The sequence below is a fragment of the Pararhizobium sp. IMCC3301 genome, from assembly GCF_030758315.1.
Classification (GTDB): Bacteria; Pseudomonadota; Alphaproteobacteria; order Rhizobiales.
Genome location: NZ_CP132336.1, coordinates 1,671,883 through 1,727,848, shown reverse-complemented (window position 1 = coordinate 1,727,848; position 55,966 = coordinate 1,671,883). Strand labels below are relative to the sequence as shown.

Annotated in this window: 56 protein-coding genes and 2 tRNA genes (2 of these 58 running past the window's edge); 31 read left to right on the top strand and 27 right to left on the bottom strand. The window is 57.5% G+C overall.

Annotated elements, in window-relative coordinates; genetic code table 11:
• From RAL88_RS08355 to RAL88_RS08345, 3 genes are all read right to left on the bottom strand, one after another.
• Window positions 1-222, bottom strand: partial view of a LysR family transcriptional regulator gene (locus tag RAL88_RS08355; RefSeq protein WP_306268665.1) — the 5' end (the start) only. The gene continues 699 nt to the left of window position 1, outside the view; the window shows 222 of its 921 coding nt (coding positions 1-222); the start codon lies at window positions 220-222; the stop codon falls past the left edge of the window.
• Between the two features lie 349 nt (window positions 223-571).
• Window positions 572-648 (bottom strand) — tRNA-Met (locus tag RAL88_RS08350).
• 125 nt (window positions 649-773) lie between these two features.
• Complete coding sequence (locus tag RAL88_RS08345; protein WP_306268663.1) at window positions 774-1,037, bottom strand: hypothetical protein; 264 nt, start codon at window positions 1,035-1,037, stop codon at window positions 774-776.
• Window positions 1,038-1,168: 131 nt separating this feature from the next.
• On the opposite strand from RAL88_RS08345, the gene RAL88_RS08340 reads away from it, so the two are divergent.
• The 3 genes from RAL88_RS08340 (at window position 1,169) to RAL88_RS08330 (ending at window position 4,541) form a co-directional block, all read left to right on the top strand.
• The gene (locus RAL88_RS08340) at window positions 1,169-2,257 is read left to right on the top strand and encodes a TRAP transporter substrate-binding protein (RefSeq protein ID WP_306269618.1); all 1,089 of its coding nucleotides are present in this window, start codon (window positions 1,169-1,171) and stop codon (window positions 2,255-2,257) included.
• A gap of 119 nt (window positions 2,258-2,376) precedes the next feature.
• Complete coding sequence (locus RAL88_RS08335) at window positions 2,377-2,949, top strand: TRAP transporter small permease subunit (RefSeq protein WP_306268661.1); 573 nt, start codon at window positions 2,377-2,379, stop codon at window positions 2,947-2,949.
• Window positions 2,949-4,541: a TRAP transporter large permease subunit gene (locus tag RAL88_RS08330; RefSeq protein ID WP_306268659.1), complete on the top strand. Its 1,593-nt coding sequence runs from the start codon at window positions 2,949-2,951 to the stop codon at window positions 4,539-4,541. The genes RAL88_RS08335 and RAL88_RS08330 overlap by 1 nt, the downstream gene beginning before the upstream one ends.
• 119 nt (window positions 4,542-4,660) lie before the next feature.
• Here RAL88_RS08330 and RAL88_RS08325 read toward each other — a convergent pair whose 3' ends face one another.
• From RAL88_RS08325 to RAL88_RS08315, 3 genes are read right to left on the bottom strand one after another with little or no spacing between them, the layout of a single operon-like run.
• Window positions 4,661-5,050 (bottom strand): DUF488 domain-containing protein, encoded by a 390-nt coding sequence (locus RAL88_RS08325; protein WP_306268657.1) that lies wholly within the window; start codon window positions 5,048-5,050, stop codon window positions 4,661-4,663.
• The gene (locus RAL88_RS08320) at window positions 5,047-5,397 is read right to left on the bottom strand and encodes a carboxymuconolactone decarboxylase family protein (protein WP_306268656.1); all 351 of its coding nucleotides are present in this window, start codon (window positions 5,395-5,397) and stop codon (window positions 5,047-5,049) included. The genes RAL88_RS08325 and RAL88_RS08320 overlap by 4 nt, the downstream gene beginning before the upstream one ends.
• A 16-nt stretch (window positions 5,398-5,413) precedes the next feature.
• The gene (locus tag RAL88_RS08315) at window positions 5,414-5,893 is read right to left on the bottom strand and encodes a hemerythrin domain-containing protein (RefSeq protein ID WP_306268654.1); all 480 of its coding nucleotides are present in this window, start codon (window positions 5,891-5,893) and stop codon (window positions 5,414-5,416) included.
• A gap of 231 nt (window positions 5,894-6,124) precedes the next feature.
• On the opposite strand from RAL88_RS08315, the gene RAL88_RS08310 reads away from it, so the two are divergent.
• From RAL88_RS08310 to RAL88_RS08215, 20 genes are all read left to right on the top strand, one after another.
• Window positions 6,125-6,595, top strand: a complete 471-nt coding sequence (locus tag RAL88_RS08310) for an Rrf2 family transcriptional regulator (RefSeq protein WP_306268652.1) — start codon at window positions 6,125-6,127, stop codon at window positions 6,593-6,595.
• A complete protein-coding gene (gene ccoN / locus RAL88_RS08305) occupies window positions 6,592-8,217 on the top strand; it encodes a cytochrome-c oxidase, cbb3-type subunit I (protein ID WP_306268650.1) in 1,626 nt (541 codons plus the stop codon). The genes RAL88_RS08310 and ccoN overlap by 4 nt, the downstream gene beginning before the upstream one ends.
• A 4-nt stretch (window positions 8,218-8,221) precedes the next feature.
• A complete protein-coding gene (gene ccoO, locus RAL88_RS08300; RefSeq protein WP_306268648.1) occupies window positions 8,222-8,956 on the top strand; it encodes a cytochrome-c oxidase, cbb3-type subunit II in 735 nt (244 codons plus the stop codon).
• Window positions 8,953-9,117 (top strand): CcoQ/FixQ family Cbb3-type cytochrome c oxidase assembly chaperone, encoded by a 165-nt coding sequence (locus tag RAL88_RS08295; RefSeq protein WP_306268646.1) that lies wholly within the window; start codon window positions 8,953-8,955, stop codon window positions 9,115-9,117. The genes ccoO and RAL88_RS08295 overlap by 4 nt, the downstream gene beginning before the upstream one ends.
• Complete coding sequence (gene ccoP, locus RAL88_RS08290; RefSeq protein WP_306268644.1) at window positions 9,108-9,974, top strand: cytochrome-c oxidase, cbb3-type subunit III; 867 nt, start codon at window positions 9,108-9,110, stop codon at window positions 9,972-9,974. The genes RAL88_RS08295 and ccoP overlap by 10 nt, the downstream gene beginning before the upstream one ends.
• Window positions 9,971-10,135 carry a hypothetical protein gene (locus RAL88_RS08285; RefSeq protein WP_306268642.1) on the top strand — a complete coding sequence of 55 codons (165 nt, stop codon included), beginning with the start codon at window positions 9,971-9,973 and terminating at the stop codon, window positions 10,133-10,135. The genes ccoP and RAL88_RS08285 overlap by 4 nt, the downstream gene beginning before the upstream one ends.
• An 11-nt stretch (window positions 10,136-10,146) precedes the next feature.
• Window positions 10,147-10,986 (top strand): DUF2189 domain-containing protein, encoded by an 840-nt coding sequence (locus tag RAL88_RS08280; protein ID WP_306268640.1) that lies wholly within the window; start codon window positions 10,147-10,149, stop codon window positions 10,984-10,986.
• Window positions 10,983-11,162 (top strand): cbb3-type cytochrome oxidase assembly protein CcoS, encoded by a 180-nt coding sequence (gene ccoS, locus RAL88_RS08275; RefSeq protein WP_306268638.1) that lies wholly within the window; start codon window positions 10,983-10,985, stop codon window positions 11,160-11,162. The genes RAL88_RS08280 and ccoS overlap by 4 nt, the downstream gene beginning before the upstream one ends.
• Window positions 11,155-11,388, top strand: coding sequence for a hexameric tyrosine-coordinated heme protein (locus RAL88_RS08270; protein ID WP_306268635.1), 234 nt, complete (start codon window positions 11,155-11,157; stop codon window positions 11,386-11,388). Before ccoS ends, RAL88_RS08270 begins: the two co-directional genes overlap by 8 nt.
• Window positions 11,385-11,681, top strand: coding sequence for a DUF6522 family protein (locus tag RAL88_RS08265; protein ID WP_306268633.1), 297 nt, complete (start codon window positions 11,385-11,387; stop codon window positions 11,679-11,681). The genes RAL88_RS08270 and RAL88_RS08265 overlap by 4 nt, the downstream gene beginning before the upstream one ends.
• 57 nt (window positions 11,682-11,738) lie before the next feature.
• Window positions 11,739-12,572, top strand: a complete 834-nt coding sequence (locus RAL88_RS08260; protein ID WP_306268631.1) for a zinc metallopeptidase — start codon at window positions 11,739-11,741, stop codon at window positions 12,570-12,572.
• A 196-nt stretch (window positions 12,573-12,768) separates the two neighbouring features.
• A complete protein-coding gene (gene hemH / locus RAL88_RS08255) occupies window positions 12,769-13,797 on the top strand; it encodes a ferrochelatase (protein WP_306269616.1) in 1,029 nt (342 codons plus the stop codon).
• A 159-nt stretch (window positions 13,798-13,956) separates the two neighbouring features.
• The gene (locus RAL88_RS08250) at window positions 13,957-14,919 is read left to right on the top strand and encodes an SPFH domain-containing protein (protein WP_306268630.1); all 963 of its coding nucleotides are present in this window, start codon (window positions 13,957-13,959) and stop codon (window positions 14,917-14,919) included.
• Window positions 14,920-14,931: 12 nt separating this feature from the next.
• A complete protein-coding gene (locus RAL88_RS08245; RefSeq protein ID WP_306268629.1) occupies window positions 14,932-15,411 on the top strand; it encodes an NfeD family protein in 480 nt (159 codons plus the stop codon).
• A gap of 520 nt (window positions 15,412-15,931) precedes the next feature.
• On the top strand, window positions 15,932-16,687 hold the full coding sequence (locus tag RAL88_RS08240; protein ID WP_306268628.1) for an ABC transporter ATP-binding protein: 756 nt from the start codon (window positions 15,932-15,934) through the stop codon (window positions 16,685-16,687).
• On the top strand, window positions 16,684-17,451 hold the full coding sequence (locus RAL88_RS08235; protein ID WP_306268626.1) for an ABC transporter permease: 768 nt from the start codon (window positions 16,684-16,686) through the stop codon (window positions 17,449-17,451). The genes RAL88_RS08240 and RAL88_RS08235 overlap by 4 nt, the downstream gene beginning before the upstream one ends.
• Window positions 17,444-18,247 carry a nucleoside phosphorylase gene (locus RAL88_RS08230; RefSeq protein WP_306268624.1) on the top strand — a complete coding sequence of 268 codons (804 nt, stop codon included), beginning with the start codon at window positions 17,444-17,446 and terminating at the stop codon, window positions 18,245-18,247. Before RAL88_RS08235 ends, RAL88_RS08230 begins: the two co-directional genes overlap by 8 nt.
• Window positions 18,241-19,245: an ABC transporter substrate-binding protein gene (locus tag RAL88_RS08225; protein WP_306268622.1), complete on the top strand. Its 1,005-nt coding sequence runs from the start codon at window positions 18,241-18,243 to the stop codon at window positions 19,243-19,245. Before RAL88_RS08230 ends, RAL88_RS08225 begins: the two co-directional genes overlap by 7 nt.
• 1 nt (window position 19,246) lies before the next feature.
• Window positions 19,247-19,987: an ABC transporter permease gene (locus RAL88_RS08220; protein ID WP_306268620.1), complete on the top strand. Its 741-nt coding sequence runs from the start codon at window positions 19,247-19,249 to the stop codon at window positions 19,985-19,987.
• Between the two features lie 160 nt (window positions 19,988-20,147).
• Window positions 20,148-22,166, top strand: coding sequence for an acetyl/propionyl/methylcrotonyl-CoA carboxylase subunit alpha (locus tag RAL88_RS08215; RefSeq protein ID WP_306268618.1), 2,019 nt, complete (start codon window positions 20,148-20,150; stop codon window positions 22,164-22,166).
• Between the two features lie 19 nt (window positions 22,167-22,185).
• On the opposite strand, the gene lipB is transcribed toward RAL88_RS08215, so the two are convergent.
• Entirely contained in the window at window positions 22,186-22,905 is a 720-nt protein-coding gene (gene lipB / locus RAL88_RS08210; RefSeq protein ID WP_306268617.1) for a lipoyl(octanoyl) transferase LipB, read from the bottom strand.
• Window positions 22,906-22,997: 92 nt separating this feature from the next.
• Between lipB and RAL88_RS08205 the strand changes: the two genes are divergently transcribed.
• On the top strand, window positions 22,998-23,255 hold the full coding sequence (locus RAL88_RS08205; RefSeq protein ID WP_306268615.1) for a FliM/FliN family flagellar motor switch protein: 258 nt from the start codon (window positions 22,998-23,000) through the stop codon (window positions 23,253-23,255).
• A gap of 94 nt (window positions 23,256-23,349) precedes the next feature.
• Window positions 23,350-23,436, top strand: a tRNA-Leu gene (locus RAL88_RS08200).
• Between the two features lie 178 nt (window positions 23,437-23,614).
• Here RAL88_RS08200 and RAL88_RS08195 read toward each other — a convergent pair.
• From RAL88_RS08195 to RAL88_RS08150, 10 genes are all read right to left on the bottom strand, one after another.
• Complete coding sequence (locus RAL88_RS08195; protein WP_306268613.1) at window positions 23,615-24,553, bottom strand: 3-keto-5-aminohexanoate cleavage protein; 939 nt, start codon at window positions 24,551-24,553, stop codon at window positions 23,615-23,617.
• Between the two features lie 23 nt (window positions 24,554-24,576).
• Entirely contained in the window at window positions 24,577-25,599 is a 1,023-nt protein-coding gene (locus RAL88_RS08190) for a branched-chain amino acid ABC transporter permease (RefSeq protein ID WP_306268611.1), read from the bottom strand.
• Window positions 25,596-26,462, bottom strand: a complete 867-nt coding sequence (locus tag RAL88_RS08185) for a branched-chain amino acid ABC transporter permease (protein WP_306268609.1) — start codon at window positions 26,460-26,462, stop codon at window positions 25,596-25,598. Before RAL88_RS08185 ends, RAL88_RS08190 begins: the two co-directional genes overlap by 4 nt.
• Before the next feature lie 3 nt (window positions 26,463-26,465).
• Window positions 26,466-27,170 carry an ABC transporter ATP-binding protein gene (locus RAL88_RS08180; protein WP_306268607.1) on the bottom strand — a complete coding sequence of 235 codons (705 nt, stop codon included), beginning with the start codon at window positions 27,168-27,170 and terminating at the stop codon, window positions 26,466-26,468.
• Window positions 27,163-27,891, bottom strand: coding sequence for an ABC transporter ATP-binding protein (locus tag RAL88_RS08175; protein ID WP_306268605.1), 729 nt, complete (start codon window positions 27,889-27,891; stop codon window positions 27,163-27,165). Before RAL88_RS08175 ends, RAL88_RS08180 begins: the two co-directional genes overlap by 8 nt.
• A 58-nt stretch (window positions 27,892-27,949) precedes the next feature.
• Window positions 27,950-29,233, bottom strand: a complete 1,284-nt coding sequence (locus tag RAL88_RS08170; RefSeq protein ID WP_306268603.1) for an ABC transporter substrate-binding protein — start codon at window positions 29,231-29,233, stop codon at window positions 27,950-27,952.
• A gap of 43 nt (window positions 29,234-29,276) precedes the next feature.
• Window positions 29,277-30,203, bottom strand: coding sequence for a 3-hydroxyacyl-CoA dehydrogenase family protein (locus RAL88_RS08165; protein WP_306268601.1), 927 nt, complete (start codon window positions 30,201-30,203; stop codon window positions 29,277-29,279).
• Window positions 30,204-30,469: 266 nt separating this feature from the next.
• Entirely contained in the window at window positions 30,470-31,279 is an 810-nt protein-coding gene (locus RAL88_RS08160) for an SDR family NAD(P)-dependent oxidoreductase (RefSeq protein ID WP_306268599.1), read from the bottom strand.
• Window positions 31,276-31,638, bottom strand: coding sequence for a cupin domain-containing protein (locus RAL88_RS08155; RefSeq protein WP_306268597.1), 363 nt, complete (start codon window positions 31,636-31,638; stop codon window positions 31,276-31,278). Before RAL88_RS08155 ends, RAL88_RS08160 begins: the two co-directional genes overlap by 4 nt.
• A complete protein-coding gene (locus RAL88_RS08150; protein ID WP_306268595.1) occupies window positions 31,638-32,477 on the bottom strand; it encodes a cyclase family protein in 840 nt (279 codons plus the stop codon). Before RAL88_RS08150 ends, RAL88_RS08155 begins: the two co-directional genes overlap by 1 nt.
• Window positions 32,478-32,651: 174 nt before the next feature.
• Between RAL88_RS08150 and RAL88_RS08145 the strand changes: the two genes are divergently transcribed.
• The 4 genes from RAL88_RS08145 to ppa all read left to right on the top strand — a co-directional run bounded on the left by RAL88_RS08145 (window position 32,652) and on the right by ppa (window position 36,417).
• Window positions 32,652-33,413 carry an IclR family transcriptional regulator gene (locus RAL88_RS08145; protein WP_306268593.1) on the top strand — a complete coding sequence of 254 codons (762 nt, stop codon included), beginning with the start codon at window positions 32,652-32,654 and terminating at the stop codon, window positions 33,411-33,413.
• Window positions 33,414-33,644: 231 nt separating this feature from the next.
• A complete protein-coding gene (gene mgtE / locus RAL88_RS08140; protein ID WP_371932169.1) occupies window positions 33,645-34,979 on the top strand; it encodes a magnesium transporter in 1,335 nt (444 codons plus the stop codon).
• A gap of 94 nt (window positions 34,980-35,073) precedes the next feature.
• Entirely contained in the window at window positions 35,074-35,661 is a 588-nt protein-coding gene (locus tag RAL88_RS08135) for a GNAT family N-acetyltransferase (RefSeq protein WP_306268589.1), read from the top strand.
• Between the two features lie 228 nt (window positions 35,662-35,889).
• Window positions 35,890-36,417 (top strand): inorganic diphosphatase, encoded by a 528-nt coding sequence (gene ppa / locus RAL88_RS08130; protein WP_306268587.1) that lies wholly within the window; start codon window positions 35,890-35,892, stop codon window positions 36,415-36,417.
• Window positions 36,418-36,457: 40 nt separating this feature from the next.
• Here the strand turns inward: ppa and pgi are convergent, their stop codons facing one another.
• The 4 genes from pgi to zwf are packed head-to-tail and all read right to left on the bottom strand — an operon-like array spanning window position 36,458 to window position 42,148.
• A complete protein-coding gene (gene pgi / locus RAL88_RS08125; protein ID WP_306268585.1) occupies window positions 36,458-38,107 on the bottom strand; it encodes a glucose-6-phosphate isomerase in 1,650 nt (549 codons plus the stop codon).
• Window positions 38,107-39,936: a phosphogluconate dehydratase gene (edd, locus tag RAL88_RS08120; protein WP_306268583.1), complete on the bottom strand. Its 1,830-nt coding sequence runs from the start codon at window positions 39,934-39,936 to the stop codon at window positions 38,107-38,109. The genes pgi and edd overlap by 1 nt, the downstream gene beginning before the upstream one ends.
• Before the next feature lie 30 nt (window positions 39,937-39,966).
• Window positions 39,967-40,659, bottom strand: a complete 693-nt coding sequence (gene pgl, locus RAL88_RS08115) for a 6-phosphogluconolactonase (protein WP_306268582.1) — start codon at window positions 40,657-40,659, stop codon at window positions 39,967-39,969.
• A 13-nt stretch (window positions 40,660-40,672) separates the two neighbouring features.
• Window positions 40,673-42,148, bottom strand: a complete 1,476-nt coding sequence (gene zwf, locus RAL88_RS08110; RefSeq protein ID WP_306268581.1) for a glucose-6-phosphate dehydrogenase — start codon at window positions 42,146-42,148, stop codon at window positions 40,673-40,675.
• A 203-nt stretch (window positions 42,149-42,351) separates the two neighbouring features.
• Here zwf and RAL88_RS08105 point away from each other — a divergent pair, with 203 nt between their 5' ends.
• Both RAL88_RS08105 and pbpC read left to right on the top strand, forming a co-directional pair.
• Complete coding sequence (locus RAL88_RS08105) at window positions 42,352-47,919, top strand: alpha-2-macroglobulin family protein (protein ID WP_306268579.1); 5,568 nt, start codon at window positions 42,352-42,354, stop codon at window positions 47,917-47,919.
• A 27-nt stretch (window positions 47,920-47,946) separates the two neighbouring features.
• Window positions 47,947-50,007 carry a penicillin-binding protein 1C gene (pbpC, locus tag RAL88_RS08100; RefSeq protein ID WP_306268577.1) on the top strand — a complete coding sequence of 687 codons (2,061 nt, stop codon included), beginning with the start codon at window positions 47,947-47,949 and terminating at the stop codon, window positions 50,005-50,007.
• A gap of 50 nt (window positions 50,008-50,057) precedes the next feature.
• On the opposite strand, the gene RAL88_RS08095 is transcribed toward pbpC, so the two are convergent.
• The 6 genes from RAL88_RS08095 to RAL88_RS08070 form a co-directional block, all read right to left on the bottom strand.
• Window positions 50,058-51,608: a hypothetical protein gene (locus RAL88_RS08095; RefSeq protein WP_306268576.1), complete on the bottom strand. Its 1,551-nt coding sequence runs from the start codon at window positions 51,606-51,608 to the stop codon at window positions 50,058-50,060.
• Window positions 51,608-52,666 carry a glucokinase gene (locus RAL88_RS08090; protein WP_306268574.1) on the bottom strand — a complete coding sequence of 353 codons (1,059 nt, stop codon included), beginning with the start codon at window positions 52,664-52,666 and terminating at the stop codon, window positions 51,608-51,610. Before RAL88_RS08090 ends, RAL88_RS08095 begins: the two co-directional genes overlap by 1 nt.
• The gene (locus RAL88_RS08085) at window positions 52,663-53,715 is read right to left on the bottom strand and encodes a Gfo/Idh/MocA family protein (RefSeq protein ID WP_306268572.1); all 1,053 of its coding nucleotides are present in this window, start codon (window positions 53,713-53,715) and stop codon (window positions 52,663-52,665) included. Before RAL88_RS08085 ends, RAL88_RS08090 begins: the two co-directional genes overlap by 4 nt.
• Window positions 53,712-54,785 (bottom strand): Gfo/Idh/MocA family protein, encoded by a 1,074-nt coding sequence (locus RAL88_RS08080; RefSeq protein WP_306268570.1) that lies wholly within the window; start codon window positions 54,783-54,785, stop codon window positions 53,712-53,714. The genes RAL88_RS08085 and RAL88_RS08080 overlap by 4 nt, the downstream gene beginning before the upstream one ends.
• A 69-nt stretch (window positions 54,786-54,854) precedes the next feature.
• Window positions 54,855-55,889: an ABC transporter substrate-binding protein gene (locus RAL88_RS08075; RefSeq protein WP_306268568.1), complete on the bottom strand. Its 1,035-nt coding sequence runs from the start codon at window positions 55,887-55,889 to the stop codon at window positions 54,855-54,857.
• Between the two features lie 41 nt (window positions 55,890-55,930).
• A protein-coding gene (locus RAL88_RS08070; protein ID WP_306268566.1) for an ABC transporter permease crosses the window boundary here: on the bottom strand, window positions 55,931-55,966 show its final stretch. It continues 735 nt past the right edge of the window; 36 of the gene's 771 nt are visible here — the last part of the coding sequence; the start codon falls outside the window, past its right edge — the gene reads right to left on this strand; the stop codon is at window positions 55,931-55,933.

Below are 55,966 nucleotides of genomic sequence, written 5' to 3'. Positions count from 1 at the left end.
GATAGCTTTGGCGCGCGGATAAAGAAGTTCCCCTGCCGGTGTCAGGACAACGCCACGTGTGGAGCGATGAAATAAGCGAATCTCGAAGCCCTCTTCGATCTTGGCGACCGAATGGGTCAAAGAGGGCTGTGAAATATTCAACGTTTTGGCTGCTCTCTGGATCGAACCAGACTCGGCAACCGCAACAAATCGCTCAACCGAGCGCAAAAACTCGTTCTTCATACGGCGTTCTAGCATACAGAACGATGAGTTAAAGGTTTTTTCTATATGCTTTGCTCAACGGACCATCCAACCACCACCCACCAAAAGGCTTGTGCCATGCCCATAGCCGGATGCTGAAGAAGCTGAAAAACGGCAAGACCTTTGACATCATCAGGTTCGCCCCGTCGACCCGCTTGTATGCGTTCAAGGATGATCGAAAGCGGCCGGGATGGGCTCGCAGCGCTTCGGTATTGTCTGTGGCGATGTACCCGGGCGCAATGGAAGGTCAAATGGATTGCGGACACAGGACGGATATGAAATCCCAGGCCATTTGGCCTTCATCCTAACTCAATGATTTTATGAATTTTTTTGGTTGCGGGGGTAGGATTTGAACCTACGACCTTCAGGTTATGAGCCTGACGAGCTACCGGGCTGCTCCACCCCGCGCCAAAAATGTGCCGGTCTGTCCGCCGACAGGCAGCATGTAACACTCCTCCTGCCGGAATGAAAGATGCATATGACATTTTTTTGCGACGAATTTCCGGGCGTGTCACAATACGCTGGCAGTGCTGTCAGATGAGCTTCAGTTTGCCTGCAATCCGGGTCGGACGGGCGGTGTTGCTGTCGCCTGATTTTTCGCGGATGCTGAGGCGGTGGCTTTCCATCGTGCGCACGCTGATCGACAGGTTTTTGGCGACTGCCTTTTTGGCATGCCCCTGGTAATGCTCTGCAACATCAGGCGTTCGCGGGCCGAGCGGACATAAGCGCAGACCGGGCGCGAACCGGCCGCCAGAATTTGTCCCATTAATGTCGAAACAAGTAGTCATACGTGACATTTACGAGGTTTACGCAATAGACCCATTCATGCGAATTGCATAGACAAGGCCTCACCAGATTCGTATTGGTGCAGGCGAGAAACTACCTGAAATTGTGTATGGGAGGATAACTGCACATGACTACATCAAAACTGGATCGTCGATCTTTTATCAAATCCGCTGGCCTGGTGACAGCCGGGGGCGCTGTCGCGACAGCGTTGTCAACGCCCGCGATTTCCCAGGACATGCGCGAGTTGAAAATGGTCACGACCTGGCCAAAAAACTTTCCCGGTCTTGGCACAGGTGCGCAGCGGGTTGCCGATCGCATCACCGCCGCTTCGGGTGGGCGCATCACGATCAAGCTATATGCTGCCGGGGAACTGGTGCCGCCGTTTGAAAGCTTTGACGCCGTGTCCAGTGGAACCGCTGACATGTATCATGCTGCGGAATATTACTGGCAGGGCAAACACAAGGCCTTCAATTATTTCACTGCGGTGCCGATGGGTCTGACAGCCAATGAGCTGGACGCCTGGGTGAATTTCGGCGGTGGCCAGGAATTATGGGATGAACTGGCGTCAGAATTCGGCCTGAAATCCCTGATGGCCGGCAATACCGGTGTTCAGATGGGGGGCTGGTTCCGCAAGGAAATCAATTCGCTGGAAGACATGAAGGGCCTGAAAATGCGCATGCCGGGCCTTGGCGGAGAAGTGCTGCGCCGCATTGGCGCCACGGCTGTGGCCCTGCCGGGCGGCGAGATTTTCCCGTCCCTGCAATCCGGTGCGATTGACGCAACGGAATGGGTCGGCCCGTGGAATGATCTGGCCTTCGGCTTTTACAAGGTGGCCAAATTCTACTACTGGCCCGGTTTCCATGAGCCAGGCTCAGGTCTTGCCGTCGGCATGAATAAACGCATCTGGGAGTCCTTTAACGCAGCCGATCAGGCGCTGATTGCAGCTTGCTGTGCCCAGGAAAACAACACCATGTATTCCGAGTACAATGCCAAAAACGGTGCAGCTTTGGCTGAATTGACCGGTAAGCATGGCGTTCAGTTGCGTGAATTCCCGGAAGAGGTTTTTGCCGGGTTTGCCAAATACTCGGAAGAAGTGCTCGACGAAACCGCAGATACTGATATTGGCCGCCGAGTGCTGGATAGCTTCCGCAAAGCGCGGACCGAAATCGGCTCATGGGGCTCGATTGCCGAGCAGGCCTACGTTACGGCGCGGATGAAATCTCTTGGCTAGTGCCGGATGAGATGACCATAGATGACCTTCCGCGGCTGTGCTGCGGAAGGTCTTTTTGTCCGTGGATGCACGGCATACAGTGAAGTTTGAAACATCTGTTTCGCCAGGGGGGAACTGCCATGCGTGCGCTCGCAGATCTGATTGACCGGATCAACAAATCGGTTGGCAGAACCGTGATGTGGTTTGCGCTTCTGATCGTCCTGATCCAGTTTGTGGTGGTGGTGATGCGCTATGTCTTCGGCATCGGCTCGATCTTTGCCCAGGAAAGCATCACCTATCTGCACGGCTTCCTGTTCATGCTTGCGGCCGCCTTCACACTCCTGGTGGATGGCCATGTGCGCGTCGATATTTTTTATCGCGAAGCGCGTCCGCGCAAAAAAGCCATGATCAATCTGTTTGGGGCCCTGCTTCTGCTGATCCCGGTCTGTCTGGTGATTTTGTGGACATCCTTTCCCTATGTGGTGGCGTCATGGGCGGTGCTGGAAGGCTCGCCGGAAACCAGCGGTATCCAGGCGCGCTACCTTCAGAAAACCGCCATACTGGGTTTTGCAGTGATGATGGCGCTGCAAGGCGTTTCCATCGCCATACGGTCGCTTCTGGCGATGGGCGGAGACGAGTTGGAGCTGGATAAATTGCGGCTGAGCAAAGCCTTGCCGGAACCGCGGGAACGGTCCAGCGAGGAGCGGATCTGATGGAAGTATCGATTGCCCAATCGCTGGATCTCCTCATGTTCGGCGTGGTCTGCATTGTTCTGCTGATGGGCTTCCCTGTGGCTTTCACACTGGCCGGAACGGGTCTTGTGTTTGCCCTGATCGGATTTGTGCTGGGTGTTTTCGACCCGACTTTCCTGCTCGCCGTGCCGTCCCGCCTGTTCGGCATCATGACCAATGAAGTTCTGATTGCCGTGCCACTGTTCGTATTTATGGGTGTCATGCTGGAGCGCTCCAAGGTTGCTGAAGAACTGCTGGATACCATGGGTAAGCTGTTCGGCACCTTGCGCGGCGGGCTTGGCCTTTCGGTGTCCATTGTCGGTGCCCTGCTGGCCGCATCCACCGGCATCGTTGGAGCCACCGTTGTGACAATGGGACTGCTGTCGCTGCCGACCATGCTGGAACGGGGTTATTCCAAGCGCCTGGCCTGCGGAACGATCGCCGCGTCAGGGACACTCGGGCAGATTATTCCGCCCTCCATTGTTCTGGTTATCCTGGGCGACCAGCTGTCCAATGCCTATCAGAAAGCCCAACTGGACATGGGTATTTTCTCGCCCGACACCGTGTCGGTCGGTGATCTGTTTGCCGGAGCATTAATCCCCGGACTGATGCTGGTCGGGATGTATATGCTGTATCAGATTGCAATGGCGATCCTGAAACCGGAAAGCTCTCCGGCAATGCCTCCGGAAGCCGGTGAACACGTCACTATCGACAAGATATTTCACGCATTGGTGCCACCGATTGTGCTCATCATTGCAGTGCTCGGATCGATTTTGGGAGGTATTGCAACGCCCACGGAAGCCGCCGCAGTGGGGGCCGTCGGCTCGATCTTCCTGGCCGGGCTTCGTGTTGGAAAGGGAAATCCCTGGCCGATCTATCTGGCCGCGCTGGCGCTGGTGGCGGTGCTGTTTCTAACTGCCAATGTGGATTTGCGGGTCGCCCGTAACGAAATTTCGGATTTCGATCAAATGGCGATCTATGGAGCGATCGGCTGTGTGCTGATCCTGACCTTCGGTGTTCTGGTTGCGCTGTTGCGGGTGTTCCGCGCCGGGGTGCTGACCGAAGTGGTATCGGGAACCACCCATGTGACAACCATGGTGTTCGTAATTCTGATCGGGGCGTCGATATTCTCCCTGATCTTTCGCGGTCTGGGCGGTGAAGAACTGGTTCATGAATTGTTGCGTGATATTCCCGGCGGCACGATTGGCGCCATTCTGGCGGTTATGCTGCTGATGTTCGTTCTGGGGTTCTTTCTGGATTTTCTGGAAATCGTGTTTGTCGTAGTGCCTCTCGTGGCTCCGATCCTGCTGCAACTGCAAATGCCGAATGGTGATCCGGTGAGCCCGGTCTGGCTGGGTATCATGATGGCGGTTAATCTGCAGACTTCATTCCTGACGCCGCCTTTCGGCTTTGCGCTGTTCTATCTGCGCGGTGTGGCGCCGCCCAGCGTCAAGACATCGGATATTTATCTCGGTGCGGTGCCGTTTGTCCTGATCCAGATGTTTGCGCTGGTGGTCCTGTGGTATCTGCCAAGTCTGGCGACATGGCTGCCGCTGGTGGTTTACGGTCCCTAGATCGTCCATGTTTCAATCAAATCATGGAACGAACCAGAGTATCCGTTTTGATCATACCCGCCAGCAGGGTCGGCGGATCGCAGGCGGGAAGATCGCAGAGCGGGGTATGCAACCGATGATCAGCGGGTCGTGCAGTGTCGATCCTTCTGCCCTTGTCCGATCAGATAATCACGTAACACGATGGCATTGTTATGCTCGATGTCGTGCGCTGCGAAGAGCAACGTCATCGGTCCTTTCGCGCACCACTCCAGACAACGTGCAACTGCCTGCGGGTTCATGTCCAACTCGACGATATAGCGCTTGCGGAAAGCATGCCATTTCGCCGGTTCGTGATTGAACCAGCGGCGCAATTCTTCGCTGGGTGCCGCATCCCTGATCCACTCATCAAGTCGGAGCGTTGCCTTCGACACACCACGCGGCCACAGACGATCTACCAGCAGCCGTGCGCCGGCAGCGCTCTCCGCATCATGGACCCGGCAGACGTCGATAGATGGCGCGGTTGCACTCATTCTGCCGTCATGCCCGTTTCATCGTCGCCGATCAGTTCCAGTGCCTTGATCGAATGGGCAAAAGCTGCTCCCGCACGCATCTCGGCAGCGATCCAGATCGCCTCCATGATCTGGGCGCCGGTCGCGCCCTCGCGCTGAGCCGCCTTGACATGGCTCTCGATGCACCAGGGGCATTGCGTGACATGGGCGAGCGCCACCGCAATCAACTGCTTGGTGTGCCGGTCAAGCGCACCTTCGGCAAAGACTGCCTTGCCAAAGGCGCGGAAGGCGTCGTCCGGCCCCGGAGCCAGGGCGTGGCGCTTTTCGGTATGGGCACGGGTGGCTTTCGGCATGGAGATATCAGGCATTGTTCTACTCCAGATGTCATTGCGCTGCGGGTTCAAAGCGGGGAAACAGCACATCGTTCTCAAGCCGGATATGAGCGTCGAGATCGGCCAGAAACGTTGCCAGACCCCCATAAAGTGCAGTCCATGAACGACAGGCACCTTGCGGCAGGGTCAGGTCCCGTGTCAGGGCACGGATACGGGTGACTTCGGAATCGTGGTCGTCATGATCGGCGCGCATGACGGCAATCGGATTTTCGATACCCGGCCCGCCGCCATTGCGGATCGCGGGAAAGAGGATAAGTTCCTCCTTCATCATATGCACTTCCAGTGTCCCGATCAGTTCCTGCAGCAGATCGCCCAGGCCAAGCGGCGCGTCCGGGTGGTCGGCGTGCACCCGCTCGACCTTGTGAGCCAATGCGACGATCTCGGGGAGCTGAGTGCGATGGATCTGATGATAACGCGTTACGATGAAATGGGTCAGTTCCGTTGAGTCTTCGGGGGGCAGGTCAGGTTGCATGACGGTTCTCCGGATCAAAGCTGCGGTGACAGCTCGCTAACGCCATAATGGTTGCGAGCATCCTGAAAGCTGGTGTAGATTGGGCAGGCGACACGTTCGGCGGGCGTGGGAACCTGGGTGTTTCAATGTCCTGTGGCGCGGCCATGTGTTCAAAAGCTCCTAATTGGTATTTACAATACCTATTAAAGCAGCTTAATAGGATTTGTAAATACCAATTCGAAGCGAGACTCGATGCGCCTCACATCATTTACTGATTTCGGCCTGCGCGCGCTGATGCGCATGGCCTCGGCCCCGGATCGGGCCTTTTCGACCGCCGAACTGGCAGAGGAATTCGCATTGTCACGCAATCATCTGACCAAAATCATGGCCGCGCTGGCGCAAGCAGGCATCGCAACCACACGGCGCGGAGCCGGTGGCGGCGCGATGCTGGCGCGATCGCCTGACGAAATCCGGCTGGGCGACGTTGTGCGAATACTGGAAACGGGGCAGCCTCTGGTCGAATGTTTCGCGGCTTCGGGCGGCGATTGTAGCATCACCGGATGCTGCCGGCTCAAGACGCGTCTGCAGGCAGCTGAAATAGCCTTTCTCGCCGATCTTGATCGCTCGACACTGGCGGATGTTGCCTTGCCGGTGTCCGCAGTGCCAGCAGGGAAAAATTATTCCTGGGACATTCAATCACCTTCCGCACGGAGCATCGGATGATCGCCCAACTCACCAGGACCGAACGCCGATGGGCGGTGGCGCTATCGATGGCACTGGCCCTCGTCGGTCTGGCGATGGCAGCCGCTGCCCGACAAGGCCCGATGGCCGTGCACGGCTTCATGGCAATGGGCCTGGGCATCGTGCTGGTGTTTGCCGTGGGCAGCCGGTATTTCGAGCCCGAACCTGCGCCCGAGCGGCTCTCTCGTTATTTCGACGACCCGATCAGGGCAGGAATTCTGATTGCAATGGTCTGGGGCGTTGTCGCCATGGCGGTGGGACTGTGGGTCGCGGCGCTGATGGTGTGGCCGGAAGCGACCTTCGGCCAGGCCTGGTCGAGCTATGGCCGCATCCGCCCGGTGCATACAACGGGCGTGATTTTTGCCTTTGGCGGCAATGCTCTGATTGCCACATCATTCCATGTCATGCAGCGCACCTCCCGCGCGCGACTTCCCGATCAACTCAGCCCCTGGTTCGTGTTGATCGGATACAATCTGTTCTGCCTGTGGGCGGTGACCGGCTATCTCATGGGGATCACCCAGTCCAAGGAGTATGCAGAAGCCGAGTGGTATGCCGACATTCTGCTGGTGATCGTCTGGGTTGTCTATTTCCTGCTTTACCTGCGCACCCTGGCGCGCCGCGCCGAGCCGCATATCTATGTCGCCAACTGGTACTATCTCGCCTTCATTCTGGTTGTGGCGATGCTGCATATCGTCAACAGCCTTGCCCTGCCGGTGAGTTTCGGTGACGCGAAGAGTTATTCGCTCTATTCCGGCGTGCAGGATGCCATGGTGCAGTGGTGGTATGGCCACAACGCCGTTGCCTTCTTCATGACTTCCGGCTTCCTGGGTATGCTCTACTACTATCTGCCCATACGGGCGCAGCGACCGATCTATTCATACCGGCTATCGATTCTTAGTTTCTGGGGCATCACATTCTTCTACATGTGGGTGGGCTCGCACCATCTGCATTACACCGCTCTGCCAAACTGGGTGCAGACGCTGGGCATGACGTTTTCGGTGATGCTGCTGGTGCCCAGCTGGGCTTCAGCCGGCAATGCGCTAATGACACTGAACGGTGCCTGGCACAGGGTGCGCGACGACGCGACATTGCGCTTCATGTTTGTGGCTGCAGTGTTCTACGGGCTTTCCACTTTCGAGGGATCGTTCATGGCGATCCGCCCGGTCAATGCGCTGTCGCATTACACTGACTGGACCGTGGGCCACGTCCATTCCGGCGCGCTCGGCTGGCTGGCAATGATTACCTTTGGTGCCTTTTATTCGGTGGTGCCCGCGCTTTGGGGGCGGCAGCGAATGCACTCGTCCCGGCTGGTTGAATGGCACTTCTGGCTGGCGCTGGCGGGGTTGCTGACTTACGTCTTTTCGCTTTGGAACGCGGGTCTCACGCAGGGCCTCATGTGGCGGACTTACAATGAGACGGGCACACTCAACTATTCCTTCATCGAGTCGATGGAGGCGATGCGCCCCTACTATATTGCGCGGTTCATAGGTGGCGCGCTGTTTCTGGCAGGCATTGTGACCGGGGCCGTCAATATCTGGCTGACGGTGCGCAGGCCGAGCGGGGCTGCCGCCGACCGCCCGCTTGCCCCCCAGTTGGCGGAGTAGTCCGATGCCAATCTTCAAGCTCCACTACAACCTCGAAAAGCACCCCATCGGGCTGGTGCTTGCAATCATCCTCGCGGCAAGCGTGGGTGGCGTGATCGAGATCGCGCCACTCTTCACAATCGATGAGACAGTGGAAACCACAGATGACATGCGCCTCTACACGCCCCTGGAACTCGCCGGGCGCAACATCTACATCCGTGAAGGCTGCTATGCATGTCACAGCCAGATGATACGCACGCTGCGCGACGAAGTGGAACGCTACGGCCCCTATTCACTGGCGGCAGAATCGCAATACGACCATCCGATGCTGTGGGGCTCAAAACGCACCGGGCCGGATCTGGCACGCATCGGTGGCAAGTATTCCGACGACTGGCATGTGGCGCATTTGATCAATCCGCGTGCGGTGGTGTCCTCCTCGATCATGGCAGCCTATCCGTGGCTGGCTGAATCCCAGCTTGCTGTCGACGATCTGGATGCCCACCTTACCGCGTTGCGGCGGCTTGGTGTGCCCTACACAGACGAGATGATTGCCAATGCCGGCAGCGATGCTCTGGGCCAGGCCACCCCGGATTCCGACAGGACCGAGGGGATAGTCGCACGTTATGGCGAGGCAACCAGTATCCGCAACTTCGACGCCGACAGGCGGCTGACCGAGATGGACGCGCTGGTTGCCTATCTTCAGGTGCTTGGTCAACTGACGCAGGCTCCCTACCAAACCGAAGGCAGGGCAGAGCCATGAGCCACGAGACTTTCGTCCTGATCGCCAAGACGGTGGGACTGGCCTATCTGATGGTGTTTTTTCTGATCGTGCTGGTCCAGACCTACCGGCCCTCACGCAAAAAAGCGGCTGACCATGCGGCGCGCTCTATCCTGACCGGGGAGGACCGGCCATGGCAGTGAGGGAACGCGATCCCATTTCCGGTCAGCTCACCACCGGCCATGACTGGAACGGCATTAAAGAGTTGAACAATCCGGTTCCACGCATCGTGATCGGCTTTATCGTGGTGACCCATCTGTACGCGCTGATCGCGTGGGTGCTGCTGCCAACATGGCCGCTGGGACAGACCTATACCAAGGGGCTTCTCGGGATTGACCAACGCAGCGAAGTTGCCGCTGATATTGCCCGCGCCGAAGCGGACCGGTCCGGATGGATGTCTGCGATGGCGACGGAGAGCTTCGAAACAATCCGCGCAGATCCGGTGTTGATGGCACGGGCCAAGGCGACGGCGGCGCCACTCTTTGGGCAGAATTGTCAGGCCTGCCACGGCATAAAGGGCACGGGCGGCCCCGGTTTCCCGCGATTGGCCGATGACATCTGGATTTGGGGCGGCTCGGCACAGGAGATTGCGGAATCCATCCGCGTTGGGATCAACAGCAATCATCCCGACACCCGCTTTGCCCAGATGCCGGCTTTCGGCCGTGATGAGATGTTGACCCGTCCGCAGATCGCGACACTGACCGACTATGTGCTGACCCTTTCGGATGGCGTTCAACCTGGCGATATGTCCGAAGGTGCGGTGCTGTTTCAGGACAATTGCGCTGCCTGCCATGGCGAAGACGCGCGCGGGGTCGAGGGCACCGGCGCTCCGAACCTGACCGATACTGATTGGCTATATGGTGACGATGCCGACGCGATCCGCAAGACGCTCATTCACGGGCGGCAGGGTATGATGCCGTCCTGGGCAGACCGTCTGAGCGAGGCACAAATCCGGATGCTGGCGCTGTACCTGGAAGATCTTTCGGGGGAATCGCCATGAAGATGGTTCGGTGCACGAAACTGTCGATCGGACTGGCCGTCGCTGCGGGCATTGCGCTGGTCGTCGCTGCGAACTGGCAGTTCCTCGACCTGGCTTTTTCGTCGAATCCGGGCTGTGTATCTGAAGAACCGTCGCGGTCCGCCGCAAAACCCGGTTGCTGAGGGGGAAAATCATGCTTGAACCGCTTCCCGCCGTTGAATCCCCGCTCCGCCCGGCCAGTTCCTTTGCGCGCCATCTGCCCGCCAATGCGGCGCTTGGATGGCTCGCCGCCGGGTGGCGCGACATTCGTCGCGATCCGGTATCGAGTGTTGTCTATGGACTGACAGTTCTCGTCATCTCGGTGCTGGTCATTTTGGCAATGGTGGCTGCCGGGTTGCCAGGGCTGATCTTTCCAGCGCTCTCGGGATTTCTGGTGGTGGGCCCTTTCTTTGCCATAGGACTTTATCAGAAAAGCCGGCGCCTTGCTGCCGGCGAGGCGGTGCGGCTATCGGACATGATTCTCGTGCGCCCTGCCTCTGGTGCGCAAGTCCTGTTCGCCGGACTGCTCCTGTGTCTTCTGGTCGTGCTCTGGCTGCGGGCGGCAGACCTGCTTTATGCGCTGTTTTTCGGGCTCCTGCCGTTTCCCGGCTTCGACCATATCCTTGCCCAACTGTTGACCACGCCGCGCGGCTGGGCGCTGATAGTAACAGGCTCGGCGGTCGGGGGGCTCTTCGCCGCCTTCGCGATGGCGATCAGCCTGTTCTCAATCCCGATGCTGCTGTCGCAACGCACCGACGCCCTGACGGCGCTCGGCACCAGCTTCGCGCTCACCACACAAAACCTGCGGGCGGTTCTACCCTGGGGGGCCATTGTTGTTGCAGGCTTCTCGCTGGCGGTTCTCACAGGTCTTCTTGGCCTGATCGTAATATTCCCGCTTCTGGGACATGGCACCTGGCATGCCTGGCAGGCGCTGCGCCCGGATGTGAAGGAAGCAGATCATTTGAAGGAAGCATATCCGGGGCGGACAAAATGAGCGGTGTGCTGTTTCTCATCCCTGTTTCAATCATCATGGGCCTGTTGGGACTTGCCGCGTTTTTATGGAGCCTGCGCCATCGCCAGTTCGAGGATCTGGACGGTGATGCCGGGCGTATCCTGACTGCGCCTGACCAACCAATAACTCTGACAGCAAAGGAAAAAACCGATGGATAACTGGCTCCCGAGCCTCATCACCGCAACTCCGACAGAGGGCTATGACCTTGCCGTCAAGCTGGCCCGTATCGCCGTGAAGAAGACCCAGCCCGATGCCGATATGCGCGACCGGCTGCGCAAGGATTACGAAGCCGATGCCAATGCACTGATTGCGGCCTCGCATGTTGTCGCTACGCATTTCGCTACGATCGCAGCCGCCAATGACCATTGGCGCGAGGCCAAATGAGCGCGATCAGTATCAGCGGTGCGGAGATCACGGTGGATGCTGTATTGGTGGCCGAGGGCTTTGATATGAGCGAAGAGAAACTGCGCACCCTGATGCGTGCAGGCACTATTACGTCGCGCTGCGAGACCGGCGAAGGCGAAGATGCCGGACGCACCCGACTGAACTTTCTTTACGGCAATCGGGTGCTGCGCCTGACGGTCGACGCAGAAGGAAACCTGATTGAACCCGCGCAGATTCACTATGCCGGCAGCGCCCTGCTGGACGCTCGGCGATCCAATCGGGGAGGCGAGTGAGTCCGGCGCTCACCCGCCGCACTGCGTTCCTGCTATCATTTCTCATGGTTTTGCATGATGACCGGCTCATCGCCGGCCCAGGCGCCGCCAGGTAGTCTGTTCCGGGCAGATGATACTTGCAAAAGTGCCGCCGCGCTGACATCAGCGGCGCTTTTTACTGCCTGTGCAATTGACAGAGCAGCAAAGCCGACCGACATCAGTGCCATGCCGATTTTTCTCATCATTGCCGTTGTGTTTCTTGTCGTGATCTTTGCCCCGTCATTCTGGGTGAAGCGGCAATTGAAAAAACATGCCCGGCCGCGACCGGATTTTCCCGGAACCGGCGGCGAACTTGCGCTGCATCTGATCAGCCGGGCCGGACTGACCGGTGTGGGGGTGGAGCCGATCGACGATGGCGCCGATCATTATGATCCGCAAAGCCGCACGGTGCATCTCAGCCGCTCGTTTTACCGGGGCAAGTCGGTTTCCGCCGTGGCTGTGGCAGCCCATGAAGTGGGGCATGCACTGCAGCATGCCCGCAACGAGAAACTGTTCCATCTTCGTATGGCGCTGGCCAGATCGATCCAGCCGATCAGTAAAATTGCCGGTGTACTGTTGCTGGTCGGGCCAATGCTCAGTCTGCTCCTGCGGGCACCGGGCATGAGCCTGATTTTCCTTCTGCTCGGAATTCTCGCTCTGGTGTTTCAATTGCTGGTGCATCTTGTGACCCTGCCGGTGGAGTTCGATGCGAGTTTCGGCAAAGCCCTTCCGATTCTGGCCGGAGGCGGTTATCTGCAACCTTCAGATCTGCCGGCAACCCGGTCGGTGCTGCGAGCCGCCTCGCTGACGTATGTGGCGCACTCGCTGGCCGGTGTCTTCAATCTGTGGACGCTTTTGCGGCTGTTGCGATAGAAATTCCGGTGCCGTCTTGGATTAATTATAAAAACGCTCTAGCTAATGCAGTGTTGCCGCATGCAGTTGCTGGCCAGCAACTGCATGCGGACTATGAATCTGTGCAGATAAATGGGTGAAAGTGTTGATGCCGAAACAGAGCGTGCAAAAATCCGATCCGACAGGTGCAAACGACGCTGACCAGCGCTTCGAAACGATGAAACAAATTCATCTGCCGGCTGATCATCCCCCGGTGAAGGCCGGCAGGATCGGTGTGCTGCTGGTCAATCTGGGCACGCCGGATGGCACCGACAGGAAACCGATGCGGCGCTATCTGAAGGAATTCCTCTCCGACAAGCGGGTGATCGAATGGCCGCGCGCGCTGTGGTACCCGATCCTTTATGGTATCGTGCTGAACACCCGCCCCAAAAAGAGCGGTGCTGCCTATGCGCAAATCTGGAACAATGAGCTGAATGAATCGCCGTTGCGCACCTATACCCGCAGCCAGGGCGACAAGCTGGCCGAGCTGCTGGCGGATCATGAAACCGTGGTCGTGGACTGGGCGATGCGCTACGGCAAACCACCCATCAAGGAACGGATCGAGGCCCTGCAGGCGGCGGGCTGCGAGCGGATTCTGGTGTTTCCGCTTTACCCGCAATATGCCGCCGCCACGACAGCCACGGTCAACGATAAAACCTTTGAAGCGCTGATGCAGATGCGCTGGCAGCCGGCGTTGCGCACGGTGCCGCCCTATCATGATGATCCGGCCTATATCGATGCGCTGGCGGCGAGTATCGAGGCCAGCCTTGGCAAGCTGGATTTTGAGCCTGAAAAAGTCATCGCCTCCTATCATGGCATTCCGCAAAGCTATTTCAGGAAAGGCGATCCCTATCACTGCCACTGTATGAAAACCTCCCGGCTGCTGGAGCAGCGGCTGGGTTGGGAAAAAGGCCGGTTCATGACCTGTTTTCAGTCCCGTTTCGGACCTGAGGAATGGCTTCAGCCTTATACCGACAAGACTGTGGAGCAACTGGCCAAGGACGGGGTCCGCAAGCTCGCGGTCTTCAATCCGGGATTTGTCTCCGACTGTCTGGAAACCCTTGAGGAAATTGCCGGGGAGGCGGGGGAGATTTTCAAACATCATGGCGGCGAACACTTTGCCCACATTCCATGCCTCAACGATACGCCTGAAGGCATGGCGGTGATCGAGACAATGGTGCGACGCGAGCTGTCAGGCTGGGTCTGAAGCGAGGCCTGAGGGACCACCTCGGGATGTGCGTTCCTGAGACGCCGGATCAGCGGTCAGGATTGCACATTGGCGGTTTTATGCCCATGTTATGGCTAAGGCTGCGATGCGCGGCAACAGGCCGGTCGGTCCGGTCTGGCTTTTATTCGGGATTTTTTCATGTTCGGTTTTGATCTGTTCGTTCTGGCGCTCGTCATTCTGCTGATCGTCCTGCTGTTTTTTACGCTCAAGCAGGTTCCCCAGGGTTTCAATTACACGGTGGAACGGTTCGGCCGCTATACCAGGAGCATGAAGCCGGGCCTGAATATTCTGCTGCCCTTCATCGACCGTATCGGGGCGCGGATGAACATGATGGAACAGGTGCTGGACGTGCCTTCCCAGGAAGTCATCACCAAAGACAATGCAAGCATCACTGCCGACGGGGTGACGTTCTATCAGGTACTGGATGCCGCCCAGGCCGCCTATGAAGTTTCGGGGCTGGAAAATGCGGTACTCAACCTGACCATGACGAATATCAGAACGGTGATGGGATCAATGGATCTGGATCAGCTGCTGTCCAATCGCGATGAGATCAATGCACGGCTATTGTCGGTGGTCGATCAGGCTGTGTCGCCATGGGGTCTGAAAATTACCCGTATTGAAATCAAGGACATCAATCCGCCGCGCGATCTGGTCGAGGCGATGGGACGGCAGATGAAAGCGGAGCGCGAAAAGCGCGCCTCCATCCTGGAAGCGGAGGGTCTGCGACAATCGGCAATCCTGCGCGCCGAGGGTGAAAAACAATCGCAGATTCTGCAGGCCGAGGGCCGCCGCGAGGCAGCATTCAGGGATGCAGAAGCGCGTGAGCGCGAGGCCGAAGCAGAAGCCAAGGCAACGTCGGTTATGTCGGAAGCCATTGCAAATGGCGACATTCAGGCGATCAACTATTTTGTTGCCGAGAAATATGTCGACGCGCTGCAGGCGATTGCCAGCGCGCCCAACCAGAAAGTGCTGATGATGCCGCTGGAAGCCGCTTCCGTGATCGGATCAATCAGCGGCGTTGCAGAAATTGCCCGTGAAGCGTTCGGCGAGGGCAGCACTGCCCGCAAAGGCGGCTCCCGTCTGCCTGATACCGGCCGCTGAGGAGCGCTCCTGATGGAAGAAGGCAGCTCCTACATTCTGACGCTCGCAGAAGAGCTCGGGCCATGGGCCTGGCTGATCGGCGGCATTGTCCTGCTGGCGCTGGAACTTGCAATACCGGGCAGTTTTCTCGTCTGGCTCGGGCTTGCGGCCGTGATTGTCGGTCTGGTGTCCTTTGCCGTTGATCTGTCGTGGCAGGCGGCCTGGATCGGCTTTGCAGTTCTGGCACTTATATTGCTGCTGCTGGGTCGGCGCTGGTTTTCCGCCGAGCGCACCCAGTCTGACCGGCCTCATCTCAACGAACGCGGGCTGGCCCTGATCGGCCGCCGGTTCACCCTGTTGGAACCGATTGCAGATGGCGAAGGCCGGATCCGGATCGGCGATACTTTATGGCGTGTTCAGGGGCCTGATCTGGCCGCAGGAACCCGGATCGAGATCAACGGCTCCGATGGTGCTACGCTGATCGTGGTTCCGGTAGCGGAGGCAGGCAACTGAGGCGTTTTGTTCCCTTGACCATTTGATGACCCAGACCGGTTCCTCTCGCGAGGCAGGTAATGGGGCGCATCGGGCAAGTTGGCGAAGGACACAGGCGGGCTGATCTGGGTCGTCAAATGCTTCAATGTGATCATGAAATACGTTGATGAGCGACAGATCGTTTATGCCGACGCCAAAATTGACTAGAAAATGAGCGAACGAACGAGAAAATTGGGATTTCAGAGAAAATCCCATGCCCCACCAAGATTGGATTCAATCCAAAAATCACAAATTAGAGACCATTCAGCTACTTGGGTTTTGTAAGCCGAAATGTATAATATAGAAGAAAAATCTCATATGTGAGAATTTTCTTGATTAGAGTCAGTTCTGTCATTACAAATATTTTATGTCCTGTAACGGTTGAGCACATGAAAAACCAGCGTGAACATTCACCAATCTTTTTTACCAACCCGGTTGGGCCGCTTTGCTCGCAATCCGTACCGATCTGCAGCATCAACTTGCATTCCTTTAACACTGCATCATGATCAAAATTTCTGATGCGACCAAGATCTTCAATACTGAAAATGGCCCGGTCGAAGCGCTCAGCCCGATTTCGCTCGAAGTTAAACGCGGCGAATTTGTATCGATTGTCGGGCCTTCAGGTTGCGGTAAATCAACGCTACTCAGATTAATTGCAGGCCTTGATACACCGACTTCCGGAGACATCACTTTTGAAAATTCGACCGAGAATGGATTGGTTGGATTTGTATTCCAGGAGCCGGTTTTGCTGCCCTGGAAATCGACCATAGAAAATATCCGCTTTCCGCTTGATATGAAAAATACCGATCGCGCCGCCGCAGACCATCGGGCCGCAGAGCTTTGCGACATGGTTGGACTGAGCGGGTTTGAGCGTTCATTGCCGCGAACATTGTCCGGAGGAATGAAACAACGGGTCGCAATTGCACGAGCGCTTGTCGACAAACCGGCAATTCTCTTGATGGATGAGCCGTTTTCAGCTGTTGACCTTCTGACACGTGACATTCTGAACGATGAGCTTCTTCGAATTTGGGAAGAAACCGGCACGACCATTCTTCTGGTCACCCACAGCGTCGATGAGGCGGCGTATCTGAGCAATCGTGTCGTGGTATTCAGTTCCCGTCCCGGAAAAATCCTGCAAGTTTATGATGTCGACCTGGCGCAAACGCGAGATGCCTCTGCAAAGCTTGATCCTGCATACCACTCTCTTGTTGCACAACTTCGTTCTGATCTTCGGAACAGACCGGAGCCAGAACTTTGAACCAAAGTTTGCGCAATTTCCGTGACTATTCAATTTCAATTCTGGGGTTGCTTTTTTTTTGGTGGCTGGCAAGCGGGCCGCTGCAGATGCCGATCTATCTTCTTCCCTCACCAGCGGATACATTTTTAGCAATTCTCGAGCTCGTGTTGTCGGGCGCTCTGTGGGTACATCTCGGGTTTACTCTACAAAATCTTCTTTTGGGACTGGTGACGGGCACACTGGCTGGTGTGGCGGTTGCTTATCTCTGGAGTCGCGTCCCCAGCCTGGCTTTCTGGCTGGATGGTCCGATGGTGATCATGCAAACAGCACCGAAGATAGCACTCGCGCCGCTGTTTGTGGTCTGGTTTGGGTTTGGCGTGCTTTCAAAAGTCGTACTGGTTTTCTCACTTGTATTCTTTCCGGTGTTTGTCAGCGCGGTGGCAGGCTTTAAAGCAATAGACTATCGCTTGCACGATCTGTCGAAATTGCTGGACCTCAGTGCAAAGGCCCGATTTCTGCATGTGGAATTGCCGTCAGCTCTTCCCGCGATCTTTATTGGTATGCGCATTGGTGCTGTTCAAGCGTTGGTCGGAGCGGTGCTGGGAGAGTGGATGTCGGGCCAATGGGGTCTTGGATACCTCATGACATATGCATCTGCGACATATCAGACACCGCTCCTTTTCGCTGCCGTCGTCCTGACTGTTACGCTCGGTATTTTGCTTCATTTCGCATTGATGTGGGCCGAAAATAGACTGTTGTCATGGAAGGAAGTCTCCAATGACTGAATTCGGCGCCAGATTTCCCTGGGTGAACAATCGCCCGCCGCATTTGCCTTGCGGCAAAGGAGACATAGCATCCACGGTGCTGCTTCCCGGGGATCCGGACAGGGTTGATTTGCTTGCCGGATTTTTGTCTGACGCCAGGCATTTCGGACGCCGCCGGGAATATGCAGCGGTCACTGGCAGTATTAATGGCCACCCGCTTTCGATTTGTTCGACCGGAATTGGTGGTCCGTCCACGGAGATCGCCTTGGTGGAGCTGGCGGCGCTTGGAGCCAAACGGGTCATACGCATTGGAGGCATGGGTGCCTTGCATGCTCAGGATTCGGTGGGAACCTTTATTTCGGTGACACATGCAATCGGAAACACTGGAACCGCAGAGCTATATCGCTCAGTGGGAGGGCGGGCTCAGGCAGATCCGGAGCTGGCAAGTGGTCTGAGCCATGCAGCAGCGACGTGCGGTTTAGTGTGCCGCGAAGCGGGAATTGCAACCACCGATTCGTACTATTTTGGTCAGGACCGTCCAGTTCAGGCTTCAAATATCAAATTGGATGAAAGCGACACGCCGCGCTTGGATGCTTTTGCTGCCCAAGGCGCGGCGGGCGTAGATATGGAAAGCGAAACCGTGTTGACCGTAGCCAGCTTTCTCAACCTCAGCGCCGGCTGCCTGCTTGGCATCAGGGGTAACCGGGCAACCAATGCCTGGTTGGACGACTACGAGCCTACCCAGCAAAATCTGCTGCATATCGTTGCAGAATATCTGAAGACATCTCAAGAAAGCAGAGGACCAATCCCATGTTAAAATTCATGTACCATTTTTCGGCGGGAATACTTGCCAGCCTTGCAGTCGCATTCGGGGCAACTCATTCGATGGCTGCGGAAAAAGTCGTAATGCAGATTGACGGAGCGGCAGTTCCTTTTTATGCGCCGCTATACGCTGGTGTTGAACAGGGATTTTTCAAGGAAAACGACATTGACGTCGAATTTATCTATTCAGCAGCGTCCGATATTCTGACCAATGTCGCGGCGGGCAATGTTGATTTTGGCTTTCCAAACGGCGATGCAGTTGTGGCGGCCCGCGCGAATGGTTTGCCTGTCGTTGTGGTCCACACCACGTATCAGCGCGGCATCGGCGCCCTGCTTGCAAAGGCTTCCAGCGGGATCACGACTTATGCCGATTTGAAAGACAAGACGGTGGCAATCAGCAGCCTGGGTAGTCCAAACTACATCCAACTGAAGGTGGGCTTGAAGAATGTCGGCCTGAGCCTGGAAGACATCAAACTGGAAATCGTCGCAACTGGTGCAATCGTACAGTCGCTTCAGGCCGGTCAAGTTGACGCAATTGTGTTTTCCGAACTGCGCAAATACGCGTTGGAGGCCGGCGGAGATGAGGTGACGATGATATTATCAAACGATTTTCTTCCCTCATTTGGCAATGTAGTGGTCACAAGCGAGAAAACACTGTCCGAAAACCCGGATTTGGTGAAGCGGTTTACCGCTGCTGTTTCTCGGTCTTATCAATGGGTTATCGATGGGCATGTTGAGGATGCGCTGCAAATCTCGTTTGATAAATACACGCCGACTTGGGCGGATCAGAAAGACATTCTAACCCGTGCGTTCAACGAAACATTTGCCACGTCGGTTTGGCAAAGTGATCTGACGAAAACCAATGGGTTGGGAGCTGCAGACCTGGAGGCGTGGCAGCAGAACGTCGACCTTCTCAAAGAATATGGCGTCATAAAGAATGCGCCTTCGGCATCTGATTTCGTGGTTGATCCAGCCAAAATAGGAATGCAGTAAAATGCTGCTTCGTGCCATCGCCGGACTGATTGCCACACTGGCTGTTTGGCTGGCGGTGGTGCGAGTTTTCGAGATCCCGTCTTTCCTGCTGCCGTCTCCTGTCGCTGTTTGGGAAAGCATGGTCTTTTTAGCTCGTTTCGGAAAGCTCTTCGACCACACTGCAGTCACAGTGAGCGAAATCGTCTATGGCTTTGTCGCAGGTGTCGTGATCGGTATCACCACCGGTATTGTGTTTGCCCGATCAGAACCTGTTGAAAGACTGGCAACTCCGCTGGTGCTTCTGTTGCAGACGGCACCCAAGATTGCCATTGCGCCTCTGCTGCTGCTGTGGCTCGGTATTGGGCCCGCTCCCAAGATCGTCCTTATTGCGATTGTGACCTTCTTCCCTGTAATGGCCGGGATGCGGAGCGGTTTGAAGTATGGAGAGACCGCCTACAAGGATCTCGCCAAAGTGCTCAAACTGTCTGCCTGGCAGCGATTTGTTCACCTCGACCTGCCCAACTCGATCCCATCCGTACTCGCAGGCATGAAGGTTGCGACCACACTTGCGATGACAGCGGCAGTGATTGGAGAATTGATGGGTGCAAGTGAGGGCCTGGGTTATCTTCTTTCATCGGGACAGGAGAACAGCGATTCCGCATCTGTCATCGGAGTGGTCCTGCTGCTCTCATTGCTGGGATGGCTGTCTTATCAGATCGTGGAAAAAATCGAACAGTCTGCCAATCATCGATTTCGAACCTGACGCGCTTTTTGACTAGATTGAATCATATGATTCTCCAGAGCAGGTCTTCGCGTTCAAGAAACGACTGAAGCCAGTCAAAAGTTCAATAGGGCAGCGCTTGCGGGGCAGCGTTCCACCAACTAGTCTTGGACGCTTAAACAACCCGGCTGCATTGTTGTCCATGTTCAAGAAAATCCTGATTGCCAATCGCGGCGAAATTGCCTGCCGTGTGATGCGCACGGCACAGCGCATGGGGATTGCCACCGTCGCGGTTTATTCCGATGCGGACCGTAATGCGCTGCATGTGCAGATGGCTGACGAAGCGGTCCATATCGGCCCGCCCTCTGCTGCGGACTCCTATCTGCTGGGTGAGCGGATTATTGAAGCCTGCCGTTCAACCGGGGCAGAAGCTGTGCATCCGGGCTACGGCTTTCTGTCGGAAAATGCCGGCTTTGCCGCAGCGCTCGACAAGGCGGGGATCGTGTTCATCGGTCCCAACCGGGTCGCGATTGAGGAAATGGGCGACAAGATCCGCTCCAAAATCGTGGCTGCGAAAGCCGGTGTCTCCACCGTGCCCGGCGCGCCTGATACAATCAGCAATGCCGAGGATGCGGCACGGGTTGCCGCGAGAATCGGGTATCCGGTGATGATCAAGGCTTCGGCTGGCGGCGGCGGCAAGGGCATGCGCATTGCGTGGAACCATGGGGAAGCGCTGGAAGGTTTCGAGCGCGCCCGTTCCGAGGCTGCCACCTCGTTTGGCGATGACCGCATCTTCATTGAAAAATTCATCGAAAATCCGCGCCATATCGAAATTCAGGTACTTGGCGACAAGCACGGCAATATAATTCATCTCAATGAGCGGGAATGCTCGATCCAGCGCCGCAATCAGAAAGTCATCGAAGAAGCGCCTTCGCCATTGCTGGACCCGGAAACCCGGGCAAAAATGGGCGAACAGGCCTGTGCGCTGGCGCGCGCCGTCGGTTATGACAGTGCCGGAACCGTGGAATTTGTCGCCGGGCAGGATAGAAGTTTCTATTTTCTGGAGATGAATACACGCCTGCAGGTGGAGCATCCGGTCACTGAAATGACCACCGGTATCGACCTTGTGGAGCAGATGATCCGAATTGCAGCCGGCGAGAAACTGGCGCTCCGCCAGAGCGATATCGGCATTGATGGCTGGGCGATGGAAAGCCGCATCTATGCCGAAGATCCGTACCGGAATTTTCTGCCCTCGATTGGTCGGCTTGTGCGCTTTCAGCCTCCGGCGGAAATCTCGCAGGATGGTGCCACGATAAGGGTTGATACCGGTGTGGTCGAGGGCGATGAGATCTCGATGTTTTACGACCCGATGATTGCCAAATTGTGCAGCCATGCCGCCACCAGAGAGGGTGCAAACCGGGCCATGGCCACGGCACTCGACGGCTTCGTGCTGCACGGCATCGGCCATAATATCCCGTTTCTGGCGGCGCTGGTCGATCATCCGCGCTGGCAGGCGGCAGATTTGTCGACCGGTTTCATTGCCGAAGAATATCCCGATGGATTTGAAGGGGCGGCGCTTACCGAGGCAACCGCACGTAAGCTGGCCTGTGCGGCGCTGGCGCTGGAACTTGCGCGCAAGGACCGGCTTGACCACATGAGCGGACGCCTGCGACCGCATTGCGGATCGCTGCGTGCGGACTGGTCGGTGGCGATTACCGATCATGTGTTTACCATCCACGCCCGGACTTTCACGCCCGGTGAAACCGCCTGTGCCGATCTGGTGTTTTCCGACAGCACCGAGCATTATGATATCCGGTTTTCGCACCGGGCCGGAGCCGCTTTGTGGCGCGGGTGGATCAATGGCGAAGAACTGCTGGTTCAGGTGAGGCCAGCTCCTGGCGGCATGTCTCTACAATGGCGCGGCGTCGGTGCCCTGGCACGGGTGTTGCCGGCGTCTCTGGCACCGCTCAATGCTCTGATGCCTGTCAAGCAGGCACCGGATACCTCGAACCTGCTGCTGTGCCCGATGCCGGGTCTGGTGGTATCGGTTTCGGTGCAGGCCGGACAGAAGGTCAAGACGGGGGAAATTCTTGCGGTGGTTGAGGCGATGAAGATGGAAAATGTGCTGCGCGCCGAACGCGATGGCGTTATTTCAGCAATTCATGCCAGCGCCGGCGACAGTCTTGCGGTGGATGCAGTGATTATGGAATTCGAGACCTGAGGTCTGATCGCCTGCGGTCTTAAAACAGGCGGCTGAATTCCTGCTTCAGCACGATATCCACATCCGCCATGGTGGCGGTCACGCCAAGATCGTAAAGACTGGTGACACCGTGGCCGGCAACACCGCAGGGCACGATGCCATCGAAATGCGACAGCTCCGGCTCAACATTGATGCTGATGCCGTGAAAGCTGATCCATTTGCGCAGGCGTATGCCGAGGGCGGCAATCTTGTCTTCGCGCATCGTGCCATCGGGCAAAGGCGGTTTATCTGGCCGTCGCACCCAGACTCCAACCCGTTCCTCGCGGCGTTCGCCGGTAATGCCGAATGAGGCGAGGCTGTTGATGATCCACTGTTCCAGAACCGCCACGAAACGGCGCACATCGCGGGTGCGGCCGGACAGATCGAGCATGACATAGGCAATGCGCTGACCCGGCCCGTGATAGGTGTATTGTCCGCCGCGTCCGGTCTGAAACACCGGAAACCGGTCCGGCAGCAGCAGATCCTGGGGCTGCGCGCTGGTGCCGGCGGTGTAAAGCGGGCTGTGTTCCAGCAGCCAGATCAGTTCCGGGGCGGTACCGGCAGCAATGTCTGCAGCACGGGTTTCCATTTGCAGCAAAGCATCCTGATAAGCCACGGGATGATCGCTGATGGCCCATTCCACCGCCTTTTCCCCGGAAAATTGCGGCTGAAATGAAGTTCGTTTCAACTCCAGTGCAATCCCGCCGCGTTCGTTAATCATTTGTTTACCTTAAATTCTGCACAACAGTGATGTGGTGCATTGCGTTGCATGTGGGCTTCGGCCCGCACGTCCTTATCAGATGGAGCATACTTATGGCGACCCTTGACGTCATTGATGTCGATCTTGCTGTTGGCCTTGGCCACACGCATATGCCGGTGCACCAATTGCTGAGAATGGGCCGTGGGGCGGTGATAGCACTGAACACGGACGCCGACGACAATCTGACATTATTTGCCAATGGCATGCCGGTTGCCGATGTGCAGGTTGTGCTCCAGGGCGACATGATCGCCATCGAAATCCAACATGTGCATGGCCGCGCGCAGAAACAAGCCGCCCTGCAGAACGGATAAGTTCGCCGCCGCGAACAAGGCCCTTGTGAAGCGCTTAAAGGTTTGATAGAGCAGCGGCTGCAGGGCACCCTTGGGTGCCCGGTTTCGCAACAGTGCGGTCGTGGCGGAATTGGTAGACGCGCAGCGTTGAGGTCGCTGTGGGGTAAAACCCGTGGAAGTTCGAGTCTTCTCGACCGCACCATTTTTGATCTCACGGCAATTTGCTGCGCAAACGCCTCCGATGGGGCGGCGCAGGTGCGCCGGACGCCCGGTCGAGCATCCGGGTGCCGGTTTGCGGGTGTTCATCACACCTACACCAGTTTGCTCTGCCGGTGTTTCTCATTGCCAGCGATTGCAGACACCGCCTTTGAGTTCCTGATCTAAAACCCGGTTCGGTCGGCGCCTTTCAGGTCGAGCATTTCGCGGGCTTCATCCGGTGTTGCCACCTGGCAGCCGAGATCTTCGATGATGCGGCGGATTTTTGTTACCTGGTCGGCGTTGGAACTGGCCAATTTGCCGCGCTCGATGAACAGGGAATCCTCCAGCCCGACGCGGACATTGCCGCCCATCTGGCTGGCGGTGGTGGCAAATGGCATTTGTGCACCGCCCGCGCCCAGCACCGACCATTGATAATCATCGCCGAACAGGCGGTCGGCAGTGCGCTTCATGAAGATCAGATTGTCAATGTCCGGGCCGATGCCGCCAAGAATGCCGAAAATGAACTGGATGAAAACCGGGGCTTTGAACAGACCGGTATCCATGCAGAATTTCAGATTGTAGAGATGCCCGACATCGTAGCATTCATGCTCGAATTTGACGTTGTGTTCCTCGCCAAGTTGCCGCGCCACAAAGCCGATATCGGCAAAGGTGTTGCGAAAGATGTAGCCATCGGAATTGCGCACATAATCTTCTTCCCAGTCGAATTTCCAGGTCTTGTAGCGCTCGGCCAGAGGATGGAACGAAAAATTCATCGACCCCATATTGAGCGAGCACATTTCCGGCGAGGCCCATTTTGCGGGCGCAATGCGTTCTTCCATGGTGGTCAGAAGACTGCCGCCGGTAGAGACATTGATCACCGCATCCGTGGCCTGTTTGATGACCGGCAAAAAGCGTTTGAAATGCTCCGGGTCGATGGAGACCCCGCCATCATCGGGCCGGCGCGCATGCAGATGCAGGATCGAGGCCCCTGCTGCAGATGCGGCAATTGCCTGATCGGCGATGTCTTCAGGCGTAAAGGGCAGGGCGTCCGACATGGTCGGGGTGTGAATGGCACCGGTAATGGCGCAGGTGATGATGGTTTTCTTCTGCTTTTTAGCCATTTCGGCCTCCGTTCAGGTGAATTTTATGTCTGACGCCGGCGCTCAACGCGCCGTGTCGTTGGAAACAGTTCAATGCCGGTGCGGGCTTTGACAAAGCCCCACAGGCCGCTTGGGGCGCGCAGCATGACGACAATGGCGACGACGCCGAGAATAAGCAGGTAGGCGGTGCCCAGATCCGCCAGCGTTTCGCGCAGCAGGAAGAACACGATGGTACCGATGATCGGGCCTTCGATGGTGCCGATGCCGCCTATCACCACAATGAAAATGACAAAGGCTGTCCAGTCATTGACGCTGAAGGCGGCATCAGGGGAAATCCGCAACTTCTGCAGAAAGATCAGCGCGCCCACGGCAGAGGTCAGCCCGGCAGTGGTGATATAGACGAAAAACTTGGTGCGCCAGATATCAATACCCATGGCTTCTGCCGCAGCTTCATTGTCGCGGATGGCCTTCAACGCCAGCCCCTGGCGCGAGCGCAGAAACAGATAGACACTGGCGATGACAATAATGGCGATGCCGAGAGCGGACCAGTAAGCGGCGCTTTCGCGGCCCGACCGGGAGGCGGCAATCGATTTGACGATGCCGACCGGAAGGCTGGTTCCCGAGCCGCCGCCGAGCGCCGATATCTGGGCAAAGCCAAGGCGGAAAACCTCGGCGATGACCCAGGTGCCGATGGCAAAATAGGCGCCGCGCAGGCGGAAGATCAGCACCGCGACGGGGATTGAAACCAGCGTGCCCAACAGCACAATCAGCGGAACCGCGAGCAGCGGATGCACGCCCAGGAAGATGGCCAGCGCAAACAGGCAATAGCCGCCAAAGCCGACAAAGGCCTGCTGGCCAACCGAGACCAGACCGGCGTAACCGGCGAGAAAATTCCACAGGCAGGCCAGTGCGACATAGAGATAGATTTCGCCGAACAGGCGCAGATCGGCGCGCCCCGCCCACCAGGGAGCAGCGACCAGAAACGCCAGCAGAAGCACGGCGACAATGGCGACCGCGCGGCTGGTGCGGGAGGACTGGACGATGATGTGATCGTGGGCGGCGCTCATCCGTCAATCCTTGGAAACAGGCCGCGTGGGCGCAGCGCCAGAACAATCAGAAATGCAATATGACCCGCCAAAAGCTGCCAGCCGGGATTGATCTGGGCACCAATATTCTGGCTGACACCGAGAATGATGCCGCCAATCAAGGTGCCCCACAAATTGCCCAGCCCGCCGATGATTACTGCTTCAAAGCCGAAAATCAGCCGGGCCGGACCGACGGAAGGGTCAAAGCTGGTGCGCACCGCCAGGAAAATGCCGGCGACCGCTATCACGGCCATGGACAGCGCCATGGCGAGGCTGAATATGTGCGCCTTGTTGAGACCCATCAGCTGGGCGATATCCTGATTGTCCGACACGGCGCGAAAAGCGCGGCCAAGCGCAGTGCGATAGAAGACCCACTGCAACAGCGCGATTATGAGCACCGCCGCGGCAAAAGTCAGCACCGGCAGAACACCGGCGTTGAGGCCGCCGCCAAGCGGTATGCTGGCGGTTTCCAACGCACCGGCACTGAGCTTTTGCGGATCGGCAGTGAAAATTTCCAGCAGGCCGTTCTGCAATATGACAGACAGGCCGAAGGTCACCAGCAGCGGCGGCAGGATGTCCCGCCCCAGGGTCTGGTTCAAAATCCCGCGCTGCAGTACATAGCCCAGCAGCGCCATCACCGGCACCACAATGACCAGGGCCAGCAGCGGGTGCAGGCCCAGAGTGCCGGTTACGACGAGGCCGAGAAACGCCGCCAGAACAATGAAATCGCCATGGGCGATGTTAACCAGCCGCATGACGCCGAAGATCAAAGATAATCCTGCCGCGAACAGGGCGTACAGACCACCCAGCAGCACGCCTTGCAAAACTGCATTTACCCAATCCATTGATTATACTCCGAAATAGGCATGGCTGATATCCTCTCGTGACACGGAGGTGGTCTTGCCTTCCAGCGAAACCCGGCCTTCCTGCAGGCAGTAGACCCGATCAGAGACCGAAAGCGCTTTGGCGATATCTTGTTCAACAATGATGCTGGTCATGCCGCCGCCGACGATCTTCGGCAGGGCGTCATAGATTGATTTGATGATGATCGGCGCAAGGCCAAGGCTGATTTCATCAAACAGCAGCAGATCCGGATTCGCCATCAGCGCGCGGCCGATGGCGACCATCTGCTGCTGGCCGCCTGACAGAGCGGTGGAGGGCACATTGCGGCGCTCCTGGAGGATTGGAAACAGCTCAAAAACAGCTTCCAGAGACCAGGCACCGGTGCGGCCGATCTGGCCGCCAATCTTCAGATTTTCCTCAACCGACAGGGAGGGGAACAACTGGCGGCCTTCCGGGACCATGGCGATGCCAAGAGCGGCGATCTGGTCGGCGCGCAGGGCGCCGACCGGGCGTTGCTGCCACTGCACCATCTCCGGCTTGCTTTTGAGCAGACCGGTAATGGCCCGCATCAGCGTGGTTTTTCCGGCCCCGTTGGCGCCGATAATGGCGATGATCTCGCCACGATTGATCTGGCAATTAATGCCGAACAGGGCTTGAAAATCCCCATAAAAGGCGTCGAGATTTTCCACTCTGAGGATCGGGTCAGCCATCGACTTCGATCCCCATATAGATTTCCCTGACCTGGCGGCTTGCCATGATGGATTTCGGCTCGCCGTCTGCGATCTTGCGGCCAAAATCGATGACGACAAGACGGTCGACGACCGCCAGCAGGGCGTGAACGATATGTTCGATCCAGATGATGCTGATGCCGGTGGCGCGGATGGCACGGATGGTTTCAACCAGCGCATGACACTCTTTTTCGGTGAGACCTCCAGCAATCTCGTCGAGCAGCAGCAATTTCGGCTTGGCGCAGAGCGCGCGCGTCAGTTCCAGGCGCTTGCGCTCCAGCAGGGTCAGATTGCCGGCCAGTGTATTGGCCTTTGCAAGAAGGCCGGTCTGTTCCAGTGCGTCGAGGCAGAGCCTGTTAGCCTTTGTGCCGACAAGGCCAGCGCCCTGGGTGGCGGCAACCAGCGCGTTTTCAAACACGCTCATGGCGCCGAATGGCTGCGGGATCTGGAACGAACGGGCGATGCCACTGCGGCAGCGCATGGCGGCTTTCATATGGGTGATGTCGCGGCCATCAAACCAGATGGTGCCGGCATCAGCGGGCAGGGCGCCGGTGATGAGATTGAACATCGATGTCTTGCCGGCACCATTGGGACCGATAATCCCCAGAGCCTCGCCACTTTGCAGCTCATAACTCAGCGCATCGGATACCGTGACAGCACCGAACGCTTTTGAGACATTGTGCAGTTTCAAGACTGTCGACATGGCGCGTTCCCACGAGCCTCATCGCGCTGGCGCGCGATGAGGCCGGTTTTGAAAAAGATCAGAGCAGTTTCAGCTCACCCCCAACAGGGATCTCGGGAGCGTTGGCATTGGCCGTCACCACAAGTTCGAATGCATCGCCCTGTTTCTGCCACTGGCCTGCCACCAATGGTGTTTTGGTGACATTTTTCACCGGACCGTTTGACCAGTCCACCTTGCCGACAATGGTATCCAGTGCTGTGGTGCGGATTGCCTCGACGATAGCCGCTGGATCATCCAGATCGGCAGCCCGCGAAATCACGTTGGCAGTGACCTCGAACAGTGCATGTTTAAAGCCGATTGGCTGGGTCCAGGGGCGGCCGGTCTCTGCCGTGTAACTGTCGGCCAGCGCTTTTGCCGATGCATTTGTCAGGCTGGATGCGAAGGGGTGATTTGGTGTCCACCAGATTTCTGAGGACAGGCCGTTGGCGCGCTCGCCAAGCGAATTGATGACCGAGGGGAACAGCAGGGCTTTGCCGATGGTAACGATTTTCGGATTGAAACCCTGTTGTGCTGCCTGCGACCAGAAATTGGCAAAGTCGGGCGGGATCATGTTTCCGGTGACAATTTCACAGCCGGCTTCCTTGAAAGCGGAAATCTGTGAGGAAAAATCATCGGTCAGAGGCTGGTAGCGGCCCGGGTCAACCAGGGTGTATCCGGCAGCGGCCAGGGGTTTGGGAAAGCCCAGCTCCGGGTCGCCCCAGGCGTTGCCGTCCGCATCATTGGGAAACAGCCCGCCAACCGATTTGGCAACACCGCTTGAGCCCCACAGATCGAGGAAGGAGGCGATAACATCCTCAAGGCCCCAGAAGAAGTGATAGGTGTAGTCAAACCCTTCAGCCGGATTGCCGTTGCGGCCAAAGAAATAGGGCTGCCACGGACAGTCTGTGGTGATGCAGGGGACTTCATTGATTTCGGCCTGATCGGCGACCGGATTGGTGGTGTCGGGCGTTGATGCGGCGACGATGATATCTACTTCATCGCCGAGGATCAGCTCGGCAGCCACTTCAGCGGCGCGATTCGGATTTGACTGGGAATCCTTTGAGATAATTTCAACCTCATAGGATTTGCCATTGTTCATCAGGCCGCCGGCAAAGGCTTTCTGAATTCCGGCCAGAACAAAGTCGTCAGCCTCGGCAAAGCCGGCAAGCTGCCCGGTTCGCGGGCTGACATGGCCGATTTTTAGAACCGGGTGGGCGGCATAGGCACGGCTGTGGCGCAGGATTGCCGGAGCGGCAATAGTTGCGCCCAGGCCGGTAAGAATTGTGCGGCGTGAGACTCCGGACAGAATGGGTTTTTTTATCATGGTCTTCCTCCTAAAATCCGGCCCTCCTCCAAGGTCCGGTGAACTATTCCAGTATGGTGTCGAGTTTCTGCAAATGTGTGGTGACGCGGCGGCGGGTTGCTGCTGCAGCTTCCGGCGTCCATTTGCGAAACCCTTCACCGGATTTCATGCCGAGTTTTCCTTCGGCAACCAGGCTCTCCAGCAGCGGCGAAGGTGCGCCGCTGGCTTCCAGATCCGCCAGAACGTTCTGGTGAATGTCGAGGGTCAGATCGGTGCCGACAAGATCTGCGTTCTCCAACGGTCCAAGGACCGCCAGACGGCGCCCGAAACTAGCTTTGATGACTTCATCCACCGCTTCTGCCGAACACACACCTTTTTCCACAAGGCTGATGGCTTCACGCCACAGAGCGTGCTGCAGGCGGTTTCCGATGAAACCGGCAACATCCTTTTCAACCCGCACCGGCGTTTTGCCGATTTGGGTCAGAATGCCGACCATCTGATCCATCGCCTGATCGGTGGTCCATTCGGTGCGGATCACTTCTACCAGCGGAATCATATGCGGCGGGTTCCACCAATGGGTGCCAAGGCCCCTTGAGCGGTCGGCCAGCCCCTGCATGATACTGGTGATCGGGATCACCGAGGTGTTGGAGGCCAGCAGGCATTGCGCCGGGACGGCGGGCTCAATCTGGGCAAAGATTTCCTGCTTCAACGCCAGTTTCTCCGGCGCTGCTTCGACCACCAGATCAGCGTTGCTGACTGCGGCGTCGAGGCTTTGGCAGGGCGTGATGCGGGCTGTGATGCCGGCTGTGTCCCCGGCTGCGACACCTAAGGCAATCAGGCTGTCCGTGACCCGCGCAATCAGCGTTTCAAGAGTTTCGGCATGGGGATCATGGACGCGGGTTTCAAAGCCGGCCTTGGCAAAGCTCAAAGCGATGCCGTGGCCCATGAGACCTGCACCGATGACCGCTATGTTGCGCAAGCTGTTTGCCATCTAGGGTCTGTACTCAATTAGGAGGTTGAATTGGCGCTGCCAGAAAAGCCCAACTGCTATGAACAGATTGCAGGTAAGGCTGGTTGCCTCTCCAAAATCTGTGAAGCGGCAAGTGGGCTTTCCTGGCAGCGTCGCTTTGCGATGAGCTTGCTTTTGGCCAGGATGTCGTCGCAAAGGCTTGAAAACCAGACGGTTTCCTGCGCCGTCGCTCCTAACTCTGTCCAAAATCAAGCTCACCAATTCCACCTCCTAATTGAGTACAGACCCTAGCCCGCCGTATATCCACCGTCCGCGTAGAGAATGTGGCCGGTGTAAAAGTCTGACGCGCTGGAGGCCAGGAACAACAGCGGGCCAACCAGATCTTCCGGTTCGCCAAGCCGGCCTTTCGGGACACGGGCCAGAAAACCGCTGCGCACAGCCCTGGCTTCGTCGGTATCGCCGAACATCCAGGCGGTAAGGGGTGAGCGGAATACGGTTGGAGCAATTGCATTGACGGTGATGCCTGTCGGACCCAGTTCGCAGCCAAGTGCCTTAGTCATGCCATCCACTGCCGCTTTGGAAGCGCAATAGGCGGTGTAGCCCGCCGGGTGGCCCAGAAGACCGCGTGCGGACGACACCAGAACAATCTTGCCTCTGTCGCTGGTGCCGGCTTCAATCTGTGCGCTCATCTGAACACTTGCGGCCTTGGCCAGCATCCAGGATTGCGTGACATTGGCATCCATCACCGAGGTGAAGGTTTCCAGAGCCATATCCTTGATTTTGGCAACTTTGTTCATGCCTGAAGCGACAACCAGAATATCGAGCTGGCCGAACCGCTGCACCGCTGCATCGATCATCGCGGCACATCCGGCTTCGTCTTCCGGCCTTGCGTTGACGGGCTCAACCTCAGCGCCGGCCGCCTCGCATTCGCCGGCAATGTCCTGCAGGGCTGCCGCATTGCCGGCAGCCAGAACCAGTTTGCAGCCGGCACCGGCGAGGGCCTTTGCCGCGACCGCACCAAATGCGCCCGATGCGCCGGTAATCAGCGCAACCTTGCCTTCGACATTGAACATGGCAAGAGGATTGTCAAAGCTCATGATTTTGCTCCAGGCCGAGTTCCGGCAGGATAGGGTATCACCACCAGCATAGTACAGACATGGTTCGAGCGGTTGATGATTTCCCGCTCTTCGCCCGGTGGGATTGTGCAGGAATCCATTGCGCCCAGCACGGTTTCCACTCCGTCCACGATGATCGACAGCTCACCTGACAGAACCACATAGACTTTTTCAAACGGCGTGGAATCCGGCCCGGCGCCGCCGCCGGGCAGAAATTGTGAATAACCGATCCACTGATTTTCCGGCCCGCCCTGTTCAAAACCCTGCAAACGCAGACCGGCGACGCCCCGATGGTTCGGAGCATCATAGGGTTCGGCGTCGGTGAAGCGTTTCAGATGCATCAGAATGCCTCACCGGGTTCGATGCGGTATTTCTGACCCTTGTCGATCATGGCGACAAGGCGGATGATGCAGCCATCGCCGCGATCCCAGTTCCACGGGAAGAAGGCAAAAGTGCAGCGTTTGCCGGTGACCGCATCGAGATCGCCGCCAACATTTTCAATGCCCAGAATACCGTTTGAAAACAGTTTGTTGTGAACCGGTTCCCATTCCGGGAAGGCATCTTTCCAGTCAACGCCGCCTGACCATTCCTTATATTCCGCTTCCAGATGCGGCAGGATCGGGCCATTGCGCTGCGGGCCGATGGCGGTTGCCAGCGGATGATCATTGGCCTGGGTATCGTGGCCGACAACCTTGATGCCCTTTTCCACCATCCAGTCTGCGGCAGAGGGCACAAGGCCGGGACAATAAGCAAAATAGTCACCGTCCTCATACTGCTTGTGCCAGCCGGTGTTGATGATCAGAACATCGTTCTTGCGGATCGCGTGGCCACAGGCCTTTTCCAGATCATCGGCTGTAATCTGTTCCCACTTCCTTTTCGGAATAGAAACTACAAGGCCGGAGCCGAAGAAATGCGGCAGCGGCACCTCATCGATGAAAGGTGTGCCTGGCACAACATGGGCGGGCGCATCAATATGGGTGGTGACATGCATGGTGGTGGTCAGAGTCTGGCTGAGCACGCCAGACTTTGCCATGTAATGTTTGCGCTCAATCTGGACGTCCTTGAAATAGGGCCAGTTGGGGCATTGAAAGCCGTAACGATGTGACAGATTATAGAATTCGACGCCCATGTCGTTGTCGAGATTGTCCTGAAACTCAAGACCGCGAACTGTAATTGTCATGATGACTTCTCCCAAAGATTCCAGAACATGCTGCAAAATGTATTGCATTACGATACATATGTACCATAATGCGGTCAAGTGGAGATGGTGAATTTTCCAGATGATCCAATTCACGGGCATAAGGATATAGAAGTGTCATCTGCAGCAACCGATTCGTCCGTCTGGAAGAAACCAATGAATCACGACCGCCCCGCAAAATCCGCCTCCGGTCAGGGGGTCCAGGTGATTGCGCGGGCTGCCGAGATATTGCGCGTGTTAAAGCAGGATAACCGTGGTCTGAGCCTGGGACAAATTTCCGATCGGGTCGGTCTGCCGCGCTCTACGGTGCAGCGCATTGTCAATGCGTTGCTGGCTGAAAAGCTGATCATGAATACGGCGGCCGAGGGCGGTCTGCGGCTGGGACCGGAAATCCAGTCACTGGCGGCGGCGGGGCGCGTTGATGCCGCCGAATTGCTGCGACCGGTGTTGCAGGAGATTGCCGAAAGCTGCGGTGAAACGGTTGACCTGGCGGTGTTTCGCACCGATCACATGGTGTTCGTCGACCAGGTCGTCGGAACCCATCGCGTGCGGACCGTGTCCGCAGTGGGCGAGACTTTCCCGCTGATTTCGACAGCAAATGGCAAGGCTGCGCTTGCACTGCTCGACGATGAAATGGCGATAGCTCTGGCAGTGCGGGAATTGAAGGCCAGCCATTCGGAAAAACCGCTCTCGGCGCTGATCGCCGAACTGGAAGAAATTCGAACCACCGGACTGGCCTGGGACTGTAATGAACATACCGAAGGACTGTCAGCGGTCGGCTTCGGCTTTCGCGATTCCGCGGGATTGATTTATGCGCTGTCTGTCCCGGTGCCCTCCTACCGCTTTGCAAAATCCAGGAAGCGGATTGCCGAGTTGCTGAAAACCACGGCGCCAAGAATCTCTGCCCTGATTTCCTGACGCCCATATGCAGCGCTGATTTCAAGCCCTGGCCCTAAAAGCCGGTTTTGCCATTTTGTTTGCATTGGACCTTTGCAGAGAAGGCGCTATGGATGTCTGTAACGCGGTCCAACCTCCAAAAGCACAACACACATGGCTCAAAACGCTTCCAACAACGACCAATCCGAGGGCTCGACCGGTAACGACCAACAGCTGGAAGACTGGAACATTCGCGATCCTGATACAGGCGGCATGGCGACGGTGTTTGTCGATGCGGTTTTGCTGGCAATTGATGCAGGCGATCGGGCGCTGGCGCGGCAACTGACCCATGATTTGCACGAAGCAGATCTGGCCGATCTGATCGAGGCGCTGCCGGCGTCAGAGCGCTCCCGGCTGGTTGCTCTGCTGGGATCTGATTTCGATTTTGCCGCATTGACCGAACTGGATGAAGGGGTTCGCCTCAGTCTGCTGCAAAACCTGCCGGTCGATACCGTCGCCGAGGCGCTGTCGGAACTTGACAGTGATGATGCAGTGTTCATCCTGGAAGATCTGTCGGTTGAGGACAGGGCCGAAATCCTCGACCAGATTCCGGCTCTTGAACGCCTCGTCCTGCAGCGCTCGCTGAATTACCCCGAGGAATCCGCCGGACGGCGGATGCAGACCGAATACATTGCGGTTCCGCCATTCTGGACGGTCGGCCAGGCGATTGACTATATGCGCGACACCGAAGATCTGCCGGACAGTTTTTATGAGTTGTTTGTCGTCGATCCGACCTATCGCCTGCTGGGAACCGTGGCTCTTGACAGATTGTTGCGCACCAAACGACCGGTTTCCGTGGCCGATATTATGGGCGAGACGGCTCATACTGTGCGCGCTGAGGAAGACCAGGAAGAAGTGGCCCGGACCTTTGAGCGCTACAATCTGGTGTCGGCAGCGGTTCTGGATGAAGCGGAACGTCTGGTTGGCGTTCTCACCATCGATGATATCGTCGATGTTATTCATGAAGAGCATGATGAAGATATCAAGCGCATGGGCGGCGTCGGCGATGAAGAGATTTCCGATAATGTCTTCAATGCGGTCAGAAGCCGCTTTATCTGGCTGATGGTCAATCTGGGTACCGCTGTGCTGGCATCGGTTATCATCGGCCTGTTTGATGCCACCATCCAGCAGATGGTGGCGCTGGCGGTGCTGATGCCGATTGTTGCCAGCATGGGCGGCAACGCTGCCACGCAAACCATGACAGTGGCCGTGCGCGCCCTGGCAACGCGGGAGCTCGACGCCTATAATGTGCGGCGCATTATTGGCCGTGAGGGGACCGTGGGTCTGATCAATGGCATTCTGTTTGCCATTGTCATCGGTCTGGTATCCGCCATGTGGTTCGGCAATGGCGCGTTGTCAATAATCATCGCGCTTGCCATGGTCATCAATATGGTCGCGGCCGGTTTTGCCGGAATTCTGATCCCGATCCTGCTTGATAAACTCAAGGCGGACCCGGCGATCGCGTCCGGCGTGTTCGTCACAACCGTCACCGATGTGGTTGGTTTCTTTGCGTTTCTTGGCCTGGCAGCGTGGTGGTTCGGAATTTGAAGCTGGCGCTGGCATGTTCGCGGCAGACTCAGGGTAGACTGGGGGCTCTGCTGGCATTTCGGAGGCCATGATCCCGCCCAAATTGTGACGAAACATGAATTCCATGGAAAGCCCGTCAATCCTCATTCGCGCGGCCAGAATCAGCGATGCCGCTGATTTGTCAAAGGTGCATCGCGCCTCCTGGTTCAATGCCTATCATGGCATATTGAACGGTGGCGCATTGCGCGATGCAGTGGCCAGACGAAATTCGGCCTGGTGGCGCTCGGCTGTCGAGAAGCTGAACGCAGAACCGGCTTCAATCGGCCGAGGCTCCCTATCGCCAGACGCCGGCTTGCGGCGGTCCAGATTGCTGGTTCTGGAATTTGACGGGCGAGTTGCGGGTTATGCCAATTTCGGCACCGGCCGCCGCAGCTATCCGCCGCACTCAATTGCCCGCTGGGGTGAGGTTTTCGAGCTGTATCTGGCACCCGAGTTTCAGGGACTGGGCTTCGGCCGAACCCTGTTTCGCCAGGTGCGCAAAGAGTTGAAAGAGATGGGTCATGGCCCATTGATTGTCTGGGCACTGGAAGCAAATGATCTGGCGACCGGGTTTTACCTTGCCATGGGCGGTGAGCGCTTTGTCCGCTCTCACGAGATATTTGGCGGCATACAAACTCCGACCATCGGCTATCGCTGGCGCTGATTTTCCGCAATTGTAGTGCGGCCGTTCTGAAGGGTCGGGTGTTTGCGATGTTGGGTCCCTGGGTCAGGCCAAAGGTGACGTCGTCTGTGTTGCTGAAGCGTGGTGAAGCGGCCGCAATCTGCTGAAAACGAAACTTCATTGCAGAACTTGGCGGCTTTTTCTTGAAAGATGGCGCGGCTTGCGGCATGACCGCCGCAACAAGAGCTGCAACAGATGAGGCCACAGCAGATGAATCTGGATAAAATTGCAATCGGCAAAAATCCGCCGGAAGACATCAATGTCATTATCGAAGTGCCGATTGGTGACGAGCCGATCAAATATGAGCTGGACAAAGAATCCGGCGCATTATTCGTCGACCGGTTCCTGTTCACATCGATGCGCTATCCCGGCAATTACGGCTTTGTGCCTCATACGCTTTCCGAAGATGGTGATCCCGCTGACGTCATCATTGCCAATACGCGCCCGCTGATGCCTGGCTCGGTGATCAATTGCCGTCCAATTGGCGTGCTTGTGATGGAAGATGAATCCGGCGGCGATGAAAAAATTCTGGCGGTGCCGTCACGCAAGCTGACCCAGCGCTACGATAATGTCACCAACCACACCGATCTGCCAGAAATTACCCTGAAACAGATCGAGCATTTCTTTACCCACTACAAGGATCTCGAACCTAATAAATGGGTCAAGATCGTCGGTTGGGAAGATGCCGCAAGCGCCAAGAAAATGCTGATCGATGCAGTGGAACGCGCCAAAAAATAACCGGACTCAACGCAGGGTCTGACGCTTTGCCCGTCAGACCCTATTGATTTTCAGAAGATTTGCGCAATTGATGCAGATGTTTCAACAGGCCTCTGGTTGAGCCGTCGACCGGTTTTTTGCCGCTCTCGCCCTGAACCATCGGAAGCAGCGTATTGGCCAGAACCTTGCCCAGTTCAACGCCCCATTGGTCGAATGAATTGATGTTCCAGATGACGCCTTCGACAAAGACCCGGTGCTCATAAAGGGCAATCAGTCTGCCCAGCATATCCGGCGTCAGTTTGCTGTACATCATGGTCACCGACGGGCGGTTTCCGGGAAACACCTTGTGCGGGGCCAGGGCGGCGATTTCGCTGTCCGGCAATCCGGCCTGCTTCAATTCGCTTTCGACTTCTTCTCTGGATTTGCCAAGCATCAGCGCCTGACCCTGCGCCAGGCAATTGGCCAGCAGCAAATCATGATGAACGCCCAGCGTGCCAGCCTCTTCATGAGCGTTGGCGGCCACCAGGAATTCGCAGGGAACAATGCTCGTGCCCTGATGGATCAGCTGGTAGAAGGCATGCTGACCATTGGTGCCCGGCTCACCCCACACAATCGGGCCGGTGGGACCGACAGGAAGATCGCCGTCGAGGGTGGTCTGCTTGCCGTTGGACTCCATGTCGAGTTGCTGAAGATAGGCGGGAAACCGTGACAGGCGCTGATCATAAGGCAGCACGGCACGGCTTGGAAACTCGCAGATGGAGCGGTGCCAGATGCCGGTCAGCGCGAGCAGCACCGGCAGGTTCTGATCCAGTGGCGCTGTGGCAAAATGCTGGTCCATGGCATGGCCGCCGGCAAGAAAAGCGTCAAAATTCTCCGGCCCGATGGCAATCATGACGGGAAGGCCGATCGCCGACCACAGGGAATAGCGCCCGCCGACCCAATCCCAGAATCCGAACACCCGTTCCTCGGGGATGCCGAACTGGCCGGCGCGGTCCAGATTTGTGGAAATCGCGGCAAAATGATGCGGTACGGCAGCATCATCCAGATTGCCGGAAAGCCACGCTCTGGCAGACCGGGCATTGGTCATGGTTTCGATGGTGGTGAAGGTCTTGGAGGCTATTATGAACAGCGTTGTTTCCGGGTCCAGTGCCGCCAGCGTGTCGGCCATATGCGCACCGTCGACATTGGAGACATAGTGCAGCTTCGGCCCGTCATGATAGGGTTTCAGCGCCAGAGTGGCCATCGCCGGCCCAAGGTCCGATCCGCCGATGCCAATATTGACGACATCGGTGAAGTGCTTGCCGGTGGCGCCGTTGATGGTGCCGTTGCGAATACCATCGGCAAATACACGCATCGCCGTCAGCACGCTGTGCACCGGACCGATCACATCTTCGCCTTCGGTCTCAATGTCGGCGTCCAGCGGCGCCCTCAGCGCCGTGTGAAGTACAGCGCGGTCTTCCGTGGTGTTGATTTTTTCGCCGGACAGCATGGCGTCGCGGCGCTCTTCGAGCTGGCATTGCGAAGCCAGCTCCAGCAACATGGTTTTCGCCTGCTGTGAAATCTGTGTCTTGGAATAGTCCAGCAGAATGCCAACAGCTTCGGCGGAAAATGTCTTGAACCGGTGCGGATCGGCCTCAAACAGCGATTTGATCGGTATGCCGGCCTCGGAGGCACGCAGGGCCTGCAGCGGTTTGAAACGGTTCTGATCCATCATGCAACACCGTAAAGGGACGAAGCGCCGGTATCTGCCGTGCCTGCCACCGCGCGGAAGGTTGCGAACATTTCGCGGCCCATGCCGAAATCATTGGCCGAAAGGTCAGCTTCGACAAGTGCGCGCTGATCCAGTTCGTCGACCGCGACCAGAAGCTCCAGAGTTCCGGCATCCGCATCAAGGCGCATCATGTCGCCGTCACGGATTTTTCCAATAATGCCGCCGCAATTCGCTTCCGGCGTCACATGGATCGCGGCGGGCACCTTGCCGGAGGCTCCGGACATGCGCCCATCGGTCACCAACGCCACTTTCAGACCGCGTTCCTGCAGGACACCCAGAGTTGGCGTCAGCTTGTGCAATTCCGGCATACCGTTGGCGCGCGGTCCCTGAAAACGCACCACGACAATGACGTTGCGGTTGAGCTTGCCGTCCTTGAACGCCTGCAAGACATCGTTCTGGTCGTGAAATACCAGCGCCGGCGCTTCGATGAGACGGTGCTCAGGCTTGACCGCAGAGATTTTGATGACGCTGCGCCCCAGATTGCCTGTCAGCATTTTCAGCCCGCCATCGCTTTGAAACGGATTGGTGACCGGACGCAGGACATTTTCGTCATGGCTTTTTTCGGCCACCGGCACCCAGGTGACGCCGCCTTGTTCAGTCAGCTTCGGTTCATTGCGGTAGCCGTTGAGGCCGGTTCCCCAGATGGTACGGACATCTTCGTGGACAAGGCCGCCATCCAGCAACTGGCTGATAAGATATCCCATTCCGCCAGCCGCCTCGAAATGATTCACGTCGGCAAGCCCGTTGGGATAAATGCGTGCCAGAAGCGGTACTGCATCCGACAGATCGGAAATATCATCCCAGGTCAGCTTGATCCCGGCAGCAGCGGCCATGGCGACCAGATGCATGGTGTGATTGGTGGAGCCGCCAGTGGCATGCAGACCAACCACACCGTTGACTATGGCCCGCTCGTCAATGACTTCACCGGCAGGCGTGTAATCATTGCCAAGTGCAGTGATGGCCAGGGCCCGTTCGGTGGCCGCTCTGGTCAGCGCATCGCGCAAAGGTGTGTTCGGATTGACGAAACTGGCGCCCGGCAGATGCAGCCCCATGATTTCCATCAGCATCTGATTGGAGTTTGCCGTCCCGTAAAAGGTGCAGGTTCCGGGACCGTGATAGGATTTCGATTCCGCATCCAGCAGTTCCGCGCGTCCGACCTTGCCTTCAGCATAGAGCTGGCGGATGCGTGACTTCTCGCCATTGGGCAGCCCGGTCGGCATCGGGCCGGCGGGAACGAACACGGCCGGCAAGTGGCCGAAGGTCAGGGACGCAATCAGCAGACCGGGAATGATCTTGTCGCACACGCCCAGAAAGACCGCTGCATCGAACATGTTGTGCGACAGTCCAACCGCGGCGGCCATGGCAATGACATCACGGGAAAAAAGCGACAACTCCATACCCGGCTGGCCCTGCGTGACGCCGTCGCACATGGCGGGCACGCCGCCCGCGACCTGGGCCACCCCGCCGGCCTGATGCGCGGCCTGCTTGATGAGGTTGGGGAATTGTTCAAACGGCTGATGCGCCGAGAGCATGTCATTATAGGACGTGATGATGCCGATATTTGCCAGCCGGTCCCCAGCCAGTGCTTCCTTGTCGTGTGGACTGCAGGCGGCAAATCCATGGGCCAGATTGCCGCAAGACAGGGTGGTCCGGTTGGGGCCTTCCTGTGCAGCTTTGGCAATCCGCTCAAGATAGGCTGTCCGCGTCGGGCGGCTTCTTTCGATCAGGCGTTCGGTAACCTCGGCTATGCGCGGTTGAACGTCGGTCATGTCTCTATCTCCCAAGAGTTCTTGCCGGTGCTATGGGCACCAGAAAATTGTCAACTCGGTCCGGGTTTGTTGCAAAACAGCCCGCACCGGCATGTCTTCAACCGGGCCGCCAGCCAGAGCCTTACCCAAAACCTGCTGTTTCTCCCCGCCTTCGATATGCAGCGCCAGAAAAGCCGATGCCAGCAAAGCGGACAGGGTGAAGGTGATGCGCGGCTCGCCGGCACCCGGTGCCTTCATATCAATAAAGGTATCGCGATTGTCGGGATCAAGCGCTTCTGACAATTTATCGCCCTGCGGGAAAAACGAGGCCGTATGGCCATCATTTCCCATGCCCAGAACAGCGGCAGTGATGGGAAGTTCCAGGTCTTCAAAATCGGCTTCAAGCCTTGCTAGAGCGGCCTGTGGGGTTTCATCCGCCGTATAGAGCGGGAAAAACCTTGCAGCTGCGGCATTTCCGATGAGCAGATTGGATTTCACCAGAGCCGCATTGGAGCGCGCACTGGTTTCATCGACCCAGCGTTCGTCCACCAGTGTCACCGTAACGCCAGCCCAGTCGATGTCTTTTTCGCTGAGTTTGCGGAAGAACAGTTTTGGCGTGGAGCCGCCGGACACGGCCAGCAATGCCCTGCCATTAGCCTGTAATGCGGCCATCAGAGCTTCGGCCACCTGGGTTGCCAGGGCCTCTGCCAGAGCCTCTTTGTCGGCCAGTATCTGTTTGTCCATGCTTGCCACCGTGTCAGTCATCATCATGCCATGTGCGTCCGTCCCGCTCGATCAGGGCGACCGAGGCAGCAGGACCCCAGGTGCCGGCGGTGTATTTCTTCGGCGTGTCGCCAGTCTCCTCCCAGGCCTGCAGAATCGGATCAACCCACTCCCAGGCGGCTTCCACCTCGTCGCGGCGCATGAACAGGGTTGCGTTGCCCCGGATCACATCGAGAATCAGCCTTTCATAGGCATCCGGGCTGCGCACTTCGAACGCATCGGCAAAACTCATATCAAGCGGTACATGGCGCAGCCGCATGCCGCCGGGTCCGGGGTCCTTGATCATCAGCCACAATTTCACGCCCTCATCGGGCTGCAGACGGATGACCAGACGGTTTTCAGCCACGCCGCCGGCACCGGTTTCGAAAATCGAATGCGGTATCGGCCGGAATGAAACGACAATCTCCGATGAGCGCTGCGGCATGCGCTTGCCGGTGCGCAGATAAAACGGAACACCTGCCCAGCGCCAGTTGCCGACCGTTGCCTTGACGGCGACGAAGGTGGCAGTCTTGCTGGTGGTATCGCCCAGCTCTTCCAGATATCCCGGCACGGCGCCTTCCGGCCCGGCACCGCTGGTATACTGGCCGCGCACGGTTTGTTTTTCAGCCTTCTCGCCGGTAATGGGATCAAGTGAGCGCAATACTTTCAGTTTTTCATCGCGCACCGCATCGGCATTCATCGACATTGGCGGTTCCATGGCCACCAGGCAGAGAAGCTGGAGAATGTGGTTCTGCACCATATCACGCATCGCACCGGACGTGTCGTAATACGGACCGCGGCTGCCAACGCCGATGGATTCGGCAACGGTGATCTGAACATGATCGATATGGGCCGCGTTCCAGATCGGCTCAAACAGGGCATTTGCAAACCGCAGAGCCATCAGATTCTGCACGGTTTCCTTTCCCAGATAATGATCGATGCGGTAAATCTGGTCCTCGCGGAACACCTTTCCAACTGCATCGTTCAGCGCTTTAGCCGAGGCCAGATCCTTGCCGATCGGCTTTTCAATGACGACGCGGGTTTTGTCGGTGATCAAACCAGTTTTGCCGATATACTCACAAATCTGGCCGAACAGGCTCGGTGCGACGGCGAGATAGAAAGCCCGCACCCGATCCGGGAAATCATCGAGTTTGGTTTTTAATTCCTTCCAACCGGCATCATCGGTGACATCCACTGCCACATAGGACAAGCGCTCGAGGAAAGTTTTCACGGCTTTCGGATCGCGGTCTTCCTTGGGAATGAACTCCTCCAGCGCTTCCTTCGCCTTGGTCAGATATTCCTTAGGGCTGAGCGGTTTGCGCGAGACCGCGATGATGCGGCTTGTGCCGACAATCTGGCCATCCAGATGCCGGTGATACAGTGCAGGAATAATCTTGCGCTGCGCCAGGTCGCCGGTGCCGCCAAACACGACGAGATCGAATTCTTCCACCGGGATAATTTGGCTGCTCATATGGCCCCATTTCAATTCATGTTAGTCGAAAGTCGGATTTCAGACAGTCATATACGCGAAATCCGACAGGGGGCAACTTTTGCACTCGAATATGGATTTTTTTTGAGTTGGTTTTTGCCTTGATTCCGTCATTTTGGCTTCGTCTGATAGTACTATAGGATAGTGGCTCGGGGCGCAGGCAATCCGGGGTGCATGAGGGCGATATGATGAGATTTTCGGTTCCATTTTCCGTACGCAGTGCACAGCCATCAGGCAAACTATTCAAGACAACAACCATCGTCGCTTTGGCGATTGTCCTGGCGGGCAATTTTTTCGCGCCGGACGCCAGTGCTCAGGAGGTTGAGCGCCGCGTTCAAACCATTGATAATGCCGACTATACCGGCTTCGATTATCGCACTGACAAGAACGTCACTGCCGATGCCTGTTCCAGGGCCTGTATCGCAGAGAAGGAATGCAAGACTTTCACCTACAATATCGCAGCAGGCTGGTGTTTTCTGAAAAACGGATTCGGCACCCTGGAGAGCGCAGAAGGGACCATCGCTGGACGGATTCAGGTCACGACGGTGCGGGCACCTGATTCATTCAACGCGCTGGACCAGTTCAGCTTTGTGCGCCCTGAATTGCTGCGTGATCTTGACGCAATGCGCGCTTCATTTGCTGCCAATGGCCCCCAGATCGCGGTCGAAAACCTGCCTGCGCGCTACGCGGAAGCGTTGCGAGGCAGTAATTTGACGCTGTTGCGCGATGTGGCCACGGCCTGGGTTACGACCGATCCGCTGAATCTGGAGGCCTGGCGTGCTTTCGCCGAGACGTTCTCGCGCAGCCAGTCCGATAACTGGCAGGAACAGCGTGACTTTCGCAGCGCTGCCATCAGTGGGGCCTTGGAATCCTACCGGTTGGCGCAGACCAACAGCGACAAGGCCGATACACTGGCCACGCTGGCACGCGCCTTAAGAGAATCCGAGCGTTACAGGCCGGCTCTGGAAGCTTTCAAATTGAGTCTGGCAATCGAGGAAAATTCCAGAATCAGAGTGGCCTTTGACACGCTGAATGCGAAATACGGTTTTCGCATGCTGGACTATTCCATTGATAGTGATGCCGCCAGTCCGAGCGCCTGTCTGCAATTCTCTGAAAAGCTGGATGGCGACACAACCGAATATACCGATTATCTGCGCTTGAATGGTGCGGAACCGGCCGATGTTCGGGTTTCGGACAAGGAAATCTGCGTCGGCGGTCTTAGCCATGGCGAGCGCTACCGGCTTGATTTGCGGGCCGGACTTCCCGCTGCTATCGGCGAGCGAATTGAAGGTCTCGTCGCGCTGGATATCTATGTTCGTGACCGCTTGCCCAATGTGCGTTTTTCCGGCTCTGCCTATGTACTGTCGCGCTCCTATGCCAAAGGCATTCCGGTCGTAAGCGTGAATATGGACGCGGTTGATATCAGCCTGCACCGGGTCAGTGATGCAGCGGTGGCGGAATTGCTGCGAAGTGACAAATTCAACCGGCCCCTCAACAATGGTGATCTGGAGCAGCTGAAAACGGATCTTGCGACACCGGTCTGGTCCGGAGTGCTGGAAACCAATGGCCTGCTTAACCAGGAAACGACGACACTGATGCCGGTGTTTCGTGTCATCGGCGATCTGCAGCCCGGCGCCTATGTGATGATCGCAGAAGGCCCGCGAACCGGCGAAAGTTACTGGCAGCCAAAGGCGACGCAGTGGTTTGTGGTCAGTGATCTTGGACTGTCGAGCGTGTCGGCAGACGATGGTCTGCACGTGTTTGCCCGGTCTCTGGAAGACACGGCACCGCTGGCCGGCGTTGCGGTCAAGCTGGTTGCGCGCAACGCCGAGATTCTGGGGCGCGGACTGACAGATGCAAACGGCTATGTGCAGTTTGCGCCGGGTTTGCTGCGCGGGTCAGGGGCCATGAAGGCGGCGACGCTCATCGCTGAGACCGATGCACCTGATTATGCGCTGCTTGATCTGGAGCAGAGCGGGTTTGACCTGACCGACCGGGGCGTTGAAGGGCGCATGTCACCCGGCGCGGTCGATGCCTTTTTGTATACGGAACGCGGGGTCTACCGGCCCGGAGCCACGGTTTATGCAACTGCATTGGTGCGCGATGCGGAGGCAGACGCGCTGGCCGGTTTGCCAGTGACTTTCGTGTTGAAGCGCCCTGACGGCGTCGAGCAGATCCGGAAAATCTCCACCAACGACCGCAGTGGCGGCCATTCGCAGAGTTTTGCCCTGCCGCCAAGCGCGGTGCGCGGCAATTGGGATTTACAGCTTTTCACAGATCCCGAGGCGCAGCCCGTCGCAACCCGGCGGTTTCTGGTCGAGGATTTTCTTCCCGAGAGGATTGATTTCGATCTGAGCCTCGACGGTGCGGTGCTGCAGGCGGGAGAGCGTGCCACCATCAATGTCGCGGCAAGGTATCTGTTTGGTGCCCCGGCCACCGGCCTGGCTGTCGAGGGCGCTATCAGCATTGCCCCAAGCCAACCGGTTGACGGGCCGTTTAAAGGGTTTGTGTTTGGCCTGTCTGATGAGCAGTTTACGCCGGTGAATGAAACATTCGCGCCTGCCATGAGAACCGATGCCGCCGGACGCGGCCAGTTTGAGCTGGCAGTTCCTGCGGTTCCTGAAACAACGCTGCCGCTGGCGGCCACGATTTCGGTGACGATGAATGATGGCGGCGGACGCCCGGTTGAGCGCCAGATCAAGGTGCCCCTGGCGGCTAGCGGGCCGTCAATCGGTATCCGCCCGCTGTTTGAGAGTTCGGCCCCCGAAGGCGGTGCCGCCGGGTTCCAACTGGTTGCGCTGGATGAAGCGGGACAGCAGATCGCCACTGAAAATGCCAGTTATGAATTGAAGCGCATCATCAGGTCCTATCAGTGGTACCGCAAATCCAATGGTCAATGGGGCTGGGAGCCGGTCACGCGAACAGAGCGTGTGGCAAGTGGAACGCTGGCCATGGCGGCGGACCGGCTGACGCGGCTTGATGTCGATGTGGAATGGGGATCTTACCGTCTGGAAGTATCTGCCGGGAACGCGGTTGCGAGTCTGGATTTTTATGCTGGCTGGTATGTCGAGAAATCGGCATTTGATACGCCGGATGCGCTGCAGGTCGGGCTGGACCGGGACAGCTATGCGGACGGTGATGTTGCCAAGGTGCGGCTCAACGCCGAGCGGCCCGGCAAGCTGCAACTGCTGGTCGCCAATGAGGCGCTTCTGGCGCACTATCAATTCGACATCAGCGCAGGCGAGCAGAGTTTCGATGTGCCGGTAGGCGGCGACTGGGGTGCCGGGGCCTATGTTCTGGCCACGTTGTATTATCCGATGGACCTGGCCAACGGGCAGTTGCCAACCCGGTCGATCGGGGTGGAATGGCTTGGTATCAATCCCGAACCACGCACCCTTGCAGTGACCATGGACCTGCCGGAGAAAATCCGCCCCCGCACCACATTGCAGGTTCCGGTGAAGGTGATCGGGACCAATGCTGGCAGCGCACATATTGTCATATCCGCGGTGGATCTGGGTATCTTGAATCTGACCCGCTACACCCCTCCGCAACCGGAAAAATGGTATTTTTCAAAGCGCCAGCTCGGGGCGGTGCTGCGCGATCTTTATGGCCGATTGATCGATGGTCTGTCGGGGACAGCCGGACGGCTTCGCGTCGGCGGTGATGCGGCAGCAGCGGGACTTGCCATGGAAGGCAACCCTCCGGCGGAAAAGCCCGTCTCGCTGTATTCCGGCATGGTTGATCTGGATGAAAATGGCGAGGCAATCGTGTCCTTCGATGTGCCGCAGTTCAACGGCACCTTGAAACTGATGGCAGTGGCCTGGAGTGATGTGAAGCTGGGCAGTGCAAGCGCTGATGTGATTGTCCGCGACCCGGTGGTGATGACCACCACCTTGCCGCGGTTTCTGGCACCGGGAGACCGCTCGCGGCTGCTCATCCAGTTTGACAATACCGATGGTCCTGCAGGCGATTATGAGCTGGCTGTGACCACCTCTGCGGAACTGCAGCCAGGCGAGCCTGCACGCAGTCGTATCACGCTGGATGCTGGTGGGAGCGCCCGACAACTTGTGCCGCTGAGCGCATCGCAGGCGGGGGATGCTGAACTGCAAATCAGCCTGACTGGACCGGATGGCCAGGTGGTGTTGAAGGATCTGGTCCTGCCGCTGCGGGCAAATACTCAGCCGGTTTCGAACGCCGAAACCGTGATCCTGTCACGCGATGGTGCGGAAGGAGATTCCTTCACTATCGATTCTGCTGTTCTGGCGCCGTATGTTCCGGGAACCGGGAGCCTCGCTTTGGCACTTGGGGCGCGGGCGGCGTTGAATCCGGCGGCGCTATACGCCATGCTGGAGCGCTATGCCTATCGCTGCTCGGAACAGACCACCAGCCGGGCACTGCCGCTGCTGGCAGGGAAGGAACTGTCAGCCGAAGACAGGAAGACCATCGAAGAGGCCATCACCCGTCTGGTGAGTTACCAGAACAGCGCCGGTTCATTCGGTATGTGGGACAGTTCCTGGAGCCGGGATTTATGGCTCGATGCCTATGTCAGCGACTTTCTGACCAGAGCCCGCGAGGCCGGCTTTGACGTGCCGGACACAGCCTTTGAACAGGCCATCAACAATCTGAAAAACAAATTGTCGTTTGACAGCAATATTGATGCCGATGCCAATCCGATGGCCTATGCGCTCTATGTGCTAGCGCGCAATGGCGAAGCGACGCTGGGCGATCTGCGCTATTTTGCCGATGCCAAGTTCACAGCGTTTTCAACCCCGATGGCACAAGCGCAACTGGCGGCGGGTCTGGCACTTTCTGGCGAAAAGGCCCGCGCCATCTCGGCGTTCGAAGCGGCAAAGTCCACTTATATGGCCCGCCGATCCATGGGACGGTACCGCCCCGGACCGCGCGACTATGGCTCGAATATGCGCGATGGTGCGGCGATCATGGTGCTGATTGCGGAAAGCGGCCTGGAGCAGATTGATCTGACGGAACTGGCTGAAGCGGTCAGCGAAGACCGGCGCCAGAACAGCTATCTGAGCACGCAGGAAATGGCATGGCTGCTGATGGCTTCCGGTGCTGTTGCGAACACCGAAGGGTCTTTGCAGGCCGAGGTCAGCCTGGCCGGAATTCCCTATGAAAAAGAACCCGCTGGAAGTGGTGTTCTGTCTTTCAGGTTTGATGAGGATGCGCTGGCAAGGGGCGAGATCGTGGTTCGTAATTTGATGAACCGCAGCCTGCCACTGCGCATCGAGACGCGTGGCGTACCGAAAGCCTCGGCGGCTGCCCGAAGCAACGGATTTATTGTCACGCGGGCTTTCTTCAACCGTGATGGCTCGCCGGCAGAGCTGGAAATGCTGGCGCAGAATGACCGTCTGGTTGTGGTTCTGACAGTGCGCCAGATGGTTGCCCGGGCCGACCAATTGCTGCTGGTCGATCCCCTGCCTGCCGGTTTTGAAATCGATAATCCGGCGCTTCTGCAAAGTGCGAATACCGGGCTGAACTGGCTGCCAAGCACCGGGGTTCCAGCCTATTCGGCGTTTCTGGATGACCGGTTCGTGGCGGGTTTTGATGGCAAGGCGCTGGACAATCTGCCGGTCACAGACGGGTCGAATGTCTGGAGTTTTGCCTATCAGGTGCGGGCGATTTCGCCCGGCGAGTTCACACTGCCGCCGAGTTATGTGGAAGACATGTATGAGCCGGAAATATTCGGGATGACTGAGTCCTCCAGCATCAGCATTGCCGGTCCGTTGCAATAGTCCGGGACCAACAGCGTGAACCTGACTATGAAACAGCGTCTGTGCCTGCTGATCCCGGCGCTTCTGGGACTGCTGCTGTTGTCAGGCGGTCTCACAGGGCTGCAAGTCCTGCATCGGATTGCCCGCGCAACACCGGCGCTGGTCGTTGAGCAACCGCAATCCGTGACTGTCGTGGCGGCGAATGGTGAATTGTTACGCCCGTTTACGACTGCGGGTGGATATTGGCGCATTCCGGTGAAATTGAATGAGGTAGATTCTCGTCTGGTGTCGTTTTTGCTTGCCTATGAAGATCAGCGCTTTTTTGAGCATGACGGGGTCGATAGACGAGCGATGCTGCGCGCGCTGTGGCAGTTGCTGGCGAATGGGCGGGTGATTTCCGGTGCGTCGACCCTGTCAATGCAACTCGCCCGGCTGCTGAGTGATGACACCACCCGGACCATGACCGGCAAAATCCGGCAGATCGTGCAGGCCCGGCGGCTGGAGGTCAGGCTCAGCAAGCAGGAAATTCTCACACTCTATCTCAATCATGCGCCTTATGGCGGCAATCTGGAAGGGGTCAGAGCTGCCAGCTGGGCCTATTTCGGCAAGGAACCGGGCTGGCTTAATCTGGCGGAAATTGCCTTGTTGATTGCCTTGCCGCAGGCACCCGAGACACGTCGGCCGGATCGTTTCGCAGAGGCTGCGCGCAAGGCGCGCAACCGTGTTCTGGAGCGGCTGGCAGCCGATGGGCTTATCTCCAACGAGGATGCCGAGCGGGCGTCCGGCGCAGCTATTCCCGACCGGCGACAACCGTTTCCGATGCTAGCTCCGCATCTTGCCGAAGAACTGCAGTCGGCTGATGATGCGGGATTGATCATTCAAACAAGTATCGATTTTGCGCTGCAGGCCTCACTGGAAAAACATATCACACAGCGCAGCGCCGGCCTTGGCCGCGGATTTTCCATCGCTGCGCTAGTGGTTGATCACCAGAGCGGCGCGATCCGTGCTTCGGTCGGTGGACCGGGACTGCTGTCTGGAAATGCCGCCGCCTATATCAATATGATCCGCGCGGTCCGCTCGCCCGGTTCTACGCTCAAACCGCTGATTTACGGTCTCGCATTCGAGGCAGGCATTGCCCATCCCAATACGCTGATCGAGGACCGGCCAGTGGCGTTTTCCGACTACGCTCCGGAAAATTTCAATACCGGATTTTATGGCACAATGACCATTTCCGAAGCGCTGAAACTGTCTCTCAACATACCGGCCATCGCAGTGCTCGATAAAATCAGCCCGCGCCGGTTGTCCAGCCGGTTGCGACGGGCTGGTGCCACGCCGCGCTTTGCCGAAGACGCGCAGCCGGGGCTGGCGATGGGACTTGGCGGCGTCGGCTTGACGCTGGAAGAACTTGTTCGTCTCTATGGCGCGATTGCCCGATACGGGGCGGCACTTGACCTGCAGATCCGCCCGCAGATGGAGCCGCAAGGATCTGCCGGCCGGGTGCTCAGCGCAGCGGCCTCGGATCTGCTGATGAAATCGATGCTGTATGAGCCGCAGGGGCGCAATCCGAAGCGCGGAAATCTGGTCTACAAGACCGGGACATCCTACGGCTACAGAGATGCCTGGACCATTGGCTTTGACGGACGTCATGTGGTTGGTATCTGGGTCGGTCGGCCTGACAATGCACCGGCCGGATATATTACCGGGGCGACGACCGCCCTGCCGATTTTTCTGGATGTGTTCGCGCGGCTCGGCACCAGTCCACATCCGGCGTTGAACAGCGCTGTTCTGACGGCAAATGCCGATCTGCCATCCCATTTGCAACGGTTCGGCAGGGTGTCGGGGCCTAGTGCGGAAGTCGCCTCGCCCCGCCCGGTCATTGCATTTCCCCAGGCTGATACGGACCTGCAAATGCAGGGCGATGGATCAGTGGCGCTGAAAGTTCGTGGCGGAGCCGCGCCGTTCACCTGGCTGGCCGATGGCCGCCCGGTTGCCAGTCGTGCTTTGCGCCGGGAAAGCTTTTTCCGTCCTTCCGGTCCGGGCTTTTCCACGCTGACAGTGATTGATTCAAAAGGCCGAACAGATCAGGTCAATATTCGCCTGATGCAATGACGTTGAATGAAGGCCTTCGGGTATTGCGGTTTGCGGAACAGGAAACTGTGTTACCGGCAGAAAAATGCGCTGCTCCAGACCCATTGTCCGTTGAGCTGCCGCATTCTCAAACTCACCCAATCGCCCTGTTTCAGCGGGCCGGCGGCCAAGCGGCCGTGCCATTGCCACTGTTCTGGCCTGATAAGCGGATGGAAGCGGAATGCTGGCGTATCTATCGCGCCGAGGTTTCCTGATAACGCGCCCATGGCCAGCCGCTCAGCGGGAACTTCAATGTGAACATCGCCGAACTCTGCCCGAATGATTGCGTCAGCGGAGAGGCGGACGCGACAACAGAAGGATTGGGTCGATGGGGTGGAATTGTTGGGGTTGGAATAGGACCGAACATCAAACTGAACTCGGTTACCCTCACGAGTGAGGACATTTTGCCTTTGAACCCGCGCTTTGCCCTCCGTCGGGGATACAACTTCCGGTCCGCGCAGACGAGGCTCCAGCGAAAGGATTTCGCCCCCCTCCAGGGCCAGGGATCCGATCCAGTCCTGATGAGTGCCACGCGAACCCCAACCCAGTTCCAACGTCAGCAGGCTTTCAATGCCGCTTGCATCGCTATCAACGGGGCTTGGCGTTACCGCCGGAGTAATGCGCTGGATAACATGTCCATTTTTGACCACGTCAATAAAGTCGATGGCACTGCCGCCAATGGCTTCCACATCCAGCATCGCGTTGGCTGTCGGAGATACAAAACCGCCCTGCATGGTGCCGTCGAGCATGCCAAACAGATGACAATTATCACCCGTCAGCGCATTGCAATGGCGGGCATGTATGGCCCCCCAAATTGTGGCACTTGTGTTTTCAGGCGCATAGACCGCCCCCCGTCCGTGGCCGTATGATCCCGGATGTCCGCTGTGATGATCCGTGTTGCCGATGACACCGAACACATGCCCCCGGTTCCAGCCATTATGCACCGTGTTGACCCCATCGCACGGTCCCATGGAGTGCAGGAACGGCCGCTCAACCAATGAACTTTCCGAACATCCATGCATCGAAATCAGTTCCAGAACAGGCGATAGTTCTTCGTTGAAGGACTGCCAATTGATGCCCCGCGCACCCGTTCGATAGCCAATGTGGTGGGGGAATGCGAATGCGGCATCGCCAAATTCCTGCCGGAGCGCGGCCAACAACTCGGCCGGTGTGTCAGCCATTGGCATCGCCTGATTGTCAAGTTCCCTCAGGACAATCGTGTAGTCGCCATGGGCGCAGGAGTGCATCTCATAGCCTGGAAAAACCGTAAATTTTCCTGCGTCATGGTATTTTTTCAAAGTTGCAAAATGGCCCGGCCAGAGCTGCTTCAGACGCGCGAACCCTTCCACATGAAATGCGACAATATGCGCCACGCTGGGATCGTCGACAGGCATATCCGGCCAATAGGCGTGTCCCGTGACGGACACGAAGTCGAGTTGCTGGCGCGCATTTTCCAACGCCCCTTCAAGACTGCCATGGCCATAGGAAATGGCGCAATGATTGTGAATATCACCATAATATGCCTGCACGCCGAACTTTGCGGCAAGCGGCATCAGGCGTTCGGGGAGGCGTTCCGTCGGCATCAAAGAGCCCCTTCTATGAGTGATGTGTGATTTGATCGGCTTTGTTCCAGGGTTTTCGCTGCATTCCTGACAAGCCAGTCCATGCAGCCAGACAAAGCCGCATGATCGTCCAGAATGAGGTAGACCGGGAATTGTTTCATCTGCTCGGCCATGCGGCCCTTGTTGCGGAACGCGACGCCAAACGGGCCGTCATAAGACGTCAGAAACGGAGCAAGAGCGCGGGTAACGCCGCCATTCAGAAAAACGCCGCCATAGGCCATGAAAGTCAGCGCCAGATCACCTGCAGTGCGCCCCAGAATGCGGGCGAATTCGTTGCAGGCCTGTTCTGCGCAAGGATCGTCTCCAGCCGCCCCGGAGCGGACGATGGCGTAGCTGCCTTCAAATTGTGCGCTCTGTCCTTTGCGTTCGCAAATTAAGTGATAGAGCGCAACAAGCCCGACGCCGGACAATATCCGCTCCTGCGAGCAGCGGCCAAAACGGTCTGACATTTGGTGTTGCAGATCTCTGTCGATATCCGTTTCCACAGCAAGCGTTGTGTGGCCGGTCTCGGAACGGATAATTTCGCCCGAGGCTGTGCAGGCTGCGCTGTTGAAGCCCGTTCCGGCACCCAGAATGACCCGGGTCTGGGCCTCGCCTTTGGCAATATCTGGCGTAATTGCGCGCTGCGACAGATCAGCAGGCCGGTTCAAAGCATGGCCGAGGGCCTCAAAATCGTTAATCAGGAACACGGCGGCACCACCGCAGATATGGGAGATCACGTTTCGGTCCAATGTCCAGTCCCGGTTGGTCAACGCAACGCAATCGCCCGTGATCGGGGCTGCCAGCGCAATCACGACACAAGAGAGCTGACACGATGCGGCAAAATCCTGGAGATAGTGAGCCAGCAGGGCGTCGAAGCTTTGGAAACCATTGTTCTCAAGGCTGATGCATGTTTCCGGGACCATGCTGTCATGCTGCACCAGGGCCAATCGACAAGAGGTGCCGCCAAGATCGCAGACAAGGTGAGTCACAGGGTCACCGTGATCCTGCTCAACCACGCTGGCTGCCATGAGGGTCATTGCGCACCCTCGGGATATTTGATGGATTGGCGGACGCCGGTGCGCGCTGCATCATAGGCAGCGTCGATCATGGCAAAAGCGCGCAAACCATCATCGACACCGGTTGGCATCGCACGCCCTTGCGCCAAGGCATCGATAAACGCCCAGGCAACGTGCTCATGAAACACACCGGTTTTGAAATGCGGGACCAGATCAAGGCTTTGCCACTCTCCCCCGGTGCCAATCCGGCGAAAGACCTGCATGAAATCGCGCTCGCGTGTCGGCCGGGATGCAATATCCACACCGCTGACCAGAACAGTGCCGTTTGTGCCGTAAACCTCGATTGAGGCGTCGGCGGCGGCGAAGCACCAGCTTGTTGCGACTTCTGCAATGAGGCCATTTGCATAGAAGAAGCTTGCCAGAGCAGTGTCTTCAACGGGCAGGTTCAAAGTCGCCGATGCAATCATCGCCGAAACACTCTCCGGCTCGCCGAAAACCAGTCGAAGAAAATCCGCCGCATGGACGCCTTCGTCGAGCAGAGTTCCGCCGCCTGATTTGGCCGGATCAACGAACCAGGCGCGTTTGAATGCCTCGTTGAGCCCGTGACTATGACCATGGCGCACCCGCACCATTGTGATCTGGCCCAGATCCCCGCTGTCGACACAATCTTTGATGGCTTGCGTGACCGGATCGAACCGCTTGGGAAAGCTTTGCATGAACAGTGCGCCGGTGCGCTGAAGAACATCGCGGATTTCCAACCCGTCCGCCTCTGTTATGCCGAGCGGTTTTTCACACAGGATCGCTTTGCCGGCTTCGGCGGCCTGTTTTATCAAAGCCTTGTGTTCGACAGTGGTGGAACAGATGGCGACCGCCTCACAGGCATCCAGCAGCGCTGACAGGTCCTGACATATTTCGGTGCCATGCTCCGCCGCAAAGGACGCTGCGATGTCAGGGTCAGCATCCCAAAGCCCGGCTAATTCGGCATTGTCGCTCTGCTTTATAGCGTTTGCCCAGAAGTTGGCGTGGTAGTGTTGCACGCCCAGCAACGCGATCCGAATAGCGGCGGTCATTGGCCTGTCTCCTGGTGCTGGGGGGTTAACGGAACTGTGACGGTCGATCCGTTTTTGGCGGCGCTATAGATGGTCTCGGCTACCTGGATAGAGGACAGGCCTGCCTGTGCAGTATCATCGCCCGGCATCTGGCCCGCCGCGACGTTGATCCAGTGAAAATGATGCGCCTGGCCCAGCGGCTCCTCTGCGACTTCAGGGGGTGTGATCCAGCCGCTCTGTCCGGTTACCTCCGGCGCAAAAATTGCGGCGGCTCCCCGTTCTGTGCGCAGCCAGACTGTGCCTTTGTCAGCATAGAGCTCGAGACGAAACCGGTCACATCCGGCAATTTCCGTATAACTCATTTCGTGGCTGACCAATGCGCCGGATTGCAGCGCATATCGTGCCATCGCGTTGTCCTCAAGAGTGGTGCGGATGCGCCGTCCGTCTTCCAGAACACGTTCCGGCCTGTGTGTCGTCACGGCGGCGCTTACCGAGGCAATCGGACCGGCAATATGCTGCACCAGATCAATGCCATGCACGCCCAGTTGCATGACCACGCCACCTGCCACATTGTCCGGGGAATAGAACCAGTCAGCCCAATCGGCGCCTGGCGTGGCATTGCGAATGCGGATGGAGTGGATGGTGCCCAGAGCGCCGGATGCCAGCAGTGATTTCAGCCAGCGGACTTCGGGGAAATAGCGGTGCATGAAACTGACTGTCAGCGTTGCCGCCACAGTCTTGGCCATAGCCAGAATATCGCGGCACTCATTGGAATTCATCGCCATTGGTTTTTGCAGCAGGGTGGTTTTTCCAGCCTGCAACGCATCAAGCGTCATTTGGTGATGGGTGGCGTCAGGCGTGGCGATCACCACGGCATCAATTGCCGGATCAGCCAGCACCGCGTGATAATCGGTCGAGATTTTATCGATTCCCAGTGCATCTGCACGCTTCCTGGTCTTTTCAGGCGAGCGCCCGACCAGGACCGAGATATTTGTCGCTCCTGCGGCTTTCAGACCGGCGACGTGATAATCAGCGATAAATCCAGCGCCGATCACTGCAATGTTCAGTTCATTTGCCACGCGAGGGGTCATTGTCATTCCGGAAATTGAGTGGAGTTTGGCGCCCCGGATGCACCGGAGCGCCGTGTCACAAGGTGAGGGTCAGGGTTTCCATTGACCTTCGATCTTGACCAGATCAGCATTCGCTGCTGCCAGAGGATCTGAGTAGGTATAGCTCAGCGGATCCTGTGGTTGCTGAATGCGGTTGGTCTCCTGGAGGAACGTGGTGATCGCATTCATGTCTTCGACATAGGCTTCGTCGATGGTGGCATCGAACGTGTAGTTCGACAGCAGGTCCTGATTCATTTCCATCGGCTGATCCTGAAAATCCGAGAATATTTTCAGAACTTCGTCCTTGTTTGCCGGATCGGAGACATAGGCCTGGGTTTCAACCAGAACCTTCACCAATGCATTCGTGGCATTCGGGTTGTCGCGAACCCAGTCCTGCGAGGCGACCCAGACAGTGCGGTTGTTTGACACCTGTACATCCGCGTCCATGTTCTGCGCAAAGCCGCTTTTGGTGCCGGTATGAACAACTTTGGTGTCCTGCTGGCTGAGAGCCAGATAAGGCCAGGGCTCCCAAAAGACGATGCCTTGGATTTCATTGTTCTTCATCGCCGCCATCGCCTCGGACGGGGCGAGGTTGACCAATTGTAGCTTGCTGCTGTCCAGCCCGTAATGTTTTGCAACATTGCCGACCAGCGCACCCGAGGTCGAACTGACGAAGAGGCCGAGCCGGACGTTGTAGAGATCTTCAGGCTTGTCGACGCCTGCATCCTTGCGCACGACGATTTTTTCCAGCCCATGGCTGACGGCATTCGAGCCCAGAACCACGACCGGTATACCATTGTGAGCCATCGCAATTGGCGGCAGGTTACCTGGAGTCCAAAGCTGGATTTCACCGGCCAGCAATGCCTCGCCTGCCAGATTGCCCGATTGGAATTTCTCGAACGTCACATTTTCAAACCCGGCGTCTTTAAAGAAGCCTTTCTCCTGCGCGACAATATGAACGAGGAATGGCAGATCAACGCCAATGCTGATCGATAATGTATCGGTTTCCAGCTCCTGTGCGGTCGCCATTCCGGCTCCCAGCGCAAAGGCTGCGCCAAGGATTGTCTGTCTGAGTATCTTAATCATGATTACCTCCTGTTTTGTGGTTGATAGTGATGGTCAGGCTTTCATCGGCTGCCGTGCCAGCGGCCAATCCAACGCTG

Excerpts from the sequence above, each read along its gene's own strand:
- edd (WP_306268583.1), bottom strand. The coding sequence starts at position 39,936 with ATGACCGACGTTCAACCGCGCATAGCCGAGGTTACCGAACGCCTGATC.
- lipB (WP_306268617.1), bottom strand. The coding sequence starts at position 22,905 with ATGATTAACGAACGCGGCGGGATTGCACTGGAGTTGAAACGAACTTCA.
- ccoP (WP_306268644.1), top strand. The coding sequence starts at position 9,108 with ATGGCAGTGAGGGAACGCGATCCCATTTCCGGTCAGCTCACCACCGGC.
- RAL88_RS08165 (WP_306268601.1), bottom strand. The coding sequence starts at position 30,203 with ATGGCAAACAGCTTGCGCAACATAGCGGTCATCGGTGCAGGTCTCATG.
- RAL88_RS08225 (WP_306268622.1), top strand. The coding sequence starts at position 18,241 with ATGTTAAAATTCATGTACCATTTTTCGGCGGGAATACTTGCCAGCCTT.
- RAL88_RS08195 (WP_306268613.1), bottom strand. The coding sequence starts at position 24,553 with ATGGCTAAAAAGCAGAAGAAAACCATCATCACCTGCGCCATTACCGGT.
- hemH (WP_306269616.1), top strand. The coding sequence starts at position 12,769 with ATGAAACAAATTCATCTGCCGGCTGATCATCCCCCGGTGAAGGCCGGC.
- RAL88_RS08215 (WP_306268618.1), top strand. The coding sequence starts at position 20,148 with ATGTTCAAGAAAATCCTGATTGCCAATCGCGGCGAAATTGCCTGCCGT.
- RAL88_RS08295 (WP_306268646.1), top strand. The coding sequence starts at position 8,953 with ATGAGCCACGAGACTTTCGTCCTGATCGCCAAGACGGTGGGACTGGCC.
- RAL88_RS08155 (WP_306268597.1), bottom strand. The coding sequence starts at position 31,638 with ATGCATCTGAAACGCTTCACCGACGCCGAACCCTATGATGCTCCGAAC.
- RAL88_RS08315 (WP_306268654.1), bottom strand. The coding sequence starts at position 5,893 with ATGCAACCTGACCTGCCCCCCGAAGACTCAACGGAACTGACCCATTTC.
- ccoO (WP_306268648.1), top strand. The coding sequence starts at position 8,222 with ATGCCAATCTTCAAGCTCCACTACAACCTCGAAAAGCACCCCATCGGG.
- RAL88_RS08150 (WP_306268595.1), bottom strand. The coding sequence starts at position 32,477 with ATGACAATTACAGTTCGCGGTCTTGAGTTTCAGGACAATCTCGACAAC.
- RAL88_RS08170 (WP_306268603.1), bottom strand. The coding sequence starts at position 29,233 with ATGATAAAAAAACCCATTCTGTCCGGAGTCTCACGCCGCACAATTCTT.
- RAL88_RS08335 (WP_306268661.1), top strand. The coding sequence starts at position 2,377 with ATGCGTGCGCTCGCAGATCTGATTGACCGGATCAACAAATCGGTTGGC.
- RAL88_RS08240 (WP_306268628.1), top strand. The coding sequence starts at position 15,932 with ATGATCAAAATTTCTGATGCGACCAAGATCTTCAATACTGAAAATGGC.
- RAL88_RS08345 (WP_306268663.1), bottom strand. The coding sequence starts at position 1,037 with ATGTCACGTATGACTACTTGTTTCGACATTAATGGGACAAATTCTGGC.
- ppa (WP_306268587.1), top strand. The coding sequence starts at position 35,890 with ATGAATCTGGATAAAATTGCAATCGGCAAAAATCCGCCGGAAGACATC.
- RAL88_RS08285 (WP_306268642.1), top strand. The coding sequence starts at position 9,971 with ATGAAGATGGTTCGGTGCACGAAACTGTCGATCGGACTGGCCGTCGCT.
- RAL88_RS08220 (WP_306268620.1), top strand. The coding sequence starts at position 19,247 with ATGCTGCTTCGTGCCATCGCCGGACTGATTGCCACACTGGCTGTTTGG.
- RAL88_RS08090 (WP_306268574.1), bottom strand. The coding sequence starts at position 52,666 with ATGACCCTCATGGCAGCCAGCGTGGTTGAGCAGGATCACGGTGACCCT.
- RAL88_RS08250 (WP_306268630.1), top strand. The coding sequence starts at position 13,957 with ATGTTCGGTTTTGATCTGTTCGTTCTGGCGCTCGTCATTCTGCTGATC.
- RAL88_RS08310 (WP_306268652.1), top strand. The coding sequence starts at position 6,125 with ATGCGCCTCACATCATTTACTGATTTCGGCCTGCGCGCGCTGATGCGC.
- RAL88_RS08245 (WP_306268629.1), top strand. The coding sequence starts at position 14,932 with ATGGAAGAAGGCAGCTCCTACATTCTGACGCTCGCAGAAGAGCTCGGG.
- pbpC (WP_306268577.1), top strand. The coding sequence starts at position 47,947 with ATGAAACAGCGTCTGTGCCTGCTGATCCCGGCGCTTCTGGGACTGCTG.
- RAL88_RS08320 (WP_306268656.1), bottom strand. The coding sequence starts at position 5,397 with ATGCCTGATATCTCCATGCCGAAAGCCACCCGTGCCCATACCGAAAAG.
- ccoS (WP_306268638.1), top strand. The coding sequence starts at position 10,983 with ATGAGCGGTGTGCTGTTTCTCATCCCTGTTTCAATCATCATGGGCCTG.
- RAL88_RS08260 (WP_306268631.1), top strand. The coding sequence starts at position 11,739 with ATGACCGGCTCATCGCCGGCCCAGGCGCCGCCAGGTAGTCTGTTCCGG.
- RAL88_RS08180 (WP_306268607.1), bottom strand. The coding sequence starts at position 27,170 with ATGGCTGACCCGATCCTCAGAGTGGAAAATCTCGACGCCTTTTATGGG.
- RAL88_RS08075 (WP_306268568.1), bottom strand. The coding sequence starts at position 55,889 with ATGATTAAGATACTCAGACAGACAATCCTTGGCGCAGCCTTTGCGCTG.
- pgi (WP_306268585.1), bottom strand. The coding sequence starts at position 38,107 with ATGGATCAGAACCGTTTCAAACCGCTGCAGGCCCTGCGTGCCTCCGAG.
- RAL88_RS08085 (WP_306268572.1), bottom strand. The coding sequence starts at position 53,715 with ATGACCGCCGCTATTCGGATCGCGTTGCTGGGCGTGCAACACTACCAC.
- RAL88_RS08190 (WP_306268611.1), bottom strand. The coding sequence starts at position 25,599 with ATGAGCGCCGCCCACGATCACATCATCGTCCAGTCCTCCCGCACCAGC.
- RAL88_RS08135 (WP_306268589.1), top strand. The coding sequence starts at position 35,074 with ATGAATTCCATGGAAAGCCCGTCAATCCTCATTCGCGCGGCCAGAATC.
- RAL88_RS08080 (WP_306268570.1), bottom strand. The coding sequence starts at position 54,785 with ATGACCCCTCGCGTGGCAAATGAACTGAACATTGCAGTGATCGGCGCT.
- pgl (WP_306268582.1), bottom strand. The coding sequence starts at position 40,659 with ATGGACAAACAGATACTGGCCGACAAAGAGGCTCTGGCAGAGGCCCTG.
- RAL88_RS08145 (WP_306268593.1), top strand. The coding sequence starts at position 32,652 with ATGAATCACGACCGCCCCGCAAAATCCGCCTCCGGTCAGGGGGTCCAG.
- RAL88_RS08175 (WP_306268605.1), bottom strand. The coding sequence starts at position 27,891 with ATGTCGACAGTCTTGAAACTGCACAATGTCTCAAAAGCGTTCGGTGCT.
- RAL88_RS08185 (WP_306268609.1), bottom strand. The coding sequence starts at position 26,462 with ATGGATTGGGTAAATGCAGTTTTGCAAGGCGTGCTGCTGGGTGGTCTG.
- RAL88_RS08105 (WP_306268579.1), top strand. The coding sequence starts at position 42,352 with ATGATGAGATTTTCGGTTCCATTTTCCGTACGCAGTGCACAGCCATCA.
- RAL88_RS08205 (WP_306268615.1), top strand. The coding sequence starts at position 22,998 with ATGGCGACCCTTGACGTCATTGATGTCGATCTTGCTGTTGGCCTTGGC.
- RAL88_RS08160 (WP_306268599.1), bottom strand. The coding sequence starts at position 31,279 with ATGAGCTTTGACAATCCTCTTGCCATGTTCAATGTCGAAGGCAAGGTT.
- RAL88_RS08270 (WP_306268635.1), top strand. The coding sequence starts at position 11,155 with ATGGATAACTGGCTCCCGAGCCTCATCACCGCAACTCCGACAGAGGGC.
- RAL88_RS08230 (WP_306268624.1), top strand. The coding sequence starts at position 17,444 with ATGACTGAATTCGGCGCCAGATTTCCCTGGGTGAACAATCGCCCGCCG.
- mgtE (WP_371932169.1), top strand. The coding sequence starts at position 33,645 with ATGGCGACGGTGTTTGTCGATGCGGTTTTGCTGGCAATTGATGCAGGC.
- ccoN (WP_306268650.1), top strand. The coding sequence starts at position 6,592 with ATGATCGCCCAACTCACCAGGACCGAACGCCGATGGGCGGTGGCGCTA.
- RAL88_RS08095 (WP_306268576.1), bottom strand. The coding sequence starts at position 51,608 with ATGCCGACGGAACGCCTCCCCGAACGCCTGATGCCGCTTGCCGCAAAG.
- zwf (WP_306268581.1), bottom strand. The coding sequence starts at position 42,148 with ATGAGCAGCCAAATTATCCCGGTGGAAGAATTCGATCTCGTCGTGTTT.
- RAL88_RS08325 (WP_306268657.1), bottom strand. The coding sequence starts at position 5,050 with ATGAGTGCAACCGCGCCATCTATCGACGTCTGCCGGGTCCATGATGCG.
- RAL88_RS08265 (WP_306268633.1), top strand. The coding sequence starts at position 11,385 with ATGAGCGCGATCAGTATCAGCGGTGCGGAGATCACGGTGGATGCTGTA.
- RAL88_RS08330 (WP_306268659.1), top strand. The coding sequence starts at position 2,949 with ATGGAAGTATCGATTGCCCAATCGCTGGATCTCCTCATGTTCGGCGTG.
- RAL88_RS08280 (WP_306268640.1), top strand. The coding sequence starts at position 10,147 with ATGCTTGAACCGCTTCCCGCCGTTGAATCCCCGCTCCGCCCGGCCAGT.